General features: G+C 67.0%; 71 protein-coding genes (2 of these 71 running past the window's edge). 26 read left to right on the plus strand and 45 right to left on the minus strand.

Annotated elements, in window-relative coordinates; genetic code table 11:
• Positions 1 to 903 carry the 3' portion of a class I SAM-dependent methyltransferase gene (locus tag G7B69_RS06315; protein WP_166177287.1) on the plus strand. Its footprint begins 480 nt before the window's first position, so 903 of the gene's 1383 nt are visible here — the last part of the coding sequence; the start codon falls outside the window, past its left edge; it ends in the stop codon at positions 901 to 903.
• A gap of 19 nt (positions 904 to 922) precedes the next feature.
• Here G7B69_RS06315 and G7B69_RS06320 read toward each other — a convergent pair whose 3' ends face one another.
• From G7B69_RS06320 to rpsU, 8 genes are all read right to left on the minus strand, one after another.
• Entirely contained in the window at positions 923 to 1777 is an 855-nt protein-coding gene (locus G7B69_RS06320) for a class I SAM-dependent methyltransferase (protein ID WP_166177289.1), read from the minus strand.
• A gap of 24 nt (positions 1778 to 1801) precedes the next feature.
• A complete protein-coding gene (gene gatB, locus G7B69_RS06325; protein ID WP_166177291.1) occupies positions 1802 to 3298 on the minus strand; it encodes an Asp-tRNA(Asn)/Glu-tRNA(Gln) amidotransferase subunit GatB in 1497 nt (498 codons plus the stop codon).
• 66 nt (positions 3299 to 3364) lie between these two features.
• A complete protein-coding gene (locus G7B69_RS06330; RefSeq protein WP_166177293.1) occupies positions 3365 to 4531 on the minus strand; it encodes an acyltransferase family protein in 1167 nt (388 codons plus the stop codon).
• A gap of 265 nt (positions 4532 to 4796) precedes the next feature.
• Positions 4797 to 6281 (minus strand): Asp-tRNA(Asn)/Glu-tRNA(Gln) amidotransferase subunit GatA, encoded by a 1485-nt coding sequence (gene gatA, locus G7B69_RS06335; RefSeq protein ID WP_166177295.1) that lies wholly within the window; start codon positions 6279 to 6281, stop codon positions 4797 to 4799.
• Positions 6278 to 6580, minus strand: coding sequence for an Asp-tRNA(Asn)/Glu-tRNA(Gln) amidotransferase subunit GatC (gatC, locus tag G7B69_RS06340; protein WP_166177297.1), 303 nt, complete (start codon positions 6578 to 6580; stop codon positions 6278 to 6280). Before gatC ends, gatA begins: the two co-directional genes overlap by 4 nt.
• Before the next feature lie 49 nt (positions 6581 to 6629).
• Positions 6630 to 8312, minus strand: a complete 1683-nt coding sequence (locus G7B69_RS06345) for a DUF4153 domain-containing protein (protein ID WP_166177299.1) — start codon at positions 8310 to 8312, stop codon at positions 6630 to 6632.
• Positions 8313 to 8419: 107 nt separating this feature from the next.
• A complete protein-coding gene (locus G7B69_RS06350) occupies positions 8420 to 8992 on the minus strand; it encodes an FKBP-type peptidyl-prolyl cis-trans isomerase (RefSeq protein ID WP_166177301.1) in 573 nt (190 codons plus the stop codon).
• An 81-nt stretch (positions 8993 to 9073) separates the two neighbouring features.
• Positions 9074 to 9283, minus strand: coding sequence for a 30S ribosomal protein S21 (rpsU, locus tag G7B69_RS06355; protein WP_166177303.1), 210 nt, complete (start codon positions 9281 to 9283; stop codon positions 9074 to 9076).
• A gap of 204 nt (positions 9284 to 9487) precedes the next feature.
• Between rpsU and crcB the strand changes: the two genes are divergently transcribed.
• From crcB to G7B69_RS06375, 4 genes are all read left to right on the plus strand, one after another.
• Positions 9488 to 9895 carry a fluoride efflux transporter CrcB gene (crcB, locus tag G7B69_RS06360; RefSeq protein WP_166177305.1) on the plus strand — a complete coding sequence of 136 codons (408 nt, stop codon included), beginning with the start codon at positions 9488 to 9490 and terminating at the stop codon, positions 9893 to 9895.
• Complete coding sequence (locus G7B69_RS06365) at positions 9892 to 10998, plus strand: RluA family pseudouridine synthase (protein WP_166177307.1); 1107 nt, start codon at positions 9892 to 9894, stop codon at positions 10996 to 10998. The genes crcB and G7B69_RS06365 overlap by 4 nt, the downstream gene beginning before the upstream one ends.
• Complete coding sequence (locus tag G7B69_RS06370) at positions 10998 to 11597, plus strand: FMN-binding negative transcriptional regulator (RefSeq protein WP_166177309.1); 600 nt, start codon at positions 10998 to 11000, stop codon at positions 11595 to 11597. The genes G7B69_RS06365 and G7B69_RS06370 overlap by 1 nt, the downstream gene beginning before the upstream one ends.
• Positions 11598 to 11671: 74 nt before the next feature.
• The gene (locus G7B69_RS06375; RefSeq protein ID WP_166177311.1) at positions 11672 to 11827 is read left to right on the plus strand and encodes a hypothetical protein; all 156 of its coding nucleotides are present in this window, start codon (positions 11672 to 11674) and stop codon (positions 11825 to 11827) included.
• 17 nt (positions 11828 to 11844) lie between these two features.
• Here G7B69_RS06375 and pal read toward each other — a convergent pair whose 3' ends face one another.
• The 15 genes from pal to hisB form a co-directional block, all read right to left on the minus strand.
• Complete coding sequence (pal, locus tag G7B69_RS06380; RefSeq protein ID WP_166177313.1) at positions 11845 to 12357, minus strand: peptidoglycan-associated lipoprotein Pal; 513 nt, start codon at positions 12355 to 12357, stop codon at positions 11845 to 11847.
• Positions 12358 to 12422: 65 nt separating this feature from the next.
• Positions 12423 to 13802: a Tol-Pal system beta propeller repeat protein TolB gene (tolB, locus tag G7B69_RS06385; RefSeq protein ID WP_166177315.1), complete on the minus strand. Its 1380-nt coding sequence runs from the start codon at positions 13800 to 13802 to the stop codon at positions 12423 to 12425.
• Positions 13799 to 14560, minus strand: a complete 762-nt coding sequence (locus G7B69_RS06390; RefSeq protein ID WP_166177317.1) for a TonB C-terminal domain-containing protein — start codon at positions 14558 to 14560, stop codon at positions 13799 to 13801. The genes tolB and G7B69_RS06390 overlap by 4 nt, the downstream gene beginning before the upstream one ends.
• A 10-nt stretch (positions 14561 to 14570) precedes the next feature.
• Positions 14571 to 15014, minus strand: coding sequence for an ExbD/TolR family protein (locus G7B69_RS06395; protein ID WP_166177319.1), 444 nt, complete (start codon positions 15012 to 15014; stop codon positions 14571 to 14573).
• 1 nt (position 15015) lies between these two features.
• Positions 15016 to 15735: a protein TolQ gene (gene tolQ / locus G7B69_RS06400; RefSeq protein WP_166177322.1), complete on the minus strand. Its 720-nt coding sequence runs from the start codon at positions 15733 to 15735 to the stop codon at positions 15016 to 15018.
• Complete coding sequence (locus G7B69_RS06405) at positions 15732 to 16190, minus strand: YbgC/FadM family acyl-CoA thioesterase (RefSeq protein WP_166177323.1); 459 nt, start codon at positions 16188 to 16190, stop codon at positions 15732 to 15734. The genes tolQ and G7B69_RS06405 overlap by 4 nt, the downstream gene beginning before the upstream one ends.
• Before the next feature lie 86 nt (positions 16191 to 16276).
• Positions 16277 to 16654 carry an HIT domain-containing protein gene (locus tag G7B69_RS06410; RefSeq protein WP_166177325.1) on the minus strand — a complete coding sequence of 126 codons (378 nt, stop codon included), beginning with the start codon at positions 16652 to 16654 and terminating at the stop codon, positions 16277 to 16279.
• Positions 16651 to 16965 carry a phosphoribosyl-ATP diphosphatase gene (locus tag G7B69_RS06415; RefSeq protein ID WP_166177327.1) on the minus strand — a complete coding sequence of 105 codons (315 nt, stop codon included), beginning with the start codon at positions 16963 to 16965 and terminating at the stop codon, positions 16651 to 16653. Before G7B69_RS06415 ends, G7B69_RS06410 begins: the two co-directional genes overlap by 4 nt.
• Before the next feature lie 32 nt (positions 16966 to 16997).
• Positions 16998 to 17162, minus strand: a complete 165-nt coding sequence (locus G7B69_RS06420; protein WP_166177329.1) for a hypothetical protein — start codon at positions 17160 to 17162, stop codon at positions 16998 to 17000.
• A gap of 85 nt (positions 17163 to 17247) precedes the next feature.
• Positions 17248 to 18006, minus strand: a complete 759-nt coding sequence (hisF, locus tag G7B69_RS06425) for an imidazole glycerol phosphate synthase subunit HisF (protein ID WP_166177331.1) — start codon at positions 18004 to 18006, stop codon at positions 17248 to 17250.
• Positions 18003 to 18227, minus strand: coding sequence for a hypothetical protein (locus tag G7B69_RS06430; RefSeq protein WP_166177333.1), 225 nt, complete (start codon positions 18225 to 18227; stop codon positions 18003 to 18005). Before G7B69_RS06430 ends, hisF begins: the two co-directional genes overlap by 4 nt.
• A complete protein-coding gene (gene hisA, locus G7B69_RS06435; RefSeq protein ID WP_166177335.1) occupies positions 18224 to 18952 on the minus strand; it encodes a 1-(5-phosphoribosyl)-5-[(5-phosphoribosylamino)methylideneamino]imidazole-4-carboxamide isomerase in 729 nt (242 codons plus the stop codon). The genes G7B69_RS06430 and hisA overlap by 4 nt, the downstream gene beginning before the upstream one ends.
• A 353-nt stretch (positions 18953 to 19305) precedes the next feature.
• The gene (locus G7B69_RS06440) at positions 19306 to 20442 is read right to left on the minus strand and encodes a glycoside hydrolase family 130 protein (protein ID WP_166177337.1); all 1137 of its coding nucleotides are present in this window, start codon (positions 20440 to 20442) and stop codon (positions 19306 to 19308) included.
• 53 nt (positions 20443 to 20495) lie between these two features.
• The gene (gene hisH / locus G7B69_RS06445) at positions 20496 to 21125 is read right to left on the minus strand and encodes an imidazole glycerol phosphate synthase subunit HisH (RefSeq protein ID WP_166177339.1); all 630 of its coding nucleotides are present in this window, start codon (positions 21123 to 21125) and stop codon (positions 20496 to 20498) included.
• The gene (hisB, locus tag G7B69_RS06450; protein WP_166177561.1) at positions 21118 to 21711 is read right to left on the minus strand and encodes an imidazoleglycerol-phosphate dehydratase HisB; all 594 of its coding nucleotides are present in this window, start codon (positions 21709 to 21711) and stop codon (positions 21118 to 21120) included. The genes hisH and hisB overlap by 8 nt, the downstream gene beginning before the upstream one ends.
• 95 nt (positions 21712 to 21806) lie before the next feature.
• Between hisB and G7B69_RS06455 the strand changes: the two genes are divergently transcribed.
• Genes G7B69_RS06455 through gmk form a run of 3 tightly spaced genes read left to right on the plus strand, consistent with a single transcriptional unit; the run spans position 21807 to position 23452 of the window.
• A complete protein-coding gene (locus tag G7B69_RS06455) occupies positions 21807 to 22310 on the plus strand; it encodes an SspB family protein (protein ID WP_166177340.1) in 504 nt (167 codons plus the stop codon).
• 10 nt (positions 22311 to 22320) lie between these two features.
• Positions 22321 to 22764, plus strand: a complete 444-nt coding sequence (locus G7B69_RS06460; RefSeq protein WP_243415050.1) for a hypothetical protein — start codon at positions 22321 to 22323, stop codon at positions 22762 to 22764.
• A gap of 55 nt (positions 22765 to 22819) precedes the next feature.
• Positions 22820 to 23452 (plus strand): guanylate kinase, encoded by a 633-nt coding sequence (gene gmk, locus G7B69_RS06465; protein WP_243415051.1) that lies wholly within the window; start codon positions 22820 to 22822, stop codon positions 23450 to 23452.
• Position 23453: 1 nt separating this feature from the next.
• Here gmk and G7B69_RS06470 read toward each other — a convergent pair whose 3' ends face one another.
• Complete coding sequence (locus G7B69_RS06470) at positions 23454 to 25643, minus strand: S8 family peptidase (protein ID WP_243415052.1); 2190 nt, start codon at positions 25641 to 25643, stop codon at positions 23454 to 23456.
• On the opposite strand from G7B69_RS06470, the gene G7B69_RS16770 reads away from it, so the two are divergent.
• The 5 genes from G7B69_RS16770 (at position 25627) to G7B69_RS06490 (ending at position 27922) form a co-directional block, all read left to right on the plus strand.
• On the plus strand, positions 25627 to 25941 hold the full coding sequence (locus tag G7B69_RS16770) for a hypothetical protein (protein WP_243415053.1): 315 nt from the start codon (positions 25627 to 25629) through the stop codon (positions 25939 to 25941). The genes G7B69_RS06470 and G7B69_RS16770 overlap by 17 nt on opposite strands.
• A 115-nt stretch (positions 25942 to 26056) precedes the next feature.
• Positions 26057 to 26896, plus strand: coding sequence for a 2,3,4,5-tetrahydropyridine-2,6-dicarboxylate N-succinyltransferase (dapD, locus tag G7B69_RS06475; RefSeq protein ID WP_166177344.1), 840 nt, complete (start codon positions 26057 to 26059; stop codon positions 26894 to 26896).
• Positions 26897 to 26984: 88 nt separating this feature from the next.
• Complete coding sequence (locus G7B69_RS06480) at positions 26985 to 27293, plus strand: hypothetical protein (protein WP_166176936.1); 309 nt, start codon at positions 26985 to 26987, stop codon at positions 27291 to 27293.
• 21 nt (positions 27294 to 27314) lie between these two features.
• Entirely contained in the window at positions 27315 to 27500 is a 186-nt protein-coding gene (locus G7B69_RS06485) for a DUF3008 family protein (RefSeq protein ID WP_166177346.1), read from the plus strand.
• The gene (locus G7B69_RS06490; protein ID WP_166177348.1) at positions 27497 to 27922 is read left to right on the plus strand and encodes a DUF1810 domain-containing protein; all 426 of its coding nucleotides are present in this window, start codon (positions 27497 to 27499) and stop codon (positions 27920 to 27922) included. Before G7B69_RS06485 ends, G7B69_RS06490 begins: the two co-directional genes overlap by 4 nt.
• A gap of 1 nt (position 27923) precedes the next feature.
• Here the strand turns inward: G7B69_RS06490 and G7B69_RS06495 are convergent, their stop codons facing one another.
• Together G7B69_RS06495 and G7B69_RS06500 are read right to left on the minus strand one after the other, a co-directional pair.
• Entirely contained in the window at positions 27924 to 29183 is a 1260-nt protein-coding gene (locus tag G7B69_RS06495) for a dipeptidase (protein WP_166177350.1), read from the minus strand.
• Positions 29180 to 29926 carry a DUF72 domain-containing protein gene (locus G7B69_RS06500; RefSeq protein WP_166177352.1) on the minus strand — a complete coding sequence of 249 codons (747 nt, stop codon included), beginning with the start codon at positions 29924 to 29926 and terminating at the stop codon, positions 29180 to 29182. Before G7B69_RS06500 ends, G7B69_RS06495 begins: the two co-directional genes overlap by 4 nt.
• 86 nt (positions 29927 to 30012) lie before the next feature.
• Between G7B69_RS06500 and G7B69_RS06505 the strand changes: the two genes are divergently transcribed.
• The 3 genes from G7B69_RS06505 to G7B69_RS06515 all read left to right on the plus strand — a co-directional run bounded on the left by G7B69_RS06505 (position 30013) and on the right by G7B69_RS06515 (position 31812).
• Positions 30013 to 30303, plus strand: coding sequence for a DUF427 domain-containing protein (locus G7B69_RS06505; protein ID WP_166177354.1), 291 nt, complete (start codon positions 30013 to 30015; stop codon positions 30301 to 30303).
• Between the two features lie 91 nt (positions 30304 to 30394).
• The gene (locus G7B69_RS06510; protein WP_166177356.1) at positions 30395 to 31378 is read left to right on the plus strand and encodes a DUF8021 domain-containing protein; all 984 of its coding nucleotides are present in this window, start codon (positions 30395 to 30397) and stop codon (positions 31376 to 31378) included.
• Positions 31375 to 31812, plus strand: a complete 438-nt coding sequence (locus G7B69_RS06515) for a cupin domain-containing protein (protein WP_166177358.1) — start codon at positions 31375 to 31377, stop codon at positions 31810 to 31812. Before G7B69_RS06510 ends, G7B69_RS06515 begins: the two co-directional genes overlap by 4 nt.
• Here G7B69_RS06515 and G7B69_RS06520 read toward each other — a convergent pair.
• Positions 31809 to 33296: a tetratricopeptide repeat-containing sulfotransferase family protein gene (locus G7B69_RS06520; RefSeq protein WP_166177360.1), complete on the minus strand. Its 1488-nt coding sequence runs from the start codon at positions 33294 to 33296 to the stop codon at positions 31809 to 31811. The genes G7B69_RS06515 and G7B69_RS06520 overlap by 4 nt on opposite strands.
• A gap of 225 nt (positions 33297 to 33521) precedes the next feature.
• Between G7B69_RS06520 and G7B69_RS06525 the strand changes: the two genes are divergently transcribed.
• Entirely contained in the window at positions 33522 to 33824 is a 303-nt protein-coding gene (locus G7B69_RS06525; RefSeq protein WP_166177362.1) for a hypothetical protein, read from the plus strand.
• Between the two features lie 21 nt (positions 33825 to 33845).
• On the opposite strand, the gene G7B69_RS06530 is transcribed toward G7B69_RS06525, so the two are convergent.
• From G7B69_RS06530 to G7B69_RS06540, 3 genes are all read right to left on the minus strand, one after another.
• Complete coding sequence (locus G7B69_RS06530) at positions 33846 to 35105, minus strand: gallate dioxygenase (protein ID WP_166177364.1); 1260 nt, start codon at positions 35103 to 35105, stop codon at positions 33846 to 33848.
• 207 nt (positions 35106 to 35312) lie between these two features.
• Positions 35313 to 35561, minus strand: coding sequence for an SWIB/MDM2 domain-containing protein (locus G7B69_RS06535; protein WP_166177366.1), 249 nt, complete (start codon positions 35559 to 35561; stop codon positions 35313 to 35315).
• A 40-nt stretch (positions 35562 to 35601) separates the two neighbouring features.
• Positions 35602 to 36213, minus strand: coding sequence for a YbhB/YbcL family Raf kinase inhibitor-like protein (locus G7B69_RS06540; RefSeq protein ID WP_166177368.1), 612 nt, complete (start codon positions 36211 to 36213; stop codon positions 35602 to 35604).
• Between the two features lie 119 nt (positions 36214 to 36332).
• On the opposite strand from G7B69_RS06540, the gene G7B69_RS06545 reads away from it, so the two are divergent.
• The 3 genes from G7B69_RS06545 (at position 36333) to G7B69_RS06555 (ending at position 37538) form a co-directional block, all read left to right on the plus strand.
• The gene (locus G7B69_RS06545) at positions 36333 to 36758 is read left to right on the plus strand and encodes an ion channel (protein ID WP_166177370.1); all 426 of its coding nucleotides are present in this window, start codon (positions 36333 to 36335) and stop codon (positions 36756 to 36758) included.
• 45 nt (positions 36759 to 36803) lie between these two features.
• Positions 36804 to 36953 carry a hypothetical protein gene (locus tag G7B69_RS06550; RefSeq protein WP_166177372.1) on the plus strand — a complete coding sequence of 50 codons (150 nt, stop codon included), beginning with the start codon at positions 36804 to 36806 and terminating at the stop codon, positions 36951 to 36953.
• A 69-nt stretch (positions 36954 to 37022) separates the two neighbouring features.
• A complete protein-coding gene (locus G7B69_RS06555) occupies positions 37023 to 37538 on the plus strand; it encodes a cupin domain-containing protein (protein ID WP_166177374.1) in 516 nt (171 codons plus the stop codon).
• 1 nt (position 37539) lies between these two features.
• On the opposite strand, the gene G7B69_RS06560 is transcribed toward G7B69_RS06555, so the two are convergent.
• Together G7B69_RS06560 and G7B69_RS06565 are read right to left on the minus strand one after the other, a co-directional pair.
• A complete protein-coding gene (locus tag G7B69_RS06560; protein WP_207785971.1) occupies positions 37540 to 38277 on the minus strand; it encodes a DODA-type extradiol aromatic ring-opening family dioxygenase in 738 nt (245 codons plus the stop codon).
• 68 nt (positions 38278 to 38345) lie between these two features.
• Positions 38346 to 38813, minus strand: a complete 468-nt coding sequence (locus G7B69_RS06565; RefSeq protein WP_166177376.1) for a COG3650 family protein — start codon at positions 38811 to 38813, stop codon at positions 38346 to 38348.
• Positions 38814 to 38936: 123 nt separating this feature from the next.
• On the opposite strand from G7B69_RS06565, the gene G7B69_RS06570 reads away from it, so the two are divergent.
• Together G7B69_RS06570 and G7B69_RS06575 are read left to right on the plus strand one after the other, a co-directional pair.
• A complete protein-coding gene (locus G7B69_RS06570; RefSeq protein WP_166177378.1) occupies positions 38937 to 39407 on the plus strand; it encodes a hypothetical protein in 471 nt (156 codons plus the stop codon).
• A gap of 4 nt (positions 39408 to 39411) precedes the next feature.
• A complete protein-coding gene (locus G7B69_RS06575) occupies positions 39412 to 39780 on the plus strand; it encodes a hypothetical protein (protein ID WP_243415054.1) in 369 nt (122 codons plus the stop codon).
• On the opposite strand, the gene G7B69_RS06580 is transcribed toward G7B69_RS06575, so the two are convergent.
• Positions 39777 to 41006: a glycosyltransferase family 4 protein gene (locus G7B69_RS06580; protein ID WP_166177380.1), complete on the minus strand. Its 1230-nt coding sequence runs from the start codon at positions 41004 to 41006 to the stop codon at positions 39777 to 39779. The genes G7B69_RS06575 and G7B69_RS06580 overlap by 4 nt on opposite strands.
• A 198-nt stretch (positions 41007 to 41204) precedes the next feature.
• Here G7B69_RS06580 and G7B69_RS16930 point away from each other — a divergent pair, with 198 nt between their 5' ends.
• Positions 41205 to 41339: a hypothetical protein gene (locus tag G7B69_RS16930; RefSeq protein ID WP_279323146.1), complete on the plus strand. Its 135-nt coding sequence runs from the start codon at positions 41205 to 41207 to the stop codon at positions 41337 to 41339.
• A 7-nt stretch (positions 41340 to 41346) separates the two neighbouring features.
• On the opposite strand, the gene G7B69_RS06585 is transcribed toward G7B69_RS16930, so the two are convergent.
• The 6 genes from G7B69_RS06585 to G7B69_RS06610 form a co-directional block, all read right to left on the minus strand.
• Positions 41347 to 41502, minus strand: a complete 156-nt coding sequence (locus tag G7B69_RS06585; protein WP_166177382.1) for a hypothetical protein — start codon at positions 41500 to 41502, stop codon at positions 41347 to 41349.
• Positions 41503 to 41541: 39 nt separating this feature from the next.
• Positions 41542 to 41976, minus strand: coding sequence for a glycine zipper 2TM domain-containing protein (locus G7B69_RS06590; RefSeq protein ID WP_166177384.1), 435 nt, complete (start codon positions 41974 to 41976; stop codon positions 41542 to 41544).
• 240 nt (positions 41977 to 42216) lie between these two features.
• Entirely contained in the window at positions 42217 to 42741 is a 525-nt protein-coding gene (locus G7B69_RS06595) for a hypothetical protein (RefSeq protein ID WP_166177386.1), read from the minus strand.
• Positions 42742 to 42888: 147 nt separating this feature from the next.
• Positions 42889 to 43413, minus strand: coding sequence for a hypothetical protein (locus tag G7B69_RS06600; protein ID WP_166177388.1), 525 nt, complete (start codon positions 43411 to 43413; stop codon positions 42889 to 42891).
• 182 nt (positions 43414 to 43595) lie between these two features.
• Positions 43596 to 43994: a hypothetical protein gene (locus tag G7B69_RS06605; RefSeq protein WP_166177390.1), complete on the minus strand. Its 399-nt coding sequence runs from the start codon at positions 43992 to 43994 to the stop codon at positions 43596 to 43598.
• Between the two features lie 9 nt (positions 43995 to 44003).
• A complete protein-coding gene (locus G7B69_RS06610; RefSeq protein WP_166177392.1) occupies positions 44004 to 44621 on the minus strand; it encodes a DUF3833 family protein in 618 nt (205 codons plus the stop codon).
• A gap of 94 nt (positions 44622 to 44715) precedes the next feature.
• Between G7B69_RS06610 and G7B69_RS06615 the strand changes: the two genes are divergently transcribed.
• Complete coding sequence (locus G7B69_RS06615; protein WP_166177394.1) at positions 44716 to 45018, plus strand: alkylphosphonate utilization protein; 303 nt, start codon at positions 44716 to 44718, stop codon at positions 45016 to 45018.
• A gap of 425 nt (positions 45019 to 45443) precedes the next feature.
• Here G7B69_RS06615 and G7B69_RS06620 read toward each other — a convergent pair whose 3' ends face one another.
• From G7B69_RS06620 to G7B69_RS06630, 3 genes are all read right to left on the minus strand, one after another.
• Positions 45444 to 45659 (minus strand): hypothetical protein, encoded by a 216-nt coding sequence (locus G7B69_RS06620; RefSeq protein WP_166177396.1) that lies wholly within the window; start codon positions 45657 to 45659, stop codon positions 45444 to 45446.
• Positions 45652 to 47493, minus strand: coding sequence for a phosphomethylpyrimidine synthase ThiC (gene thiC, locus G7B69_RS06625; protein WP_166177398.1), 1842 nt, complete (start codon positions 47491 to 47493; stop codon positions 45652 to 45654). The genes G7B69_RS06620 and thiC overlap by 8 nt, the downstream gene beginning before the upstream one ends.
• A 213-nt stretch (positions 47494 to 47706) precedes the next feature.
• The gene (locus G7B69_RS06630; protein WP_166177400.1) at positions 47707 to 48663 is read right to left on the minus strand and encodes a hypothetical protein; all 957 of its coding nucleotides are present in this window, start codon (positions 48661 to 48663) and stop codon (positions 47707 to 47709) included.
• Positions 48664 to 48699: 36 nt separating this feature from the next.
• Between G7B69_RS06630 and G7B69_RS06635 the strand changes: the two genes are divergently transcribed.
• On the plus strand, positions 48700 to 49389 hold the full coding sequence (locus tag G7B69_RS06635) for an SOS response-associated peptidase family protein (RefSeq protein ID WP_243415055.1): 690 nt from the start codon (positions 48700 to 48702) through the stop codon (positions 49387 to 49389).
• Here G7B69_RS06635 and G7B69_RS06640 read toward each other — a convergent pair.
• The 3 genes from G7B69_RS06640 to G7B69_RS06650 form a co-directional block, all read right to left on the minus strand.
• A complete protein-coding gene (locus G7B69_RS06640) occupies positions 49386 to 49760 on the minus strand; it encodes a DUF6152 family protein (RefSeq protein ID WP_166177402.1) in 375 nt (124 codons plus the stop codon). The genes G7B69_RS06635 and G7B69_RS06640 overlap by 4 nt on opposite strands.
• 21 nt (positions 49761 to 49781) lie before the next feature.
• A complete protein-coding gene (locus tag G7B69_RS06645; RefSeq protein ID WP_166177404.1) occupies positions 49782 to 50612 on the minus strand; it encodes a hypothetical protein in 831 nt (276 codons plus the stop codon).
• A 105-nt stretch (positions 50613 to 50717) separates the two neighbouring features.
• The gene (locus G7B69_RS06650; RefSeq protein ID WP_166177406.1) at positions 50718 to 51119 is read right to left on the minus strand and encodes a hypothetical protein; all 402 of its coding nucleotides are present in this window, start codon (positions 51117 to 51119) and stop codon (positions 50718 to 50720) included.
• 109 nt (positions 51120 to 51228) lie between these two features.
• Between G7B69_RS06650 and G7B69_RS06655 the strand changes: the two genes are divergently transcribed.
• Positions 51229 to 51691 carry the start of a hypothetical protein gene (locus tag G7B69_RS06655; protein ID WP_166177408.1) on the plus strand. It continues 1730 nt past the right edge of the window, so 463 of the gene's 2193 nt are visible here — the first part of the coding sequence; its start codon is at positions 51229 to 51231; the stop codon falls past the right edge of the window.

Consider the following 51691-nt stretch of genomic DNA (forward strand, 5'->3'; position numbering starts at 1 on the left):
GTCGGCTACAACTGCTTCCCCGGCTGGAGCGAAATTTACGGACTCCAGCGCCTGATCGTCACCTTGGCCCAGAGCGCACGCGGTTCGTCGGTGGAGCGCTTCGCCCAGGCACTGGAGACCGTGAGGACGACCGCAATCTTCCCGCCTTCGGTGTGGGAGTGGCTCGATCCGTTGCTCGAACGCCTGCCGCCCGCATACTTCGCGCACGAGTATCTCAACGGACATTGGCAGCCGTCGTGGTCGGCTGACGTTATTGCCGCGCTGGCCGAACGAGGTCTCGACTTCGTCGGCCAGGCCAGCGCCGGACGGATGCGCGAAGACCTCAGCTTCCCTTCGGAATGGCGAGAGGCACTCACCGCCATGCCGAGCGCGGCAGCGCGCGAGCTGGCGGCGGACCTGCAGAGCGGGACCTGGTATCGCCAGGATATCTACGTCAAACGCCCGCACCGGCGGATTACCGCGAGCAAGCTTCCGGCCAAGCTGCTGGAGCGCTGGTGGCTGCTGACCGAGCCGGCAGGGCAGGTCGAATTCAGCTACGCGACTTCGGCGGGAACCTTCGAGTTCGATAATGCCGCGTCGCGAGCGATCGTCAGTGCGCTCGGCGAAGGGCCTCGTCCGCTGTCCGCGATAGGCGGCTTCGCGCCCGCCGATCTCATCAACAGCATCGACGCGCTCTATGCTGCCCGGCTCGTGATTCCGCTCGATCCGCCGGGCAAGACGGCGGCGGATTCGTTCAACCGGCTCTTACGCGAACAAGGCCATGACAGCGGCGGGGTGGCAACGGCCCATGGGGCCTTGCCGATCGACGCAGCCAGCCTGGAGCAGCTTGGTGAGGCCGACTTGAGCCGTCTCGGACTGATCCCCGGCGGAGGGGCTCGCCAGCGCAAAACACCGGCTAATTGAAAGCCTCGACCCCAAAAGTTCAGGCCGAGGCGGACTTGCGTAGCAACATGGCGGACTGGAAGTGGTAGAATCGCTCTTCGTAGGCGACCACGTCCATCCATTTCGACCACTTCCGCGTTATGTAATCCCGGTCGTAAAAGACCCGCGAGGAAGGATCGTTGTCGAAATAGAACATTTCGCAATCGGCTCTCGAAACCGCGTGCTTGCGCTCGAGGCGCTTCAATTGCGCGATGGTCGAGGGCACCAGGACATCGGCGTAAGTTGTCCGCATTTCCTCGGCGCTGACCTTGTCCTGGACCGTCGCGTAAAGATGCCCCTGCGGCTTTAGCACGCGGCGGATCTCGAGCAGCCACGCGTCGGCCAGGTCGGTGATGTGCGTGAATACCGAGGCACAGAACACAAAGTCGAAATAGTTGTCGGCGAAGGGCAGATGCGGCGCCGTGCTGACGGTGACGAAATTCAGTTCGGGCAAGTTACGCTGGCACCAGAAGATGTGCGGGGCGCTGATATCCGCGCCCCAGATCTCGGATTCTTCGGTTCGCGGGAAGTGGCGCGTCATCCGGCCGGCAGCGCAACCGAGGTCGAGCGCGACGCGCGGATGCGATATGCCCTTTGCCGCAAGAAGCGAGACGACCGCCTCCATGTCCGCGCGGCCCTCGGCCAGGTACTCCTCGCTGGTGCCCAAGTAGCCGACCCAGAGCCTCCGCGGGGGTACTTCCTCCCGCTCACCGCGAGTGAGCACGACCGGGCTGCCGCTCTCGTCGAGCGGGCGCAGTTTGCCGGTGACGTGCGAAGTGGCACGGATGCCAAGGTGAAACAGCGGCCTCACGAGCGCAAAGATCAGCTCGCGAACGCGCCAATTGAATTTGGACATCATCATGGCGCCCCCCGTCGGCCGTCAGCCGAGCTTCTGTTTCAGTAACTCGTTGACCACCTGCGGATTGGCCTTGCCCTGCATCGCCTTCATCGTCTGGCCGACGAAGAAGCCGAACAGCGCTTCCTTGCCGGCCTTGTAGTCGGCGACTTTGTCGGCGTTGTCGGCAAGGACCTTGTCGATCGCCGCTTCGATCGCGCCGCTGTCGCTTTCCTGCTTGAGCCCTTCGCGCTCGACGATCGCGCCCGCGCTATCGCCGGTCTCGAGCATCCTTTCGAGAACCTGCTTGGCGATCGAGCCGGAGATCGTGCCCTTGCCGATCAGCGCGAGCAGCTCGGCGGCCTGCTCGTGGCTCACCGGGCTGTCGGCGAGCGAATGCCCGCCCTTGTTGAGCGCGCCGAAGAATTCGCTGATCAGCCAGTTGGCGGCCTGCTTGGCGACTTCGGCCTCGCTCTTGCCCTGCGCGGCCGCGGTTTCGCTGAGGAGCGCTTCGAACCAGCGGGCGGTCTCCACCTCCGCGGTCAGGACGGCGGCGTTGTAATCGCTCAACCCGAGTGCCTCGATGTAGCGCCGCCGCTTGGCATCGGGCAGCTCGGGCAGGCTGGCGCGGCACTCGGCGACGAAGGCGTCGTCGAGCTCGAGCGGCAGCAGGTCGGGATCGGGGAAGTAGCGGTAATCGTGCGCGTCTTCCTTGCTGCGCATCGAGCGGGTGGTGCCGGTGCCCGGATCGAACAGCCGGGTTTCCTGGACGATCGTGCCGCCGTCTTCGAGCACTTCGACCTGGCGCCGGGCCTCGTGCTCGATGGTCGCCATCACGAACCGGACCGAGTTGACGTTCTTGGTCTCGGTCCGCGTGCCGAATTCGTCGCCCGGCTTGCGCACGCTGACGTTGACGTCGGCGCGCATCGAGCCTTCCTCCATGTTGCCGTCGCAGCTGCCGACGTAGCGCAGGATCGACCTCAGCTTGCGGACATAGGCGCCGGCCTCGGCGGGGCTGCGCATGTCGGGCCGGCTGACGATCTCCATCAGCGCCACGCCCGAGCGGTTCAAGTCGACGTAGCTCATCGTCGGGTGCTGGTCGTGCATCAGCTTGCCGGCGTCCTGCTCGACGTGGATGCGCTCGATGCCGATCGTCTTGTCCTCAGGGATCCCGGCCTTCTCGTCGGCCTCGATCGTCAACGCGCCCTCGCCCACCAGTGGGTGGTAGAGCTGGCTGATCTGGTAGCCCTGCGGCAAATCGGCGTAGAAGTAGTTCTTGCGGTCGAACCGGCTCCACTTGTTGATCTGCGCCTCGATCGCGAGCCCGGTGCGAACCGCCTGGCGGATGCACTCGCGGTTGGGCACCGGCAGCATGCCGGGCATCGCCGCGTCGACCAGGCTCACCTGCGCGTTGGGCTCGGCCCCGAATTCGGTGCTGGCGCCCGAGAAGAGCTTGGCCTTGCTGGTGACCTGCGCGTGGACTTCGAGGCCGATGACGACCTCCCATTCGCCGGTGGCGCCGTGGATGCGGTAAGTGCTCATGGGCGCCGCGATAGGACGGCTAGGCGGGCCTGAAAAGGGGGCAGAACACAGCCGGCGCCACAGCGCCTAAATGGTGGGGGCGGTCTGCTCCGCATTCGGCGCACCGCGGCGACGCGCTTCCCGCCGGGCCCATTGCCGGCCCGGCGCCTCGATCAGGCGATAAGTCTGCGAGGCGAGCGCGATGCACAACGCGGCAACCGCCAGCGTCAGCGCAGTATTCCACCATATGCCAAGATCGATCGCATCGAGGCCGGCCGTTCCCGAGGACTTTAGAAGATCGTCGCGTCCGAGCCGAGCCAGAACCTTCGTGAGCGCCTGCGAAACGACCGCGATGACCAGCAGGTGGATCATGTAGATCGAATAGGACCACCGCCCGAGCGCCCTCATCGGTCTGGTCGCCAAGATCCGCGTGACGAAACCCCGTCCGTGGGCGAACAGCAGGATGGCGAGCAAGAACGAAAGATCGCAGGCGAGCAGCCGCCAGCTGTCGTCGCCGAGCAGTGCAACGAGGGTCGCTGCCAGGAGGAGCGCAAGTCCCTCCGCCGCGCCAGGCGCCGGAAGCCGGCCGATGGCGCTGTGGCGGCAATATGCCGCATATCCTGTAACTCCCAGCCCGAAACCGATCAGGCACCGTTGCAGCATATCCGTGAATACCGGCCAGTTCAGGCCAGCGAGATAGCCAGACAGCGCGAGAAGCCAGATCGCCGCGGCCGCGAGGTAGCCGAACCGGCCACGCCCGAACAACAGGGCAGCCAGCAAGTAAGCAGCCAATTCGACCGAGACCGACCAACTCGCAAAGTTGTATACGTTTGGATCGTTCGGGACGTACCCGTCCAGCATCAGCAAAGCGCGCGCAAGATAATCCCCGCCATGGCTTCCCCCGAACAGCGCCCGTCCGCTGGCGAGCTTTGCGACAGCGAATGCAGAGACGACCGCGAATTGCATAGGATAGAGCCGTCCCACGCGCAAAAACATGAAAGTCACACGGGAAAATCCTTGCGTCAGGCGTTCGCCATAGGCGGCGGTGATGACGAAGCCCGACAGAACGAAGAAGAAATCGACGAAGATCGGACCGGCGCGGACGAGCCGCAGGCCGGAAATCAGCCCAAAATCGCCGAAGTGAAAGAACATCACCATCACGGCTGCCACGCCGCGCAGCGAATCGAGCGCTTCGAACCGACCGGCGGCCAGCGGCCGTGGCGGCCCGCTGTTGCTATGTTTCCCCCCGTCCACGCACCGTCCCTATAGGCAATAGGCCCCGGGATATGGATATGGCATCAGGGCGTCATGGCAATCTGTCGAAAGTTAGTGCCCAGTTTTCGGACAGTTATGGCGCGAGCGGGCCCGCGCCGGTCACCGCTGTCGCGACGGCGTGGACATGCGGAATTGTCGGCGGGCTGATCGGCGCCGCCACCAGGCGCACGCAATGTCGCCAGCTGCCCTCGAAGCCCCTCAGGACGAGTAGGCGCCTACGATCGCGCGAACGGCTCGTCCGCGGCTACCACCAGCGCTCCGGCCGAGCCGCGAACCCCGCTCGCTGCTCGATCGCCAGGCCGGCATCGAGCACGCCCTGCTCGTCGAACGTCTTGCCGATAATCTGCAGGCCGAGCGGCAGGCCTTCGGAGTTGAGTCCGGCGGGCACGCTCATCGCCGGAAGCCCGGCGAGGCTGGCGGGGACGGCGAAGACGTCGTTGAGGTACATCGCGATCGGGTCGTCGCTCTTTTCGCCGAGGGCGAAGGCGGCGCTTGGCGCGGTGGGGGCGAGAATCACGTCGCACCGCTCGAAGGCCGCGGCGAAGTCGCGCTGGATCAGCGTGCGGACCTTCATCGCCTGGGTGTAGTAAGCGTCGTAGAAGCCCGCGCTGAGCACGTAAGTGCCGATCAGGATGCGGCGCTTGACCTCGTCGCCGAAGCCGGCCGCGCGCGTCGCGGCGTACATTTCCTGAAGGTTGGCCCGTTCGGGCATTTCACGCAGCCCGTAACGGACGCCGTCGTAACGGGCGAGGTTGCTCGAGGCTTCGGCAGGCGCGACGATGTAGTACGCCGGCAGTGCGTATTTTGTGTGTGGCAGGCTGATGTCGACCACTTCGGCGCCGGCGTCCTTGAGCCAGGCGACGCCCTGGTCCCAGCTTGCGGCGATCTCGGCGTCCATCCCGTCCATCCGGTATTCGCGCGGGATGCCCACACGCTTCCCGCGCAGATCGGCGTTGAGCGCCCCGGCCCAGTCGGGGACCGGCATATCGAGACTGGTCGAATCCTTTGGGTCGAACCCGGCCATCGCGCCGAGCATGATCGCGCAGTCTTCGACCGAGCGCGCCATCGGCCCGGCCTGGTCGAGGCTGCTGGCGAAAGCGACGATGCCCCAGCGGCTGCAGCGGCCGTAGGTCGGCTTGATCCCGCAGATGCCGGTGAAGGCCGCCGGCTGGCGGATCGAGCCGCCGGTGTCGGTGCCGGTCGCGGCCGGGCACAGGCGAGCGGAGACCGCGGTGCTGGAGCCACCGGAAGAACCGCCGGGCGCGAGCGGCGCGTTGCCGCCGTCCTTGCGCCGCCACGGGCTGATCACGTTGCCGTAGAACGAGGTCTCGTTCGACGAGCCCATCGCGAACTGGTCCATGTTGAGCTTGCCGAGCATGCCTGCCCCGGCGTCCCATAGCTTCTGGCTGACCGCGCTCTCGTACTCCGGAATGAAGTGATCGAGGATGTGGCTAGCGGCGGTGGTCTGCACACCCTTGGTGGCGAACAGGTCCTTCATCCCGATCGGCACCCCCGCCATGCTGGCGAGCGGCTCCCCCGCCGCGCGATCCGCATCGACCTTCGCGGCCGCTTCGAGTGCCTTTTCGGGCGTGGCGACGATGAACGCGTTGAGGTCCTTCGCCGCGGCGACGTTGGCGTTGAACGCCTCGGCCACCTCGCGCGCGCTGAACTCGCCCGCGGCGACCCCGTCGCGGATCGCCTTGACGCCCAGATCGGTAAGCTGGGTCATTCGATAACTTTCGGAACGCCGAAGAAGCCGTGCTCGGGCGCGGGCGCGTTGGCGAGAACCTTGTCGCGGATGCCGCCGCCGGTCAGCGGATCGGCATCGACCACGTCGTCGCGCAGGCGCAGGGCCTGCGGGATCACCGCGGTCATCGGCTCGACGCCGGAAGTGTCGACTTCGCCGAGTTGCTCGACCCAGGCGAGGATGTTGTTGAACTCGGGCACCATCCGGTCGAGGGCGTCCCCGTCCATCTCGATGCGCGCCAGGCTGGCAATCTTGGCCACTGTCTTACGGTCTACGGACATGCGCGCGGCCCTAGCCGGGCGGGCCGGGCGCTTCAAGCGGCGCGACGCGCTAATCCAGCGGCGGGCCGACCGGCCTGCCGTCGATAAAGATGTAGCGCTTGGGCATCTCGCGGATTTCGACCTTCGAGTTATCGTTCACGAGGACCGCGGCGGGCGCGATTTCGGGTTCGGCCGTCGCAGGCTTGCCCTCGCCTAGCAGGAACACCTGGTAACCCGCGCCTTCGACCAGCGCCACGCGCCGCCGGCCGTCGGGTGCCGGGCTGATCTCGAGCGCGACGCAGCGCTCGCGGCAGCGCCAGCGGTCGGCGGTGAGGAAGTCGGTCACCAGCTTTCGCAGTGCCCGGTCGTTTGGCTGCACCGTCACCGGCACTTCGTCGGCAGTGCGGATCTCCGGTTGCGGGCCGTAGACGTGCTCGGTCTGGCGCAACGCAATTTGCGCGCGTTCGGCGATCGCCGCGCGCGGGCTTTTGGCTAGTCGCGCCAACGCCCGCTTGCCGGCGTCGCCGAAGTCCCACCTGAGCGCCGCGAAGTCGAACTCCTCTGGCGAAACCTTGCCGCTTTCGAGCCGGTGCAACTGGTTGCCCGCCGAGATGCGACCGAAGTCGAGCAGCGGCAGCGCGAGCAGCAGCGCCAGCACGCAGGCGCCGAGCGCCAGGACGAAGTTCGCCTCCCGCAAGCGACGCGTCCAGCGAGCCTTGCCGCCGCGAACCAGCGCGACCCAGTAACCCAGGCCCCAGGCGCAGGCGACGAGCACCGTCACCAATGCCCACAGCCGCTCGGGCGCCAGGCCGTACTGGTTGAGCCGGAGGCCGAGCGAGACGGCGGCGAACACCGCCAGCGGCAGGATGACGACGGCGAGCGCAAACGCGGCGATGCGCATCACGCGATTGCCGGTCATCGCCTCGTCGCTCTGCCGCAGGATCACGCTGGCGAGGACGAACGCGCCCGCGGCGCAAGCCAGCAGGGTCGGCGTGGCGTTGCGCGTCGCTTCCCACAGCACTTGCGGGCCCGAAATCGCGCTCGCCAGCAGGAATATCACCAGGCCGACGGCCAGCGGCACCGCCAGCAGCGACAGCACCAGCAGCACGACCGATTGCAGCGTCGCGAGGATCTTCAACTGGTTGCGCAAAGTGCCGAGCGCGGCACCGAAGGCGAGGCCGGAGTAAGTCCAGCCGAACCAGCCGTCGTTCATCACGTCGTGAAGGAAATCGATCTTGAGCAGCTGGAATAGCTTGGCGAGGATCGCCAGCGCCACCCAAGATATTCCCGTGAAGGCGAGCGAACCGGCCGCGCTGATCGCGTCGGTCCAGATGTGGTGGTAGATGTCGGCATAAGGTGTTGCCAGCCGGCGCCTGAGGAATCCCGCCTGGAACAGCGGCAGCGCCAGCGCCGTTGCGACAACCCCGGCGGCAAAGCCGTACTGCTCGTCGGGCAAGTGGTCGCCGTAACGAACGGCGCGCCAGGCGAGCCCGGCCATCACCAGGCCGATCACCAGCGCAAAGATCGCAGGCTCTTTCCAGCGCCTCTCCTCGAGCGTGAAGGCGCTGGCCAGCGAGCCGAAGAACACGAACGCCGCCGCCGCGACTTGCCATGGCACGTCGTCGTTCTCGTGCGTGAGCAAGTGGATCAGCAAGCCGCCGAGGCCTAGCAGCCCGGCGAGCAGCCATGGGCGCAGCGGCCACTCGGGGGCGGCCGATTGCTCCGCTCCGTCATGCGTGAATTCGTCGCTCATGCTGCCCTCCCCACCGCGAGTTCAGCAGCAGAATGGCCCCGATCGCCGGCAAAAGCATGAGCAAAATGTGAGGAATGGCCGCGACGGGCCACTCCTGGAACGGCCGCTTACTGCCCGGGCGCCGGTGCCGGGGCACCCGGAGCGCCGCCGGCGCCGCCCTGCTGCTGGAGCTGCTGCATCATCTGCTGTTGCTGCATCATCCGCAGAACCTCTTCCTGACTGCGGAATTCGATCAGATCGACGTCGAAAGTCAGGTCGCTGTTCGCCGGAATGACCACTTCGCCGGTCTGCTGGTTGCGCTTTTCCTCGGCGCCATAGGCTTGCGCGGCGGGGATGCGGATACGGTACTTGCCGCCGGCCTGCATCGCCTGCAGCGCGGTCGAGAACCCGGGCACGACGCCGGTAACCGGCATCGGCACGCCTTCGCTCTTGTCGAACACCTTGCCGTCGCCGAGCATGCCCTTGTAGTTGATCAGCGCGATGTCGGTGGTCGTCGGGCTCGGGCCCTTGCCCGCCTCCAGCGTCTCGATGGTCACTCCGCCGGCCAGCTTCTTCGCGTGCGGCACGTTGAGCCAGGCGACTCCGGCCGCGATCAGCAGCACGACGATGACGCCGGCCCACAACTTGGTGAGCGAGCCCTTGCGGATCGGCTGCAGCGGGACGCGGGTGGGTTCGACCATGACAGTTCCTGGATGCGAAAAGGGCGCGGGAAATGACCCCGCGCCCCTTTGGCTTATCGCTTGTATGCTGACAAGCGCGGGTTACTTGGCCGAGCCGTCGCGCTCCGCCCGCTTGCGATCGAGCTTGCGAGCGCGGCGAATGGCGGCCGCCTTTTCGCGGGCGCGCTTCTCGCTCGGCTTCTCGTAATGGCGGCGCAGCTTCATTTCGCGATAGACGCCTTCACGCTGCAGCTTCTTCTTGAGCGCGCGCAGGGCCTGCTCGACATTGTTATCGCGAACCATGATCTGCATAAATCTAAGCCACCTCTAGCATCAAACCGGTGAGAGCCCGCGAGATCGGCGCGGGGATGCACCTTGATAAAACCAATGAAAAACGGCCGAATCCTCACCGGACCGGCTCAACGAGGCGCCCGATAAGCGAATGCGCCGCGAAAGGCAAGGATTTCGGGCCGACACGCCTTCCAACCCGGACGCACGGCAGCTAAAGCCCGGCGGATGAACCCTCCCTCGCAAGTCCTGGCCTCTTCCTATGTCGCGCTCGGCGGGGCCACCGGCGCCTTGCTGCGCTATCAGACGGGCCGATGGATGACCCATTGGCTGGGAGCGCAGGCGGTCACGGCTTTCCCGTGGGCGACGCTGACGGTCAACGTGATCGGCAGCCTGCTTATGGGCGCCCTCGCCGGCTTCCTCGCCCGCCACGGGCAAGGCGGCGAGCAGTGGCGCCTGTTCATCGGCGTCGGCGTGCTCGGCGGGTTCACGACCTTTTCCAGCTTCAGCCTCGAGATGATGCTGCTGATCGAGCGCGGCCAGCCGTTCCAGGCGCTGACTTATGTCCTCGTCTCGGTGCTCGCGGGGCTGACGGCGCTTTATATCGGCCTCATCGCCATGCGTATCGCGGGATGAGCACCGAAGTTCGCCAGTTCACCGTCGGCGCCGACGACAACGACATCCGGCTCGACCGCTGGTTCAAGCGTCATTTGCCGCAGGTCAGCTTCGGCATGGTCTCGAAGTGGGCCCGGACCGGACAGCTGCGGGTCGACGGGAAGCGGGCCAAGCCCGAAGACCGGCTTTCGGCGGGCCAGGTGCTCCGCGTACCGCCGGGCGGCGACAGCGCGCCGAAGAAGCGCGAAGCCCGCCCCCTAACGGACGAGCAACGCGCCGAGGCCGAAGCGATGCTGGTCCTCAAGACCGATGCCGCACTGGTGCTCAACAAGCCGCCCGGCCTCGCCACGCAAGGCGGGACGAAGACCTTCAACCACGTCGACGGCTTGCTCGATGCCTATGCCGGCGAGGACGAACCCCGCCCGCGCCTGGTTCACCGGCTCGACAAGGATACCAGCGGCGTCCTGCTGGTCGCCCGCACGCCGGGCAGCGCGGCGTTCTTCTCGAAACGCTTTTCGGGGCGGAGCGCGAAGAAAGTCTACTGGGCGCTGGTGGTCGGCGTTCCCGACATCGCCGAAGGCATGATCGAAGCGGCGATCACCAAGCAGCCGGGCACCGGCGGCGAAAAGATGCATGTCGACGAGGAAAACGGCCAGCCGGCGAAGACCAAGTACCGGATGATCGACCGCGCCGGCAACAGCGCCGCGTGGCTCGAGCTCGAGCCGCTGACCGGACGGACCCATCAGTTGCGCGTCCATTGCGCGGCGATCGGCCACCCGATCGTCGGCGACGGGAAGTACGGCGGGCAGGACGCGTTCCTGACCGGCTCGATCAGCCGCAAGATGCACCTCCACGCGCGGCGGCTGATCATCGACCAGCCGGGCGGCGGCAAGCTCGACGTGACCGCGGAGCTGCCCGAGCACTTCGCGGCGAGCATGGAACAGCTCGGATTCGATCCGGCGCTGAGTGACGCGGCGCCCGAGCAGGGCCCGCCCCCGCCCACTCCCGCGGCGAAGAAGCAGGCGGCCAAGGCTCATGCCAAGCAGCTGCGCAAGGCGCGGCGCGGCGAGCGGCGCTCGCGCGGTCCCGCCAAACCCAAGAAGCCTACGGGCGGGCGGCGCTGATGCATCCCAACGCGCTGTTCCGCAACGACGACCGCGCGCTGCACGAAACGCTCATCGAGGAAGTCGGCTTCGGAATGGTTTTCGCCCAGACCAGCGACGGCCCGCGAGTGGCGCACACGCCGATCGTCTCGACCGGCGACGGCGGGGTTCAGTTCCACCTCGCGCGCGGTAACGCGCTCACGCGCTACCTCGTCGGACAAGAGGCGCTGGTCCTGATCAACGGGCCCGATGCCTACGTCACACCGCGATGGTATGCCGACCCGAAGACCGTTCCGACGTGGGATTACGTCGCGCTCGAGTTGCAGGGGCCGGTGCGAAAGATGGACGAAGAGGGCCTGCTCGGCCTGCTCGACGCGATCGCCGAGCGCCATGAAGAGCGGATCGCCGGCGAGCCGTGGAAGCGCGACCAGATCGATCCGGCGAAAATCGCTTCGCTTCTGCGCGGAATCGTCGGCTTCGAATTGGAAGTGCGCGCGTGGCGCCCGACCGTCAAGCTGTCGCAGAACAAGTCGGCCGAGGATCGGGCCGCGATCGCCGACGCGCTCGATGCGAACGGCTCGCCGGCGCTGGCGGCGCTGATGCGCACGCTCGCCAAGTAAGCGACACTTTAAGACAAATGCTGCATTGCAATATCGCAGGTGCACATCATATGGCGCTCGCAGGAGATTCGTCCGTGAGCAAGCAATTGTCCATTTCCGCGTCGTTCGCCGTGCTCGCCATGGCAGCCTTTGCGTTGTCTGCCGCGCCACTGCCCTCGCGCTTCAACGAAACGGGCGCGCCGGCCTCCGCCGCCGCGCCCGCGTTCAAGGTTCTCCTGCCGGGCTTCTGAGCCCAGCAAACCTTCTTTTACTGCAGCACTATGGTGACCGCGCGGCGATTCTGCGCCCACGCCTGCTCGTTCGAGCCGAGCGCCACCGGACGTTCCTTGCCGTAGCTGACCGTGGTCAGCCGGGCGGCGGGCACGCCCAGGCTGACGAGATAGTTCTTCGCCGCGTTGGCCCGCCGCTCACCGAGCGCCAAGTTGTATTCGCGCGTACCGCGCTCGTCGCAGTGGCCTTCGACGGTGGCGCGAATGTTGGAATACTGCAGCAGGTATTGCGCCTGCTGGCGCAGCGCCGCGGCGTCTTCGCTGTCGATGTCGTACTTGTCGGTGTCGAAGTAGATCACGTCGCGCCCGTTCATGACCGACTTGAAATGCTCTTCGCTACCGGGAATTGGGCCGTTGTTCGCCACCGGGCCGTTGTCGGTCGGCGTGGAGGTATCCTGCGGAGGCGGCGGCAACTGCGCCGGCGGCTTCTTGGCGCAGGCGGTCAGGGCCAGGGCGCTCGCGGCCGCAAGGGTGATGGCTAGACGGTTCATTCGTTTCTCCTGTCTACAATGTCTTCGCAGTCGGCTCCCTGAAGCCGCTTAGGGGAACAACGGGATCAAGGCAAAACCGGTCCCCAGGCCGGGTCGGACGCGCCCACCGGAGTGGGCAGGCGCCGCAGGTTCTTACCCGTCAGGTCGACTTGCCAGATCGACGCCTGGCCCGAGCCTCGGGCGGTGCGGAAGAATTGCACGATGCGGCCGTTCGGGCTCCATGTCGGGGCCTCGTCCTGCCAGTCGTTAGTGAGATAGCGCAGGCCGCCGCCGCTGGGCGTCATCACCGCCACGCGCAAGTCGCCAACGATGTGGGTGAAGGCGATCAGGTCGCCGCGCGGGCTCCATTCCGGCGTCGCCGCGCGACCACCGAAGAAGCTGATCCGGCGCTGATTGGTGCCGTCGGCGTTCATCACGTAGATCTGCTGGTTGCCCGAGCGGTCGCTTTCAAACACCACCTTCGAGCCGTCGGGCGAGAACGAGCCCCCGACGTCGATCCCCGGGCTGTCGGTCAGGCGCCGCGGCGTCCCGCCGCCGCTCGCCGAGACCGAGTAGATGTCGGTGTTGCCGCCGATCGCCATGGAATAAAGGATCGTCCGCCCGTCGGGCGACCAGCGGGGGGCGAACGTGGGATTGGTGCTCTGCGTCACCAGAGTCTGCCGGCCGCTACCGATGTCGTAGACGTAGATTCGCGAATAGCCGTTGAGGAAGCTCACGTAGGCGATCTTCGAATAGTCGGGCGAATAGCGGGGCGTCAGGGCGGTGGCCTGGCCGTTGGTGATGAAGCGGTGGTTGGCGCCGTCCGAATCCATGATCGCCAGCCGCTTGACGCGGTGATCCTTGGGGCCGGTCTCGGCGATGTAGGCGATTTTCGAATCGAAGAACGGGCTTTCGCCCGAGAGGCGTGAGTAGACCAGGTCGGCGCACTTGTGCGCGGCGCGGCGCCAGTCGGACGGCTGGACAACCCAGCCGCCGCGCGTCAGTTCTTCGCCCAGCGCGACGTCGTAGAGGTAGCAGCCGACCGTCAGCCGCCCGTCGGCGCCCGCACGGACGAAGCCCTGTACCAGGTCCTCGGCCGAGCGCCCGCGCCAGGTGCCGAAGGCCGGCGCGGTAATTTCGGAATAGCCCGGCTTGGGCAGCGAATCCGGCCCGGTCGGGCGGAACAGCGCGTTGTTCTTGAGGTCATTGTAGATCACCCGCGCCAGCTCGAGCCCGAGCGCGGTGGTTCCTTGCGAATTGGCCGGCGTCGGCTGCTCGCGATCGGTCGCGAAGGCGGGAATCGCGACCTGCAGGTCCTGCCAGGCGCTCTCGTCGGTTACGGTGACCGAAAGCCCCTCGTCCTGCGCCGGCGCGGCCACCGGGGCCGGTGGAGGCGCCTGCACCTGCGCGGCCACCGGCGCGGCGGCAAGGAGAAGCGCAAGCATCGTTGCGGTGCGAACCATCATTGGGAAAGCCTTCTGTCGAATTGCGAGTTCACAACCTTCCACTGGTCGTAGAACTCCGCTGGAAGATCGAATGGCGCGGCGAGCCGGATCGCCCGGATCGCCTGTTCGGCATGGCGGCCCTTCTGCGCCTCGTTGCTGGGCGTTATGCCGCTCTGGCTGACGACCATCGGATTGCCGATCAACCTGCCGTCCTTGTCGAGCCGGAAACGGACGACGGTGACCAGCTTCTCGACGTCGACGCCCTCAGGGGCGGCCCAGTGCGGCTTGATCTGCCGCGCGATCGCCTGGCGCAGCGACGCGGCTTCGGCGGGTCCGAAGGTCGCGGCGGGCGTGCCGGCCGCGGCCTTGTCGCCCGAGCTGAGCCCCTTGAGGAAATCGTCGCCGATGCGGCTGCCGCCCCCGCTTTTCTGACTGGGCTTGGGCGGCGGTGCCGGCTTTGGTTGCGCCTTGCTGGCCTGCCGCGGCGGAGGCGTGTCGAGCTGGCGCGGAACCGGCGTGGCCACAGGGGCGGGGAGCGGCTCGGATTCCGGCGCGAGCACCGGCGCGACCGCGGCTTGGGCATCCTGCGAAGGGTTGGGCGCGGTAGATTCCGGGCTGACGTTGTCGGACAGGCTGACTGTCATTCTCTCGGCTGGCGGGATCACCGGCACCTCGCGCCGCGCCTCGATCACCAGCGCGGCGACCAGGGCGATGTGGGCCACGACGGCGATGCCGAGACCGAGCTTTTCTTCGCGCCGAAGGTGAGAGAGTGCGGCCATGGGCAAAGCGCTATGGAGCCTCCCCTGAACCGTTGGTGACCAGTGAAATGCTGTTGAATCCGGCGTGGTTGAGCTCACCCATCACCGCCATGACCCGGCCGTAGTCGATTCCGCGGTCGGCGCGCAGGGTGACCAGCGGGGGCTTGCCGCCGTGGTGCAGCGCCGCCAGACGCTCGGCCAGTCCGCCCTCGGGTACGCGGTCGTCGTCGATGAACACGGCGCCCTGGCGATCGAGCGAAATGGTCACCTGGTCGGGCTCCTGGTCGAGCGGATTGGCGCGGCTGTCGGGCAGCTCGATGGGCACGCCGCTGGTTAGCAGCGGAGCGGTGACCATGAAGATGATCAGCAGCACCAGCATGACGTCGACCAGCGGCGTGACGTTGATCTCTGCCATCGGCGCGCGGCGTTTGCCGCGCCCTCGTCCGCGCGACGAACCGTTGAGGCCCATGGCCATGCTAGATGCCCTCCAGCTCGCGGCCGATGTGCGAGCTGACCCGGTCGGCGAAGCGCTGCAGGCGCGCCTCGTAGGCGTTCACCCGGTGGCTGAAACGGTTGTAGGCGATCACCGAGGGGATCGCCGCGAACAGGCCGATGGCGGTGGCGAACAGCGCTTCGGAGATGCCCGGGGCGACCACGGCGAGCGAGGAGTTCTGCTGCTGGCCGATCTGGAAGAAGCTGTTCATGATCCCCCAGACGGTGCCGAACAGACCGACGAACGGCGCCACCGCACCGGTGGTGGCGAGGAAGTTGAGCCGCTCGGCGAGCGAATCCGCTTCCGCCGCGACTTGTCCTTCCATGGCCAAGGCGACACGCGCGCGGGTCGCCTCGCGGTCGGCAACCTTGCCGCCTGGCGCGGTCGAGCGTTGAAGTTCGGCCAGCCCAGCGGCGGCAACCGTCGCGGAAGGAGTCTCCTGGTGCTTCCGCCCCTCCACTAACGTTTCGGGATGCTGGGCCTTGAGGAAGTCGCGCTCGAAAGCCTTGCTGCCGCGAGTGACCTTGCCCATCCGCAGCGAGAAGCTGACGATGATCGCCCAGGTCCACACGCTGGCCAGAATCAGGCCGACCATGACCACCTGGACCACGATGTCGGCATCGAGGAACAGCCGCAGCGGATTGAGGCGGTTGGGCGAGGTAGCCGTGGCGTCCTGGAGCGCGGCGAGGATATCGATCGTCATGCGGCTGTCTTGTCTTCCATCAGGGTTGCGAAGGCGGAGCGCCAGGCGTCGGGCTGGCGGCGGGGACGTCCGTCGGCTCCAACGAAGCCGACGCGCAAATGTGCCTCGGTGAGGAGGTCGCCGCCGCGCCAGGCGACCTGGTGCAGGCGGCACGAGGCAGCGCGCAGCTCGGTCGCGCGGCTTTCGACGACGACCGCGTCGTCGAGCTTGGCGGGCGCGGCGTAGCGGATCCTCAGCTCGGCCACTGCATAAGTGCCCTCGCCCGCTTCCTGCGCGGCGCGTTGGTCGATCCCGAGCAGGCGCAGGAGGTCGGAGCGCGCCCGTTCGAACCACTTGAGGTAGTTCGTGTGGTAGACGATCCCCGAGAGGTCGGTGTCCTCATAGTACACGCGCACCGGGAAATAGTGCGCCGTTCCGTCGAGGCGGCCGCCCGGCGGGGTGAGATCGATGGCCATCGCGGGAGGCCTTAGCCGCACCGCGACTCGGCTGACAACCTTGCAAGAGTCGGAACGTGCGCTGGCGGCGATGAATGACCGGCCGCTCAGCGGGCCAGCATCGGTCCGAGCGGACGTCCGCCGAAGATGTGCACGTGGAGGTGCGGGATTTCAGGCCCGCTGTTGCGCCCGGTGTTGGCGAGCAGGCGGAAGCCCTCGTCGACGAGGTCGTTGTCGCGGGCAATCCGGCCGATCGCCCGGACGAAGCCGGTGATCTCGGCGTCGCTCGCCTTGGCGGTGAAGTCGTCCCAGCTGACGTAGGGGCCCTTGGGGATCACCAGGATGTGGACCGGCGCCAGCCGGGCGATGTCGAGGAACGCCAGCGTCCACTCATCCTCGTAGACCTTGGTGCACGGCAGCTCGCCGCGGAGGATTTTCGCGAAGACGTTCTGGTCGTCGTAGGGCTCGCGCGGATCGACGCTCACGGCTGCCTCGCGGCCTTCTCGTCGAGGCCCGAGACCCCTTCGCGCCGCTCGAGTTCGCCCAGCACGTCGGCTAGCGGGATATCCTTCTCGGCGAGCAGCACGAGCAGGTGGAACAGCACGTCGGCCGCCTCGCCGGTCAGCTCCTCGGGTGAGCCCGAGAGCGCCGCGGTGATTGCCTCGACCGCTTCCTCGCCCAGCTTGCGGGCGATCACCGGAAGGCCCCGCGCGTGAAGCTTGGCGACGTAGCTTTCATCGGGCGAGGCGCCGAGGCGCTGCTTGATCGTGGCTTCGAGGCGGGCGAGCGTGTCCATGCGCGCGGCATGGCGCACCCGGGCGCGCGGCGTCAATCCTGCTTGGGGTCGTCGCCGGGCGGATGCATCGAGGCGCGGCGGCCGACGATCACGCCGAGCAGGCCGAGCGCGAAGAGCGTGAATTGCGAGCCTTCGGGGACGGGCACCCCGGCCGACGCCACCGCCGCCGCAGGGGTAGCGAGGAGCGATAAGCCCATGAAAAGCCGAGCAACCATTCGCCACTGGTGCCACTCTCCGGGCGGCGCGCAACGGGGGAGAGGTTAACGTCCCGCGCGGGGACGCTCAGCCGCGCGCGGGTAACCCGGCCGCGCGCAGCGCCGCGTGGGCGTCGGCAATGCTGTAAGTGCCGAAATGGAAGATCGACGCGGCCAGCACGGCGCTGGCGTGGCCCTCGGTCACGCCCTCGACGAGGTGCTGCAGCGTGCCGACCCCGCCGCTGGCAACGACCGGGATCGACACCGCGTCGGCGATAGCTCTAGTTAACTTGAGGTCGTAACCGCGCTGGGTGCCGTCGCCGTCCATCGAGGTCACCAGCAGCTCCCCGGCACCCAATTCCGCAAGCTTTACAGCGTGTTCGACGGCATTGATGCCAGTCTCTCTGCGCCCGCCGTGAGTGAATATCTCCCAGTGGTCGTGGACCCAGCGGGCATCGACCGAAGCGACCACGCACTGGCTGCCCATTCGCGCGGCGATGTCCGACACCACTTCCGGCCGCGCCACCGCTGCGCTGTTGACCGCGACCTTGTCCGCCCCGGCGAGCAGCAGCGCCCGCGCATCCTCGACCGAGCGAACTCCGCCGCCGACGGTCAGCGGCATGAAGCACACCTCGGCGGTGCGGCGAACGATGTCGAGCAGCGTCCCGCGCCCCTCGTGGCTCGCCGAGATGTCGAGAAAGCACAGCTCGTCGGCCTCGGCGGCATCGTAAGCCTGGGCCTGCTCCACCGGATCGCCGGCGTCCTTGAGATCGACGAAATTCACGCCCTTGACCACGCGCCCCTCGGCGACATCGAGGCAGGGGATGACGCGGATGCGGACAGTCATCGGAGCAACTCTATCCCGCCATTGATCCACGCGAAGCAAAGATACCCAAACAGTGCGGCGTCAATCACCGTCATCGTCCAGTAACCAGTTCGATTGCTGTCCTTTTCATACTGGGCATCGCCCCAACCTGCCCTGCCTGTTCTGAGGTCGCGCAGGGTAACGCGACCTTGCCCGACGGTCAGCAGGGCGAAAAAGAACAGGATTATGGCGTAACCGATCACGCCCGCCCCGCCATCTGGATCGCCGTCGCCAGGTCGAGCCGGCCGTCGTAGAGCGCCCGCCCGGTGATGACGCCTTCGATGCCCTCGTCGGCGTGCAGCGCGAGCATGCGGATGTCGTCGAGGCCCTTCACGCCGCCGCTGGCGATCACCGGCAGGTCGGTGCGGCGGGCGAGGTCGACGGTCGCTTCGATGTTGCAGCCCTTGAGCATGCCGTCGCGGCCGATGTCGGTGAACAGCAGGCTGGCGACGCCGGCGTCTTCGAAGCGGCGGGCCATGTCGTGGACCGGCACGTCGGAAACCTCCGCCCAGCCCTCGGTCGCCACCATCCCGTCGCGCGCGTCGACCGCGACGACCACGCCGCCGGGAAACTCGCGGGCCATGTCCTTGACGAATTGCGGGTCCTTCAGCGCCGCGGTGCCCATGACCACGCGCGCCACGCCGAGGTCGAACCAGCCTTCGACCGCCTCGCGGTTGCGGATGCCGCCGCCGAGCTGGACGTAGCCGGGAAAGGCCTCGACGATCGCCTCAACCGCCGCGCGGTTCTCCGCCTGGCCGGCGAACGAGCCGTCGAGGTCGACCACGTGGAGGTGCTCGGCGCCGGCCTCGGCGAATAGCAGCGCCTGCGCCGCCGGGTCGTCGCCGTAAACGGTGGCGCGTTCCATATCGCCTTCGGCCAGGCGCACGACCTGGCCCTGCTTGAGGTCGATGGCGGGAAAGACGATCATGCCGCGCCGCTATCACCGGTTGCGGGATTCGTCATCCCATCTCCGATCTTCGCGGCCGGCATCGGGCAGCGAAGTTTACAAGCGGGTTACGGATCCCACCAGGTGTCACCCGGCTGTCGCCCACGAAAACCGCAGGAATGCGCCGTTTCTGGCCAAGGCGACAGGGTGACACGTCGGGCGTGAGAACGAACGAAACCGCCTGGCGCTCGGGCTTCGCAATGGTCGCGCGGGCGCGCCGTTCGGGCGGACGAGAGTGTCGAGGACGAAGCGGGCTCATCGGGCAGTATAAGGCACAAACCCGGGTCTGTAGGAAAGAAGTTTCTTGATCGTTTCGGAGCAAGTTTGGGATGGATCTAGGAAGGAACGAACACGTCCTTCGGCACGTGCGTGATGCGGCACGCGAGGTCGGCCTCGCCGTTGGCGACGATGAAGTGGTCGCCGGCATCGGCGAGCCCGGTCGAGAAAACCACGTCGCGGACGTACATCTGGTCCTCGAGCGGGCGGGTCAGCTCGGGATTGGCTTCGAGCAGCGGCGCGTGGCTGGTGGCGAGCACCTTCCACGGCTCGTCGGGATCGAGCAGGGACCAGTAGGTGCGGTAGATGCCGACGATCTCCTTCGGCTCGACGCCGTGCCACAGGGTGAGCCAGCCGCGCTGGCCGGCGATCTCGGTGAGTATCGGCGGAGTGCCGCCGCCGATCCGCGCGGTCGCGGGCGTCCCGGCGTGGGGGCGGATACCCGGCTGAATGTGCGGCTGCCAGTGCCGCGCGTCGGGGCTGGTGGCGAGATTGATCGACGGCCCCGCGTGCCACGGGCTGCCTGGCGGATAGGCGAAGAACAGCGCCCCGAGAGGCCGGGTCTGCGCCCAGTACTCGCCCGCGATCAGGCCTTCGAAGATGAGCATGTCCTTGTTCTGGTGATCGAGGACGATGCCCTCGAAGGTCCAGTCGAGCGCGTTGGCCGAGCTGTAGAGCGTGGTCGAATGCCGCTCCGGGCTGACCGAGCAGGTGGTCATCAGGTACTTGTCGCCGACCTGGCTGATCCGCGCGTCCTCGATGCCGTAGCATTGCCAGCTGCCCGCCGGAGCGAGGATCCTGTCGTAGTGGATCGCGACCACTTCCAGGCCGTCGGGCGTCACCTCGACCGGCAGCAGCCACGAAAGCGAGGTTAACGCCATGACTTTCCAGCCGTAGTCGCGCAGTTCGAACTTGCGCGGGTCGGCGGTGTCGCAGTGCTCGAGCGGCCACCCATCGAGCACGTAGCCCTGCTGGCTGTCCCAGCGGATCGCGTGGACCTTCCCGTCGAAGATCGGCTGCCTGAGCGCCTCCGCCACGCGGACCATCAGCAGCAGGTTGCCGTTCGCCAGACGGGCCATGCCGGGGTTGAAGGCGCCGAGGACGTAAGTCTCGGCGTCGATCTGACCGGCGAGCGGCGATCTCGCCAGATCGATGTCGTCGGGTGTGAGGACCAGCCGGTCCTCGGGAAAGCTCATTCCTCAGCCTCTCCTTTGCGGGGGAGACGGACGGGGCCCGACGCAGTTCCCTTTCACGGCCGCCAGTCGAGAAACCGCGCCAGGAGCGCTATCCCGTAAGCCTGACTCTTCTCGGGATGGAACTGCACGCCGAGCAGGTTGTCGCGTGCGACCGCGGCGACGAGGCCGCCGCCGTGGTCGGTCATCGCCGCGATTTCGTGGCCGTTATCGGGAACGAGGTGATAGGAGTGGAGGAAATAGGCTTCGCCCGGTTCGATCAGCTGCGCGCCGTTCTTGTGCGGCAGCGGCGAAACGTCGTTCCAACCCATGTGCGGGATCTTGATCGCGGGATCGGTCCGCTCGATCCGCTCGACCTGGCCCTCGATCCAGCCGAGCCCCGGGGTTTCGCCGAACTCCAGCCCGCTCGTGGCCATCAGCTGCATGCCGACGCACACGCCGAGGAACGGCACAGCGTCGTCGAGCACGCGCTTCTCCAGCGCTTCGACCATGCCGGGGATCGCGCTCAACCCGTCCATGCAGGCCTTGAACGAACCGACGCCGGGCAGCACGATCCTTCGCGCGCCGCGGACGATCATGGGATCGGCGGTGACCGCGATCCGTACCGCCCCGGCGGCTTTCAGCGCGTTGTGGACCGAGTGAAGGTTGCCCGCGCCGTAATCGATCAGCGCAATGGCATCAGCCACCGAGCTGCCCCTTGGTCGAAGGTATCGCCCCGCCCTTGCGCGGATCGAGCTCGACCGCGGCGCGCATGGCGCGGGCAAAGCCCTTGAAGATCGCCTCGCACACGTGGTGGTTGTTCTGCCCGTAGAGCAGCTGGACGTGCAGCGTGATCCCGGCGGCCTGCGCCACCGAGTGGAACCAGTGCTCGATCAGCTCGGTATCCCACTCACCCAGCTTCTCCTGCGTGAAATGCGCCTTCCACACCAGGAACGGCCGGCCCGAAATGTCGAGCGCCACGCGCGCCAGAGTCTCGTCCATCGGCGAATAGGCGTGGCCGTAACGGCCGATCCCGCCCTTGTCGCCGAGCGCCTGGGAAATCGCCTGGCCGAGCGCGATCGCGCTGTCTTCGGTCGTGTGGTGCTGGTCGATGTGGAGGTCGCCGTCGACCTTCATCGTGACGTCGATCAGCGAATGGCGGCTGAACTGCTCGACCATGTGATCGAGGAACCCGATCCCGGTGGCGACATCGTACGTGCCGTTCCCGTCGAGATCGACCTCGACGAGGATTTTCGTCTCGCTGGTGTCGCGGCTGATCCGGCCCTTGCGCATGGCCACGCGCTATATCGGCAATTGTGGCTCACGCAACGCCTTCGGTAAGTTACCGGTTGACCCCGCGCCGCCGCCTCGCCACCTATCCTGATGATATGAGCGACGAAGCGCCCGACAGCCTGATACCGTACGACGAGATCGTCCAGGAAGCGCTGCGCGCGGTGGTCGGCCGCGTGCTCGGCGAGGTCGAGCGCGGCGGCGGCGAGCTGCCAGGCAATCACCACTTCTACATCACCTTCAAGACCGGCGCTGCCGGCGTCTCGATCCCGAAGAGCCTGCGCGAGCGGTTTCCCGACGAGATGACCATCGTCTTGCAGAACAAGTTCTGGGACCTGAAGGTGGACGAGGACGGCTTCTCGGTCGGTCTGTCGTTCAACCAGATCCCCTCCAAGCTCGACATCCCGTTCGCAGCGATCACCGCGTTCGTCGATCCGGCGGTCGATTTCGGGCTGCAGTTCCAGGCCGTCGCCGCGGATGCCGCGCCGCCGGCGCACGAGGATGCCGAGAACGACGGCTCGAGCAAGGAACGCGGCGCGAAAGCGGACGTTGCCGACGATGGTTCCAATGTCGTCACGGTCGATTTCGGCCGCAAGAAGTAGCCGAGAGGCGATGGCCGACAGCAAGAAGCTTCCCGACCGCCTGACTCGCAAGGGTGGCCGTGCGGTCAGGAAGGCGCTCGCGAAGACCCGCAGCGGGGTCGAGAAAGTTCCCGGGCCGAGCCCCAACCCCGCCACCAACGTGCTGATCGCCGAAATCCTCGTCCGCAGCGCCGGACGGCTGGCGCGCCGGGCGTTGGAAAAGGGCATGCTCAAGGCGCGTTTCGAGCGCGAGCAGGCCGTCGCGATCATTGAAGGCCGCGGGCTCGCGCACACGCTGGTGACCACCACGGTCGCCCGCGTGGCGACCCGCTCGGTGCCCGGCGCGCTGCTGGTCGGCGGGGGTCTGTTGGCGAAAACCCTGTTCGACCGCAGCATCTCGCGCCGCCAGGCGCAGCGGCGCGGCGAGAAGGCGCTCGCCGAGCAGGAAGCCCAGGCCGACGACCTCAAGCTCTGAGCATAGCCTGCGCGCGGGGCTTGATTTTGCGCCCTCGCCTGCGGCAGGAGCGCGCATGGCAAGCAACTCGCTCAAGCGCCGCGGGCTGATGTTCGTGCTTTCGTCCCCTTCGGGCGCCGGCAAGACGACGATCGCCCACCGCCTGCTCGAGGACGACCTCGAGATCGCCATGTCGATCTCGGTGACCACCCGGCCGATCCGCCCCGGCGAGACCGACGGACTCGATTACCGCTTCACCGACCGCGCCGGGTTCGAAGCGATGATCGAAGCCGGCGAGTTCCTCGAATGGGCCGAGGTCTTCGGCCATCTCTACGGCACCCCGAAGGCGCAGATCAGGGCCGGCCTCAAGGAAGGGCAGGACTTCCTGTTCGACATCGACTGGCAAGGCACCCAGCAGCTCTACCAGCGGATGGAGACCGACGTCGTCCGGGTTTTCCTGCTGCCGCCGAGCATCGAGGCGCTCGAGGCTCGGCTGCGCTCGCGCGGGACCGACAGCGAAGAGGTGATCCGCGACCGCATGGCCCGCTCGCGCGCCGAGATCAGCCACTGGGACGGCTACGACTACGTCGTCGTCAACGACGACATGGATGCCTGCTTCGAGCAGGTCCACGGCATCCTGCGCGCCGAGCGGCTGCGCCGCGCCCGGCAGACCGGGCTGGTCGACTTCACCCGCGACCTGATGCGCTGAGCTAGAAGCCGGTCGCCCAGCGGACGGCCACCCCCTCGTCCAGCGGCAAGTCGGCATAGTGGCCGGGGTCCTTGCGGATGAACAGGCTCGCCGCGGCATCGCCCATCAGCAGCCGTCCGTTCCAGGCCAGCTCGGCATCGAGCTCACGGCCTTGCGGTGTCAGCGACAGCGTGCGGATGCCGTAGGTCGGGCTGAGTGTGGCGTAGCTGTAGTCGATAGGCAGCTCGAGATTGAGCCCGCCGCTTTCGACCCTGAGCGGCTGCGAGACCCGAAATGCGAGGCTATCGCCGCTGGCGAACACCCCGCTGCGGGCAAGGTCGAGCGACCACGCGCGGCTCGTCAGGCGCGAGCCGCGGGCGACCGCGCCGCCGCCGTGCGCGGCAGTCCAGCCGTTGCGCAGCGCCCCGCCGAGCCGCCAATTGCGCGCGAATTGCCACCCGGCCCTGGCGTCGAGAAACAGCGTGTCGGCCCCAGCAAGCCCGAAAGCGTCGTGGAACTCGGCGCCGAGCATGGTCGCATCCTCGCGCATCCAGTCGAGCCCCAGCGAGGTGGTGATGTCGCCGAACCGGCGATCGAGGGCGAAGCCGAAGTCGCTCACGCCGCTGCGGTCGCGCTGTCCGCGCAGCTCCGCCGCGCGGTGCATGTAGGCCGCGCTCCATGTCTTCCCGCTGTCGGCGCTGAGCGTCAGGCCCCAGCGGCCCAGTTGACGGCGCAGCGCGAACGACGCGTCGGTGGTGCGGTAAAGCCCTGGATCGCCGACCGATCCGCCGGCGATCATGAACGCCGGCCGGTCCTCGCCCTGCAGCTGGGCGACGAGCCCGTCGCCGCTTTCGGCGAAACCGAAGGCGACCTGGGTGTACGGCGCCAGCTGTAGCGCGACGCGCCCGGCCAGCACCCGTGCCTGCTCGGCATCCTCGCGGCTCAGGCGCAGCAGGCCGGTGAACGGCATTTCGCCGCGCTCCCGACTGGCGTCGATGGTGAAGGCGACCGCGGCCTTCTCGTTGCCGGCGCTGACATGGCGCTGCCCGGCGCCGACCGAGCCGTGCAGGGGCTGGCTGACCACCGCTCCGCGCAGGGTCGGCCCCAGGTCGACGCCATACGCGCGCTTGTATTCGTCGAGGACGACGGTCTGCAGCGAAGCGCGCGCCGTGGCATCGCCCATCGCCGCCGAGGTCACTCCGCTGCTGTCGGACAGTGGCAGCGAGGTGGTGCTTCCGGCGAGGCTGGTAGTGCCAATCGGCTGGAATGCCTTGGCGATGTCGAGGATGCCGCGCCCGTAAACGGTATCGGTCCCCGTTACCCCGGCATCGAAGGCCGAGCGCAGCAGGATGTCGGCGATCTGCTTGCCGGTGAGGTTCGGGAAGGCCTGCGCCAGCAAGGCCGCCGCGCCGGCGATCTGCGGGGCCGCGAAGCTGGTGCCCGAAAACAGGTAAACGTAGCCGTCGCCATCGATGTACATCTTGCCGTCGCGGTACTGGCAGCAAACTGCCTCACCGCGCGCGGTGAGGAAATGATCGGGCTGATTGCCCGCGCGGTCGCTGAAATCGGAGATCACCCCGTTCTCGTCGACCGAACCGGCGATGATCACCGCCCCGCTGCCGGCGGTGTCGACGCCCGCGCCGAACGCGTCAGGGTTGGCATTCCCATCGTTGCCGGCCGCCACGACGATGAACACGCCGGCCGCGGCCGCTCTCGAGACGGCCGAGGTGACCAGCGCCGAGGGCGGATCGCCGCCAAGTGACAGGTTGATCACCTTGGCGCCGTGCGCGGCGGCGTAGTCGATCGCCGAGGCGATCGTGTCGTCGGCGAATTGGCAGTCCGCGTCGGGATCGGTGGAGCCGCTGTCGCTGACGCACGAATTGGGGTCGTCGGAGCGCAGCGCCATGATCGAGGCGCCCCAGGCGATCCCGAGGATTCCGGTGCTGTCGCGCGCTGCCGCGGCGACCATCGCGACGTCGGTGCCGTGATCGTCGGTGGCGTTGTAGCCGCGGTTGGTCGATGCGCTGAACATGTCGCGCGAAGCCGAGGAGATGCGTCCGGCGAACTCCGGGCTGTCGATGTCGATGCCGGTGTCGACGACCGCGATGGTCACGCCCTGCCCGGTCCAGGCGGCCGCCCATGCAGTGGCGGCGTTGTGTTGCAACGGCCCATCGGAGCGGCGGAATTCGGAGGTGTTGAACTGGCTCGCCACCGGCGCCGGCGTCGGGCTTGGAGCAGGCGCCGGAGTAGGCGTAGGTGTGGGTGTAGGCGTCGGCGCAGGAACCGGCGTGGGCGTGGGCGTGGGCGTGGGCGTGGGCGTAGGCGCCGGGCTCGGCGGCGGCGTGCTGTTCACCCCTCCTCCACCACCGCCACCGCAGGCAGACAAGAGCACCAGCGCCGTCAACGCGGCGCCCCAACGAAGATTGCTGCGACCCATCCTATCGATCCCCAAGGGCATTCGCCTGACCAGTGCGACCTGTCGGGCGACCCATTCTCCCGCGCCAGCCTAATCCCGGGCTGGAGACGGCGCAACACGCCTTGCCCGAGGGCGGGCGGCGGTCTACCGGCCTGTCGCCCCCTCGGGTTGAACCTGCAGTGAACTGCAGCTTGGTTAAGGAATGACTGATGAGCGACAGCCTCGAAGCCGTGATCGAAGCCGCCTGGGAATCGCGCGACGCGGTCAATCCGGGCAGCAGCGATGTTCGCGAGGCGGTCGAAGCGGCGCTCGAACTGCTCGACAGCGGCGGGGCGCGGGTCGCGGCACCTGACGGCGCCGGTGGCTGGCAAGTCAACCAATGGCTCAAGAAGGCGGTGCTGCTGTCGTTCCGCCTCAATGACAACTCGGTGGTCGAGTATGCCGCGGCCGGTGCACCGGCGTTCGACAAGGTCCCCTCGAAGTTTGCCGGCTGGGGCGAGAATCGCTTCCGCGAGGCGGGCTTTCGTGTCGTGCCCGGTGCGGTCGTGCGCCGCGGCAGCTTCATCGGCCGTAACGCGGTGCTGATGCCGAGCTTTGTCAACATCGGCGCCTACGTCGGCGAAGGCACGATGGTCGACACCTGGGCGACAGTCGGCTCGTGCGCGCAGATCGGCAAGAATGTGCACATCTCCGGCGGCGCCGGGATCGGCGGAGTGCTCGAGCCTCTCCAGGCGGGTCCGGTGATCATCGGCGACGGCGCCTTCATCGGCGCCCGCGCCGAAGTGGCCGAGGGCGTGCGAGTGGGCGAAGGCGCGGTGCTGTCGATGGGCGTCTATCTCGGCGCCTCGACCAAGATCGTCGACCGCGCGACAGGCGAAGTGCATCGCGGCGAGGTTCCGCCTTACGCGGTGGTCGTCCCCGGCGCGCTGCCCGGCAAGCCCCTTCCCGACGGCAGCCCTGGCCCGTCATTGTACTGCGCGGTCATCGTCAAGACGGTCGATGCGCAAACGCGCGCCAAGACTGGAATCAACGAGCTGCTGCGCGACTGAGCCGCACTGCGCGAAGCGGAACATTCGCCCCGCACGACCGTAGATTTACGGCACCTGCGCAACGGTGCCGCTCAACGGGAGTGCGCGCATGCAGACCAGCGGCGAAGAAGTTCACGCGGACGTCGACGAGGCGCGCGCGGGATCCACTCCCAATGTCGTGCGCTGGGTGCTCCTGATCAGCCTGCTCGCCACAATCGTCCTGCTGACGGCGATCTGGGTGATCGGCGCCTGGTCGAGCGACCAGAACAACCAGACCGCCGATGCCCGGATCCGCGCCGCGGAGCGGGGCGGCCAGAACGACAGCATCGTCAGCGACAAGGCGGACCGGATCGACGCGGCGAAACCGGGTGAGAGCCAGGACCCGCAGAACATCCCGAACAAGAACGCAGGGCAATAGGAGAAAGCGAGGAGCAACACGATGCCAGCCAAGTCGAAAGCACAGCAAAAGGCTGCGGGCGCGGCCCTATCCGCCAAGCGCGGCGACACGAAGAAATCGGAACTCCAGGGCGCTTCCAAGGGGATGTACGAATCCATGTCCGAGAAGCAGCTCGAGGAATTCGCGCATACCAAGCGCAAGGGTAAACCGGAGCACGTCGGCGATTGACGGCGGGCGGGCTTGACCGGTTCGTCGACGCGCAACGCTCGACTTATGACCGGGCGCTCGCCGAATTGCACGCCGGCGCCAAGCAGAGCCACTGGATGTGGTTCGTCTTTCCGCAGATCGCCGGATTGGGCCTCAGTTCGACGGCCCGGTTCTACGCGATCGCCGATGCCGTGGAAGCAGTGGCTTACCTGAGCCATCCGATCCTGGGCACGCGCCTTCGCGAATGCACCGACGCCATGCTCGGCTGGGCCGGACGCAAGACTGCCGAAGCGATCCTCGGCCCGGTCGACGCAATGAAGTTCGTCAGCTCGATGACCCTGTTCGACGCGGTGGCGCAAGACGACAACCGCTTCGCCCGCGCGCTCGCCGCCTTCAATCACGGCGAGCGCGATCCGCTGACGCTTGAACTGACGCTGGGTTAGTTCAGCCCGCCTTCGCGACCGGGTACTCGATCGGCGGGTCGTTGCGGTGCGCCGCGGCATACGCCTCGGCAGCCTTGAGCACGCGCATCATGTTGCGGCTTGCGATCTTCTCGAGATCGGCTTGCGAATAGCCGCGCCGGGCGAGCTCGGCGAACAGCGCCGGATAGCCCGAGACGTCCTCCATTCCAGCCGGCCCGGTGTCCATTCCGTCGTAGTCACCACCCAGGCCGATGTGGTCGATTCCCGCCACGGCTCGAATGTGATCGATCTGGTCGGCGACTTGCGCGATGGTCGCTTTCGGCTCGGGATTCGCCAGCTTCCACGCCGTGATCTCCTTGGTCACCGCGGCCGAATCCGCCGGATAGAGCGTTTCCTGGCGCTTGCTCTCGGCTTCGAGCGCCGCGCCCCACTGCCTGCGAGCCTCGCTGACGTAGGACGGGTAGGCTACCTGCATGACGATGCCGCCGTTGTCCTTCAGTCGCGCGAGCACCGCGTCGGGCACGTTGCGGACGTGCGGCTCGACCGCGCGGGCACCCGAATGACTGAAGATCACAGGCGCTCGGGCGGTGTCGAGCGCGTCCATCATCGTCGCTTCGCTGACATGACTCAGGTCGACCAGCATTCCGAGCCGCTGCATTTCGCGGACCACATCCTTGCCGAAATCGGTCAGGCCGTCATGGGCTGGCGCGGCCGTGGCGCTGTCGGCCCACGCGATGTTCTTGGTGTGGGTCAGGGTCATGTAGCGCGCGCCGAGCGCATACATCTGCCGCAGCACGGCGAGACTGCCGTCGATCGAATGGCCGCCTTCCATGCCCAGCAACGAGGCGATCTTGCCGGCTTTCATCGCCCGTTCGACGTCCGATGAAGTGAGGGCGAGCTCGAGGCGATCAGGATAGCGGGCGATCAGCCGCTTCGTCACATCGATCTGCTCGAGCGTCGCCACCGTTGCCTGCGGCTCGGGAAGATCGGCCGAAACGTAGACCGACCAGAACTGCGCGCCGACGTGGCCTTTTGCCAGCCGCGGCAAGTCGGTGTGCATAGTCTTGGTGCCGCCCTTGCCGTCGGGCTCGTGCGTGGTGTCGTTGAAATCGAACCCCGCGATCACGTCGGCCCGGCGCGAGCGCAGCTGCTCGGGAACGTCGTTGTGCCCATCCCAGACCGGCGCCGCATCGAGCGCCGCGGCAGCGACCTCCTCAGGGGTCTTGGCCGTTAGCGGCGCCGCCAGCAGGAGCGCCGCAAGCGGCAGGATCAGACGCTTCATCGATTTGCCTCCAATCGGTCCGCCAGCGCCATCGCCGCGGCCGGGGCGCGCTCCTTGGCGCCGTTGATCATGAACGCGAACACCTCGCCCTGCTGGCCCCACTCGCGGCACAAGCCGGCGATCCGTTCGATATCCTGGGGCGAATAGCCGGTAGGTTCGGCGGAGACGAGGCTCTTGCAGCGCAGATAGGCGAAGTCGGCGGTCCGCTCGGCGATGCACGCGCGGCCTTCCTGTTCGAGATAGACCACCGCCACGTTGGCCTTGCGAGCGATCTCGAGGAACTCCGGGCAGTCGAAGCTCTCGTGCCCGGCCTCGATCGCATAGCGCAGCGGCTGGCCGTTCAACTGGCGCGGCAACAGATCGAAGAACGCCGCAACGTCGTTCGCCTCGAAGCGCTTGGTCGCCATCAGCTGCCAGAGAATCGGCCCGAGCTTGTCGCCAAGCTCATCGAGGCCCTGGGCGAAGAACCTCTTCATCGCCTCGCCGGTGTCGGCCAGGACCTTGCGGTTGCTGATATACGACGAGCCCTTGACCGCGAACACGAACCCTTCGGGCGTCGCCTCGCGCCATTTGCGGAAGCTCTCCGGCTTCTGCAGGCTGTGATAGGTGCCGTTGATCTCGATCGTGCCGAGCCGGCGCGAGGCCCATTCGAGTTCGCGCTTCTGGACCAGATCTTCGGGGTAGAAGACCCCCTTGCGCCACTCGGGATAGGTCCACCCGCCGATTCCCGTGCGAATTGTCATGTCCCGAGCCTAGCCGCTTGACCGAAGGAACCGAACCCCGTTTTCTCGGGTTGTTCGCGCCAGAAGAGCGACGAAAGGAATTTCGCGTGGCCGTCGAGGCGCTCTGGAACGACCAGGTCATCGCTCACAGCGACGAGACGGTGATCGTCGAGGGCAACCATTACTTCCCGCGCGCCGACGTCGACACCTCGGTTCTCGAAAAGAGCGCCACCACTTCTGAGTGCCCGTGGAAGGGCACCGCGTACTATTACACCATCGATCTCGACGGCGAGCGCAACCAGGACGCCGCGTGGTACTATCCCGATCCCAAGCCGGCAGCCGAACAGATACGCGACCGCATCGCCTTCTGGCACGGCGTCGAAATCGTCGAAGCATGAGCGGGCCTTCGCCAATCGGCGCGAATCGAGTAGGACTTGCGGCCGAACCGGGGGCACGGCGATGGCAGATAAGCGGAACGTTCGGGTCTTGATGGCCTCGATCGCATTCGCGCTGGCGACGACCGTTGCGGCTGCCGGGGCCGCTCCGGCCGTCACGGCGGTCGCCCCCGAATGCGACCGCGCCTGCCTCACCCAAACGATGGACCGGTATCTTTCGGCACTGGCGCGGCACGACGCTGCCGGCGTGCCTTTTGATCGGGATGCCCGCTTCACCGAGAACACGATGCCGCTCAAGATCGGCAAGGAAGGGCTGTGGGTCGCCGCCAGCGAGCCGCCGACGGGCTTCAGGATCGACGTCGTCGATGTCCCCGGTGGCGCGGTCGGGACGATGGCCTTGATGAAGGCGTGGGGCAATCCCGTGCTGGTTTCCGTGCGGCTGAAACTGGTCAACGGACGGATCACCGAGATCGAGCATGTCCTCACCACCAACGCGCTGCGCCCGGCGTCGCTGGCCAATCTGGCCACCCCGCGGCCGGAGCTGCTCGCGGACGTCCCTGCCGGCCAGCGCTCCGATCGCCAGCGGCTGATCAATATCGCCGACGCCTACTTCGAGGCCGCCGAGCGCGCGCAAGGCAGCCTCGCCCCGTTCGCGGCGCATTGCGTGCGGCACGAGAACGGCATGCAGACCACGTCCAACTCGCCCCCGGCACCGTGGCCGGTGCCGCTCGGCTCCAAGGAAGCCGACGAGGCGATGAAGTACATCGGCTCGCTGAATTGCGATGCCCAGCTCGACACCCACGTGATGGACTACATCGGCCGGCTCTGGCCCCGCCGCTACGAAGTGGTCGACGAACAGAAGGGCCTAGTCTTCGCCTTCCCGATGTTCCAGCACCCGGGGATGACCGCCCCGGTGCGGATCGTCGGCGTGCCGGGCGTCGACAGCCTTCCGCTGGGCCGCTCGTCGTCGAACATGCAGGCCGGCGAGATATTCAAGATCGTCGACGGCAAGATCGTCTCGGTCGAGGCGATGGGCGCGTTCCTTCCTTACGGCACCAAGAGCGGGTGGGACGGATGAGCCCGGCCAAGACCCTGATCGAGGAGTTGCGCCTCTCGCCCCATCCGGAAGGTGGCTGGTATGGCGAGGTATGGCGCGCGCCCGCCGAGGGCGACGAGCGCGAAAGGGCCTCGGCGATCTACTTCCTCCTCGAAGCGCACCAGCGCAGCCACTGGCACAAGGTCGACGCGGCCGAGATCTGGCTGTGGCACGCCGGCGATCCGTTGCTGCTCTCGCACAGCGTTTCGCCCAAGGGTCCGGTGCGCGAAATCCGCCTCGGCCCCGACGTGATTGCCGGCGATCACCCGCAGGCGGTCATCGGCGCACACGAGTGGCAAGCCGCCGTGCCCTTGCCGGGCACCGCGGGCTATACGCTGGTAAGCTGCGTGGTGACGCCGGGCTTCAAGTTTTCCGGCTTTACCCTCGCCCCGCCAGAGTGGCGGCCGGGCTCTTAGCTTCCGGAATACGCCTCGACGAACGGCTCGAGGAACTTCCGGTAAGGCTCGGCCGAACCGATTCCGGTGCGATTGATCGGGCGGCGGACCTGCATCACGCTCGGCGTAATGACCGGCCGGCGATTTTCGTGCGGCGCGAACACCTCGGGTTCCACTGCAAGCCCGCAATGCCCAACGATGCGACGAATCCAGGGCTCCGGTTCGGTCGCCAGCTCCTCGAACGGAACCACCAGCAAGCGATCGCCGAGGATCGCCTGCCATTGCTCAAGCAACTGGTCTTCGAGCCGGAAGAAAAAGGCTATGTCGCCCAGATCGTTGCTCCAGTGGATGTTCTCCATGAAGCAGGTGCGAAAGCACGACCATGCGCAATCGAGCGGGTCGCGCCTGAGCCATATCAGCGGCGCCTCGGGCAGCAGCGCGGCCACCACGCCGAGCTTGCGGGTGGTGTTCGTCGTCTTGTCGACGACGCGCCCGGGCCGCGGGAAACGCTGATCAAGCAAGTGGTGCCAGAGCCGGGCAAGCGACGGCGCGCCGGCCTTTTGCACGTAGCCGTCGAGAGCCGGATGGGACGCGTCGCCCGTCTCACGCACCAGCCAGCGCAGGAGGTTGATCTCGCCGCCTTCGGATACCTGGCTGTGGCTGGTCAGGACCTGCTGGACCAGGGTCGTGCCCGAACGCGGCAAGCCCATCACGAAGATCGAGCGGTCGGTCGGCTCGGTCTGCTGGCGGGCGATGTTGGCGATCCGGTCGGCGTCGTAACCGCGCACCGCCTCGAGCGCGCTCTGGCGCTCCTGGACCCGGTCATACGGATATTCCGCCCTCGTTTCGCCGCCGGCGCGCGCCACGGCGGCAAAGGCGCGGGCGTGGTCGCCGCGATCGGCACGCGCCTTGCCGAGCGCGTAATAGTAATACGCCCGCTCTACCCGCGGTGCGGCCTGCATATCGCGCTCGGCGGCAAAGAGCCGCTCGGCCAGGTCCGGTTCGCCGGCAAAGTCGACCACCATGGCGAGCAAATGCCACGCCTGACCGGATTGAGGGCGCAACCGCAGTGCCTTTTCGAGCCACAAACGCGCCTCTTCCGATTCGCCGGCGGCCGACGCCAAGGCACCGTGCGAGAGGGCATGGGAGAACGGGTCGGGGACATTCGGCGGAAGAGTTCGCAGCAGCGCCAGAGCCTCGTCGATGGCGCCGATGTACGCGAGCAGGTCCACCTTCCTGATCAGCGCGTCGGGTCCTCGCCCGGAGGAGTCGACGAACAAGTCGATCGCTTTGCGGGCGAGTCCGAACTCGCCCAGATCGGCCGCCATCGGCGCGAGCTGCAACCACTGCCCGGCCATCGGCGCGGCCAGCTCGATCAGCTGGCGCAGGCTGTCGACGATCTGTGCGCGGTCTTTTCGCAGGAGTGCCTGCTGGAACTGCTGGACCAGCCGCAATGCGGCAACGTCGCGATCCGTTTCGCCGCTCTTGCTCGGGGGTAACGTCACGTGATCGGCCGGATTTTCCTAACGATCGTTAGCTAGAAAACTAAGCCGGTCGCACTTCAAACTGTAAAATGTCGCAAATTGTCTCGCTCTGCTCTTGCCTGCATCACCGACCGCGCGCATGCTGCTTTCAGAAGGGGAGAAACGGCCAGGCAGACCGGTAACCGGCACCTGGCAAGCGGGTTCGGGAAGGCAATAGCTGCCCGGACTTGCCGATCGGGGAGGCGAATGGCTCCATTCCACATCAAGGCGCAAATCCTGCGGCAGTCGCAGCTCGAGCCGGCGACCGCTCTCGGGATTTTCGAGCCGCGCGCCGAAGCGGACCCTTCGTCGTCGAGCGAAGCCCAGGCAAGCGCCAGGGCGCGTTGGCGGCAATCGGACGTAAAGCGGCTTGTCGCCGCTGCCGAACAGGCGGGCCTGCAATCCTACCGGATCGAGATAGCCCCCGACGGGACGCTTTCGATTATCGTCGGGGCTCCCGAGGAAACGGCAGCGAGCGACAAGTCTTACCCGGACCCTTTGAGGCCCTGACCGGCTCGCGAGGAGCGAAGCTTACTTCTCCTTGCCGGCCACGCCGTAGGTAATCGCGGCGTTGCGGGTCTTCTGGAAGTCCTCGACGCTCATACCCTTCATTGCCGCGTAGATGTGGATGTTGCCGACACCGGTCACCGCGCCGAGCTTTTCGAGCATGAAGAAGATCACTCCGTAACGGATCATCCCGATCCAGTCCCGGCGGCGGATCAGGTCGCGCTCCTCGTCGCTGAGGTCGGCGGCGGCAAGGCAGGCTTCCTCGTCGTCGCGGAAGGCCTTGCGTACGTTGGGATCGGTCAACGAGTGGAGGAAATGGTTGATGCGGAAGCCCTTCACGCTGCGCTCGATGGTGAAGGGATATGTACCTTCGAGCGCGCTGGCGCCCTGCCAGTCCCATTCCATCCGCTGGCGGAAAGCCTCATCGCTTTCCGGCGGCGCCGGCTCGGGCTTTTCCTCGAGGATCATCGTCGCGATCGGCGTCATCGACGGGAGGAAATAGGCCTGGTGGGTGCACTCGACTTCTTCGGAGAGGGCGCCGCGCATCATCAGCCACATGACGACTTCCGCGCCTTCCCAGCCGCCGAGGCGGGCGAGCTCGTGGATGGGGTAGTCGAGCAGCCCTTCGGGGTGGGAGACGAGGCGGTCCATGAACTCCATGTCCCACTCGGTGTTGTTGAAACCATTGCGCTCGCCGTGAACCTGGTGGCTGAGGCCGCCGGTGCCGGCGATCGCCACCTTGATGTCTTCGGGGTAGCTCTGAATGGCTCGGCGCAAGGAGCGGCCGAACTTCCAGAAGCGCCGCGCCGAGGGCAGCGGCACGGTGAGCACGCCGCACACGATCGGCAGCAGCTTGGTCGCCCAGCCCTCTTCATTGTAGTCGACCATCACCGAGAGCGGCGAGAACGCGCCGTGATCGAGGTTGCGGCCCTGGAAATAGGAGAGGTCGAACTCGTCGGCCACCATCGCCTTGGCAACGTGCTGGGCGAACTTGGGGTCGCCCTTGATCGCCGGGATGTCGCGCGGCCCTCCGCCTTCGTCGGCCGCCCCGAACTGCTCGCCGACGCCGAGGGCGAAGTGGCTGTAGTGCTCGAAGAACGCGGTCATGTGGTCGTTGTAGATGTAGACCAGCACGTCGGGCTGCTTGTCGCGGAACCAGGCTTGGACCGGCTCATAGCCTTCGAAGATCGGCTTCCACACCGGGTCGTCGAACTTGTTCGCGTCCTTGGCGAAGGCGATGGTGGGAGTGTGCGACGTGGCGATGCCGCCGACGATAGTGGCCATGGTGCGGGTCTTTCCTCTCGTGCGGGCGCGCCGCGCGCGCTGGCGCCCATCTGCTTTGCATCTTGCCACGGAGGAACGCCTTGCGACAAGTCAATTTCCAGATTCGTGAACTTTTCACGTATCCGAACGAAAGCGGGCGAGGCAGCCTCTCCGCTGCCTCGCCCGCCGTAAATCGCGTCATCACCGGGCCAGCTGGCCCGGCTGCGCTCAGCTCATGTGCTTCGAGACGGCGCCCGTCATCTTGAACATCGAGATCTGGTCCTTGCCGGTCACCGCGCCGAGCTTGGCGTCGGGGTTGATCATCCGGCGGTCCTTGCTGTCTTGCAGGTTGTTGGCCTTGATGTGATCCCACACCTTGCTGGTAACCTGTGCGCGGGTCAGTGGGCCCTTGCCCACCACCGCCTCGAGTTCCGGCGACAAGTTGACCGGTTTTTGCAGTGCATTGTTCTTGGCCATGGGCCCATCCTTTCCAGGCTAGAGATTCGGTGTCGTCCTCTTAATCCAAATCAGCGCTCTCGTCCCACTCTTCTCCGAAATCATCCCCATTTTCGTTTCGTTCGTAAGTTGCCGTAATTACGGCGGCACCGAGGACGTGTCCCTCCATGGCATCGACGAGCTCGCTTCGGCCTGCGCCCGGCATCAGCGCCAGAGGCAAATCGAGGGCGAAAATCTGGAATACGTAGTCGTGCGGCCCGTGCCCTGTCGGCGGATCGGGCAGCAGCCATTCGGAGTTGCCGAAAGAGTTCTTCCCCGTGCGCGGAGGGGTTTCACCCTCGAGCAGCTTGCCCGCCTGCGGAGCAAGGCCCCAGACGAGCCAGTGGCAGAACGGCTGCGGACCCGGCGCGTCGGGGTCCTCGACGACGATCGCCAGTTCCTGCGTCCCCGGAGGCGGCGCGGTCCACTCGAGCGGCGGCGCCACTGCATCCTCCTCGTGGGCGGTGAAACACGGGTCAAGCGCCTCGCCGTCGCGGAACGCCGGCGAGGTGAGCCGAAAGCCGCCCTTGTTCAGCACGTCTTCGCCGCCGACCCGCGCAACCGTGAGATTGGCGTGACCGGGGCGGATCGTCTTCAGCGCCTTGCCGAGCCAAGCGGGGACGTGTTCGAGCATGCTTCGCGTTCTCCTTTGCCAAGAGCCTAGGTGGCGAGGCCCGCCTTCGCAACCGCCCTTCCTCCGCAGAAGTTTCGCCGAGCCATTGACCAGCGCTGTAGCCCGGGCATCATGCGGGAATGCTCCATCAGCTCGCAATCGCCACCATCATGGTGCTGCTCACCGTCATGATCCACGGCGCGGGGCTTCTGATGCTCATGCGCCTGTTGCGGATCGAGCTTCACGAAGAAGCGACGATGCACCTTCGGGCCTTCTCGGCGCGAACGCTGGCGTTCGTCCTGGCGCTCGCGCTCGGCTTGTTCGCGCTGCATGGGGTGGAAATCTGGGCTTATGCCATCCTTTACCTGGGCCTCGGGGCGTTGCCGAACCTCGAGACGGCGGTGTTCTTTTCAACCATCACCTACTCGACGGTCGGCTATGACGACCAAGGATTCGCCCCCTCCTGGCAGCTGGTCGCGGCGATCGAGGCGATCAATGGGGTGATCCTGCTCGGCTGGTCGACGGCGTTCTTCTTCGCGATCATGACGCGGCTGGTGCGGCGCTGACCGGCTGTGCGGGAACGGCAGCCCGCCGAAGGGCATTTCGCCCGCATGATCCGCAAGCTCGCCTCAGGCGAATACCGCCTCTACTCGAAGAAGAAGGACCCCAAGACCGGCAAGCGCCGCAACCTGGGAACGTTCGGCAACAAGGAAGCCGCGAAGGAGCACGAAAAGGACGTGCAGTTCTTCAAGCGGCACTGAGCTCTCCGCCGTTGTCGCCCAGGGCACGGGGGCCTATCGCGAAGTTCTCTTAAGCGGGGGAGCAAGCACGTGACGGCACAGGCAAGGCGCGTGGTCACCGGCCACGATGCGGATGGCAAATCGGTCAAACTGTCGGACGGAATCCCGCCGCAGGATCATTCGATGCAAGGCGGGGCCATCGGCGCGGATTTCATCGAAATCTGGAACACGCCGGAGACTGTTCCGACGCTGACCTCGCAACCCGACGAAGAGCCTACCGCCCGGCCGTTCGCGATCATGCCGGCAAGCGGCCACATCATGCGCGTGATCGAGACATACCCGCCGCGCATGGGCGGCCATCGCACGGTGATGCACCGCACCCGGACTCTCGATTATGCCGTCGTCATCGAAGGGGAGGTGGTGCTGATCCTCGATGACGGCGAGACGGTACTCGGACCCGGCGCGGTGGTCGTCCAGCGCGGCACCGACCATGCCTGGGAAAACCGCTCGAACGAGATCACGAAGATGGCCTTCTTCCATATCGCCGCCGAATTTAGCGATGAGTTGCTCGCCAAGTTGCCGCAGCCTCTCGTGCTGATGGAATAGCTTAGGCGAAACGAAAGCCGGAGACCGCGCCGTTGAGGACTTCCTCTCCGAAATCGTGGCTTCCTCGCTCGTCCGAGGCACCGGCGGCGACCATCAGCGGAAGCAAGTGCTCCTCGCGCGGATGGCACAGCCGGGCCCACGGCGCGGCCTGCCAATCCGCCAACAACTCGGCCCGCTTCGGACCAGGGGCCTCAGCGGCATGAACCAGCCAGCGGTCGAACTCCGCCGCCGGCTCGCGCACCCGCGGATCGCCGTAGGCACGCAAGTTGTGAAAGCTCATCCCCGAACCGACGATCAGCACGCCTTCGTCCCTCAGCGGCGCGAGCGCATGGCCGGCCGCGAGATGCAGCGCCGGGTCGAGCGAAGCATGAAGCGACATCTGCACGACTGGGATGTCCACTTGCGGGAACGCGACCTTCAGGGGTACGAATACGCCGTGGTCGAAACCGCGCTGCGGGTCGATCGCGGCCGGCAACCCGGCAGCCTCGATCAGCGCGCGGCCCCGCTCCGCCAGCCAGGGTGCGCCCGGCGCGGGCCAGGCCAGCTGGTAGGTCTCGGGCGGAAATCCGTAATAGTCGAAGATCAGGCCGGGATGCTCGGCGGAGCCGGTGAATGCGAAGGAAGGCGCTTCCCAGTGTCCTGAGATCACCAGGATCGCGCGCGGCTTTGCCGGCAGGCTCGCGGCCAGACCCTTGAGGTAGGCTTCCATCCCGCGCCAGGTGCCGCGCGGGTCGGGCATGAAGAAGCACGGGCCGCCGCCGTGCGGGATGAACAGCGCGGGCTGTCGCAAGGTCGCCGCGATGTCGCTCACGGGTTCTTGGGACCGGTGAACGGCTGCCGGTCGGTCCAGGCACAGCCGTTACGCTGCTCACCCTTGACCTGCAGCGTGACAGTGAAAGGATAGCTGCGATCGCTCATTCCGTCGCTGCACCGGCCCGGTGTGACCGCCAGCACGAATGGCATGTCGGCAAGCTCGCCGGAGAATGAAATGCCGTTGCGGCCATCGAAGCGATCGACAGCGACCGTCTCGCCAGCCTGGTTTTCCGGAGTCGTGTAGGTCAGCACGCCGGTCGAGACCTCGCCGCCCCAGAACGGTTCGGTGCCGGTAAAATGCACCTTCTCGTCGGCGGCAATCCCCGAATAGCGCGCGGTATCCGCGGCTGTCGCGACGGTCGGCGAGGAGGAAGGTGCAGGCGAAGGGGGGCTCGTGCCGCTGCTGCAGGCAGCGACGAGAACGCAGGCCACGAGACCGATGGCGCGACCGAGGTGATTCATGCGCCGCTATCTAGTCGCGCCGTCCGCCGCGCGAAAGCCCCGCGTCGGCGGCGGAGCCGGAACACGGGCCGGCCCGACGCATTGGCTTGAATAGGTTTCGCGAGTGGAAGCACGGCGATGCAGATGTGGAAGCCCCTGGCGCTGATCGTTCCGGCCGGACTGGTCCTCGGCATGATCGGCGGGCATCTGGCGCGGCCGGTGATGCAGGACCGCGCCGTCGAGCCTTGGCAGTCGATCTTCGGCACGCGCGCGCAGCAGTACGGCACGGCAGACTACCCGGTCCAGCCGCAAGGGCCGATGACCTATGTCGGCGGGTACAGCTATCCGCCCGAGCCAAGCGACTGGTCGAAGCCATACGATGAAGCGGAATGGAACGACAGCCGCGCGCCCTTGCCGGCAATCGCCGAGCTCGACGCGCGGCAGGCCGAGTTGCTGGCCGATCCTGACGTCGAATTCGCGGTCTCGGCTCCCGCATACGAAACCGGACCAACCGGGATGGATCTACCCCAACAGCCGGCGCAAGTGGCGCTCGCTCCCGTCGATCCCGGCTCCGAGCCGCGTACCGCCGACGGCAAGCTTCCGGCGATCTGGTAGCGCGGTGGCCGAAACCATCGCCGGCTGGCGCCTGGATCGCGGCGAACGCGAGGCCCTGCTCCGGCGCTTTCCTCCGCGGTACGCGCATGTCGTCGCCGATCACGTGACCTACGGCCGCGTCCCGCCGGACAAACTTCCCGTGCACATGCGAGCCGAGCTGATCGGCCGCGCCGACGATGGCGCGGGCGTCGAGGCGATGGTGGTGTCCCTCGGCGGCGGCTCCGACAGGCCCACCGGGGGAACCTATCACATTACCTGGTCGCTCGGCCCTGGCCGTGAGGCAGTCGAAAGCAACCATGTCATCGCCCAAACGGGTTGGCGGCCGCTCGAAGAAGCCGCCACCGTCGCCCTCGAGCCGGCGAGTTGGGACTAGGCCGCACTCAGGCCTTGACGCCGCCGGCGGGAGATCGCTGCCTTCGCCGGCTTCGGCCGGATCACCTCGAAATAGCCCGCGGCGACATCGGCCGACGCGGCGTCCCAGTCGTAACGTGCGCTTTCCTCGCGCGCCGCTTGGCCCAGCCGCGTCCTGAACGCCTTGTTGTCGGCGAGCGTGGTGAGCGCGGCGGCATAACCGTCGATGTCGCCCGGCGCCACGAGCAGCCCGGTGCGGCCCGGCTCGATCAGCGCCCGGCCGCTCGGCGCATCGGCGCTGATCACCGCCAGGCCCGCCGCCATTGCCTCGAGATTGACGTTGCCGAACGCTTCGGTGGCGCTGGGATTGAGCAGCACGTCGGCGCTGGCCACCGCTTCGCCCAGAGCATTGCCGCTGAGATGTCCGGTGAACACCGCCCCGGGCAGGCAGCGGGCGAACTCGCCGTGGGCAGGCCCTTCGCCGACGACCACCGGACGAACATTCGGCAACGCCGCGCGAGCGAGGGTGGCAGCAAAATCGGCGATGCCCTTCTCGCGCACCAGCCGGCCGAAGAACAGCACCGCCAGGTCGCTGTCGGCGATGCCATGCGCGGCGCGCCAGGCAAGGCTGCGGCGCGCCGGATCGAACTTCTGCCGATCGACCCCGCGACTCCAGATGGCAATCCGCGCCGGATCGACTCCGTCATCGACCAGCATCTCGGCCATCGGCCGGTTGGGCGCGAATACGAGGTCGCAGCGGCGGTAGAAGCGCTGAAGATAGCGCTCGATCATTCCGCGGACGAAGCCGAGGCCGTAGAACTCGAAGTAGGTTTCGAAACGCGTATGCAGGCTGGCGACGATGGGGATGCGCCGATCCGCGGCATAGCGCTGTGCGGCGCGGCCGAGCGGGTCGGGTGCGGAGACGTGGACGATATCGGGCGCGAAGGCATCGAGATCGCGCCGCGTTTCCGCGGGCAGGCCGACTGCGACGCGGTACTCGCCGCGGCCGGGAAACGGAATCGAGCGCACTCCGACCAGCTCGCCCGCCGGCTCAAACGCCGGATACGGCACCACCGGCGAATAGACCCGCACCGCGAAACCGTCGCTCTCGAGGAAGGCGACCAGGCGGTTGAGCGCCTGGTTGGCGCCGTCGGGAAGGCAATTGTAGTTACCGGAGAACAGCGCGATGCGCGGCTTGCGCGCCAGCGCCGGCGCGCGTGGATTCGAGATCGGCTGGCTCTGTTGCATCAGTCTTGTCCGGCAGCAGACGCCGTGCGTCGTGCGCTTCCGCAGTTGAACTCATGCTGTCTATCATCTTTTGCCGGGCGGCGCGAAGCACTCCGCAATTGTCCCAGCTTCCATCGAACGCGGCGAGACGCCCTATCTCGCCTTCGTCTTTGCGCCTAGGCTGCCCGACGGGACATGCCGTCCCGACAGGAAATCGCCATGGCCAAGAGCCAGAAGAAGTCGAACCGTGAAATCCGCAAGCCGAAGGCCGACAAGGGCCCCAAGCAGAATGCCTCGCAGCCGAGCCTCAAGCCCGGCGGGATCAAGGGGCTGGAGAACATGAAGAACAAGTAACGCCCGTTCAGCGCTTCGGGCGTTCCTTGTGCGCCGCGATCAGCTCGTCGAGCTGAGCGATTCGCTGCCGTTCCGGGGTGCCTTTGGCGAGCCCCTTCAGCCGGCATGTCGCCCACAGCGCCTTGCGCTCTGACTCGAGCGCCTTGAGGTAGAGATCGGCCATGGCGCGATCCCTAGCCCCAAGTGGCGCCGGGCGACAGGCTTACCTGCAGGTCACGTTGTTGGTGTCGATCGCCGCGCCCGCAGCTCCGCCGGCCAGCGCGCCGAGGATCGTGCCGATCGTCTTCGAGTCGCCCGGGGCGATGATGTTGCCGAGCACCCCGCCGGCGATGCCGCCGACGATCAGCCCGGTCGTGCCGTCCGAGCGGCGGCAGTAATAGCGCCCGTCGTTGCCGCGGTAGACCCGGTCGTTGGGGCTCAGCCGGTAAGGCCGGTAGCGCGGATCCTCGCGGTAGTAGCGGTCGGCGTAATAGCCGTTGTAGCGCGGATCGGGGTTATTGTAGTCGTACCGGCCATACTGGCTGTAGTAGGTGCGGTCGTAGTAGCCGTAGGGGTTGTCGCCGTAGCCGGTGGTCGTGCAACCGCCGAGCGTTGCGAGGGTGGTGGCGGCGGCGAGCGCCGCGAGCATCGTCTTCATTGTCTCTCTCCTGGACGTTCGCCCCCTCGCCCGGCAGGTATTACCCGGACAAACGAGCGGGACATCCGAAGAGTTCCGCCTGCCCCGGCCGCCCGGCCGCGGCCTTCGGCCGGGTGACACTTTACGGACCCTGTCACCCGGGTGTCGCCCTGGAAACCACGCATTTCCGCGGGTTTCGGGCGGGGCGACAGGGTGACACTTCGCCTACACGAAACGCCCCCCGCCCCCGCCGGGCGCGGGCTAACCGTGCCTTATCCAGGTCTCGGGCCCATTCTCCACCCGGTCGACGAGCTCCTCGAAATCGTCGGGCGCGAGCTGCTCGACGTTGTATTCGCGCGTGCCGGGGGCCGGCGCCAGGTTGAGGCGCATCGCCAGCAGGGCCACGGTCAGCCGCTCGTCGTAGCGGCGCGAGGTGTGGACCAGCTCGCCCTTGTGGAAGTGCGGCACCTCGACGCCGTTGAGCGCACGGTCGAGCGCCGCCTCGGCCAGCGCATCGTACTGCCGCCGGAAGGCGCAGCGCCAGGCGAGGTCGAACGGCTGCCCCTTCAGCCGCGTGCGCAGCTTGTAGGCCGATTGCCGGCTCATCCCCACGGCGCGCGCGGCGGCGCTGACCGAATGCGTGCCGCTGAGTATGCGCAGGAACGCGGCCATCTTCGGCGCGGTCCACTGCGGGCCGGCGGGCTCGTCCGGATCGGGGGCGATGGGGAAGGCGTCGTCGGCCTCGGCGGACGAACAGGCGGGCGGGAGGGGGGTCAGGTCGTTCATCCGGCAGTGTAAGGCACAAGAGGCGGGATGTAGGAAAGTTCTTTCTTTGTTCCGGTGCATTTTGTTGGAAATCGCCTGCGCGGCGGAACCCGACGCGCAAACGCCGGGCCCTTGCGGACCCGGCGCCTGCTTCGAGTGTCGAGTGGCTTAGTAGCCGCGGGGGTAATTGCCGCCGCCGTAGTAGCCGCCGCTGTTGTAGCTGCCGCCATTGTAACCCTGCGTGTCGTAGCCGTTGCCGTACTGGCCGCGGTAATCGTCGCGGTCCCCGTCGCGATCGCGCTGGTCGTAGCCGTCGCGCTGGTCGTAGCCGTCGCGCTGCTCGTAGCCGCTGCGGTAGCCGTCCTGGCGATAGGCCTGGTGATGGCGACGCTGCCAGGTGTTGCGGTCGTAGCGGCGATAGCCCTGGCGATCGTAGAACCCGCCGTTGCGGTAGTAGTAGCCTTCGTACCAGGTGCCGTTGCGGTAGTTGTAGCTGTCGTAGCCGCGGTTGCTCGACGAGACGATCGCCGCGCCGAGGGCGAGGCCGATCACGCCGCCGACGATGGCCGCGGTGGCATCATCGCCGCCGTGGCGGTGATAGCGGTTGTAGTCCTGCGCCGAGGCCGGCGCGGCAACGGTCAGCGAGGTGGCCGCCAGCGCGGTGCCGAGGATGATCTTCTTGAATGTCTTCACGGGTCTTCTCCGCTGCCCGGAGCGGCCGGCGAGATTGCCGTACGCAGCGAAGCATCGGCGCCGTTATGGAACACCCCGGTTGAACGGGGTCAGCACGAGGTTGGCAGCGATTGTTCATATTTGTACGGTGTTTTCTGAATGAAACGGACGAGGGCGTCCCTGGCGCCGACGCGGCGCCGGTTTCAGAGGCAGCGCAGCAGCACCGGCTGCGCGCCCCGCCGCAGCGTGAACGGGCCGAGATGCAAGCCGCGCGAGGGGACGTCCACTTCCAGCCGCATCTCGCCGCCGTGGACGGTGCCGCTGTAGCGCGCCGGCAAGGACTCGGGCGGCCGGTCGATCCGCTCGGGCCCGCCGTGGCCGGGACTGTGCGCGCCGCCGGCGACGAAGCGGCCGGCGGCATCGGGCAGCACCGGTCCCTCGATGGTCCCGGCCGCGCAGTCGTATTCGAGGCGGCCGCCACCGGCATCGAGCGTCAGCCCGACGCCGCGCCCACCCCAGCTACCGCCGAGCGGGCTGCTCGCCACCGGGGTGACGCACCCGGCGAGCGCCAGCGCGAGGACGACCGGGACGGCGGGTTTCATGGCCGGCGCTCAATCACGGGTGATGGTCTCGTCCGCGGTGGCGACGGTCAGGCCGAAGCGGCGCACCTTCATCGCGTTGTGCGCCTGCCGCCCGCCGGGCTCGAGCGTCAGCTGCTGGCGGAAGGCGTAGCCGTCCTTGTTGGCATAGGCGACGTGCAGCACCGCGCCCTGCAGCGTCGCCACGACCGGCCCGCGGGCGTCGGTCAGCGTGCCTTCGTAGCGGCCCGGCGAGACCTTGCGCAGCCGCCACTCGCGATTGCGCACCGCCTCGCCGTCGATCCGCACCGTCTGGTCGAGCACCAGCGCGCCGTCCGCGGCGACCTTGCCCAGGCTGACCACGTGGGTCGCCTGCGCGGCGGAGAAGGCCTTCTTGAGCCGCCCTTCCCCGGTGGTCCGCCCGGCAAAGAACGCCACCGGGTCGAAACCCGCCGCCGGAGGGGGCGCGGCATCGGCTCCCGGCGCCAAGGCCAGCGCGGCGAGCAGGACGAACGGGGCGATGCGCCGGGCGCGGGGGGCGGAGACCATAGAGCGCAAACGCGCCCGCGCGGGTATCGTGCCGTCGGCGGGGATGAATGTGATATGCGGTCCTTCGAACGGGGCGAGGATCGCCCGGTCCTCAAGTAGCACAGCGATAGGACACCCGTCCTCAGGTAGCGACAGCGATAGGACAGAAAGCCCGTCCTCAGGTAGCGTAGCGATAGGACCGAGAAAGAGAGAGACAATGCCCGACGAAGACTACGTGTACGACGAGGACACCGGCGAATGGCTGCCGGCATCGGAATTGGCGGCGAAAAAGGCGGCGGCCGACAAGGTCGAGGTGCGCGACGCGGTCGGCAACCTGCTGGCCGACGGCGACCAGGTGACGCTGATCAAGGACCTCACCGTCAAGGGTGCGGGCCAGACGCTCAAGCAGGGCACGCTGATCAAGTCGATCCGCCTGACCGGCGACCCGCAGGAAATCGATTGCAAGTACGAAGGCATCAAGGGCCTGGTGCTGCGGGCGGAGTTTGTAAGGAAGCGGTGAGGGGGGGACGGAGATTAGCGTCCTGTCACCGCAATCTCGCTCGCGCAAATGACTCTCGGCAGCAGAACGCGGTTGCGAGCGCTTCTCGCGTTCGGCATTGTAGGAAATGAACGGTGGGCCATCGCCCAGATGAGAGGCGAAGTCCGAAAGGTTCGAGGCCCCGGCTGCGCCCACCGTTCTACCACAACATCTTGCGTGGCCATGTGAGTCTGCATCCGCCCAGCGCCGCAGCGCAAGGGTGCTGATGTAAAAAATGTGAAATATACAGACTTGACTCGGCGCAACCCCGCAGACGTGCGTTTAAGTTCTTGTTGTGCGCGGTTCTATTCTACCGGAATGGTTTGACCCATACTCTTGCCCAAACCGGAATGGCGCAAACTGCGCAGAACAAATGGGGCGCAAAGGTCTCTCGGTTGTGCGAGGTGCTAACCGTTTGCTTTTAGGTCAGCCGTCAGGGCTTGGATTAGATGCGCGCCAGCGCGAGCATAGATGAGCCCCAGATGAGGCGCGTAAATGAAGTCCGTTTTCAGATCATTTCGGACGCGTTTCAGCGCGAGCTCAAAATCAAGCTTCTCAAAGTTTGGAGGCCCGATTTTGAAAGGTTCTCCTAGTTTTACTGTCACGCTTTCATCCTCAGGCATCTGGCAGGTATAGGTGCTCTCCCTTTTCGCGGTAAAGCTCGCTCATTCGCTCCATCCCCTCCTCAGCCCCCTCAACCGGCGCTGTAGCCGCGAGATAGCTGTCCGAGTTCTGCTTCGCCGCAAACTCGCGCACTTCCTGGGTGATCTTCATCGAGCAGAACTTGGGCCCGCACATCGAGCAGAAGTGCGCGGTCTTGGCGCCTTCGGCCGGGAGGGTCTGGTCGTGGTATTGCTCGGCGGTGTCGGGGTCGAGGCTCAAGTTGAACTGGTCGCGCCAGCGGAATTCGAAGCGGGCGCGGCTGAGCGCGTCGTCGCGCACTTTGGCCGCCGGGTGGCCCTTGGCGAGGTCGGCGGCGTGGGCGGCGAGCTTGTAGGTGACCACGCCCACCTTCACGTCGTCGCGGTCGGGCAGGCCGAGGTGCTCCTTGGGGGTGACGTAGCAGAGCATCGCCGTGCCGAACCAGCCGATCATCGCCGCGCCGATGCCGCTGGTGATGTGGTCGTAGCCCGGGGCGATGTCGGTGACGAGCGGCCCGAGGGTGTAGAACGGCGCCTCGCCGCAGGCGGCGAGCTGCTTGTCCATGTTGGCCTTGATCTTGTGCATCGGCACGTGGCCGGGGCCTTCGATCATCACCTGCACGTCCTGCGCCCAAGCGCGCTTGGTCAGCTCGCCGAGGGTGTAGAGCTCGGCGAACTGGGCCTCGTCGTTGGCGTCGGCGATGCTGCCCGGGCGCAGGCCGTCGCCCAGCGAATAGGCGATGTCGTAGGCCTTCATGATCTCGCTGATCTCGTCGAAGCGTTCGTAGAGGAACGATTCCTTGTGATGCGCGAGGCACCACTTGGCCATGATCGAGCCGCCGCGGCTGACGATGCCGGTGACGCGCTTGGCGGTCATCGGAATGTACGGCAGGCGCACGCCGGCGTGGATGGTGAAGTAGTCGACGCCCTGCTCGGCCTGCTCGACCAGTGTGTCGCGGAAGATCTCCCAGGTGAGGTCCTCGGCGACGCCGCCGACTTTCTCGAGCGCCTGGTAGATCGGCACGGTGCCGATGGGGACGGGGCTGTTGCGGATGATCCATTCGCGGGTGTCGTGGATGTTGCGGCCGGTGCTGAGGTCCATCACCGTGTCGGCGCCCCAGCGTATCGACCAGACCATCTTGTCGACTTCGCTGGCGACGTCGCTGGCGACGGCGGAGTTGCCGATGTTGGCGTTGATCTTGACGAGGAAGTTGCGGCCGATCGCCATCGGTTCGGCTTCCGGGTGGTTGACGTTGGAGGGGATGATCGCCCGGCCGCGGGCAACCTCGTCGCGGACGAACTCGGGGGTGACGTAGTCGGGGATGCTGGCGCCCCAGTCGTGCCCGTCACGCTCGTGGGCGATCTGCGCGCGGCCGAGGTTCTCCCGCTCGGCGACGTATTCCATCTCGGGGGTGATGATGCCTTGGCGGGCGTAGTGCATCTGGCTGATATTGCCGCCGGCTTTCGCCCGCAGCGGGCGGCGCAGCGCGGTCGGGAACGGCGGGACGCCGCCCGAGCGATCGGGCCCGAGCTGGCCGTTGTCTTCCGGGCGCACGTCGCGCGGGGCGTATTCCTCGACGTCGCCGCGCTCGAGCTGCCACTCGCGGCGCAGCGGCGGCAGGCCGGCGGCGATGTCGATCCGCATGTCGGGGTCGGTGTAGGGGCCCGAGGTGTCGTAGACCCGCACCGGGTCTTCCCCGCCTTCAAGGGCAATCTCGCGCATCGCCACCTTGCGCGGTCCCACGTAGACCTTCTTCGATCCGCGGATCGGCCCGGTGGTGACGCCGATTTCGATGTGGCTGGGGATGTCGGCCATGAAAAGACTCTCCTCGGACGGGAGAGCGACTGGAACAACGACCGGCCACTCCCTCCGCCCGTGCTAACGGGTTCAGGTTCGACGGGTCGGACGCTGCCATGCGTCCCTCTCAGCCTTTTGTTTCCACGCCTTCGCAAGAGCTCGGCGGGGGCGGCTCCCCGGGGATGAATCGGACGGTAGGAGCCTAAGCGGGCAGCCGCAAGGCTGGAGACGTTACCCTTCGTAGCAGAGGTGGTATTCCTGATCGAACGCCGCGTCCGGATCATCGACCGCCTTCAGTACGGCCTCGGAGTCGGTCGCCGGCAAGTTGAGGGTGACTGTCTGGCTCGCCGAGCCGTTGCCATAGCTGCGCAGGGGCAGCGTGATCTGCCGGCCTTTGACCACCGCCGCGGGATCCTTGAGATAAACCACCATTGTCGAGCCCTCGCACGGCCGAAGCTCGGCCAGCGAGCCGAGTTGCGTGACCTGGCGATAGGCGGGGCCGAAGGGATTGTCGCCGAACTGCACGAACCGCTGGGCCATCAGCTCGAGGTTGGCGATCCGCGCCGCGCCGAGCGGTCGCATGGCGGCCGCCTCGGCGGGGATCGCCGGGCAGGCGCGCGGCGTGGCCGAACGGACCGTCTTGCGCGCGTCGCACACGAACGCGAGGTCGGTCGCTGTCTCGGAACCGATCTGCTGGACCATCTGACGGACCTGTTGCTCGCCGTAGGCCTGCACCAGGATGTTACCGAGTTGGGTGCGGAAGCCTTCGAGCTGCGTCGGAAGCGCCGGAACGTCGGCAATCTTCTGTGCCCAGCCGGGCGAGCCGCTGGCCTGCATCACCGTGGCGAGCCGGGTCAGGTATTCGAAGGCGATTTGATCGGCGGCGATACGTTGCTTGACGTCCTCCGGACCGCCGCATGGCAGCGCGGCAGGCTTGGGTATCGCGGGCAGTGCCTTGGCACTCGCTTCGCCGAAACGGACCCGCGCGATATCTTCGAGTTGCCACAACGCCGCTGCGATCGGCAGCAACATGCCGTTCGTGTCCCGCCTGCACTGGCTCACCTGAACTTGTGCCTGGACGATCTGCTTGTAACCAGCAGTGAGCTGCGCCTTTTCTTCTGGTGAAGGTGGCGGCGGAGTCGCCGCTACCAGCAAAACGGCAAGCGGCACGATGGCGGTTCTCAACACGGCGGTCCCCCTTCACCACGGTTGGGGATGGTTATCATGCGCCGCGAAGGCTGCCCAGCGGCTCGCCTCGCGCCTCGCAAAAGCTGGCGGATCGCCCAGGAGGTTCACTTCGGCGATTTCCCGGCTACACCGCCACCGATGTGCAACCTCTACCGCATGGAGAAGGCGCCCGACGCGATCGTCGCGCTGGCGCGCGAGCTTGGGCAGCAGGTCTTGTTCCCCGAGGGCGTGCCGAACGCCCAGCCGCGCGATGTGCGGATCACCGAGCGGGCGCCGATCCTGCGCCGGAGCGCGGATCTCGAGCTGGTCGAGCGGCGCTGGAGCTGGCCTGCCCCCACAGGCAAGCCGGTGTTCAACTTCCGCGGCGAGGGGCGCCGGTTCCCGCCCGAGGAGCGCTGCGTGATCCTCTGCGACGGGTTCTACGAGTTTACCGCGCCGCCAGAAACGCCGGGCGTCCCGAAGGCGAAGAAGAAGGACCGCTGGCTGTTCACCTGGCCGGGCCACGAATGGTTCGGCATCGCCGGCATCTGGCGGAGCGATCCCAAGGTCGGCGAGGCCTGGACGATGCTCACCTGCGAGCCCGGCCCCGACGTCGCGCCCTACCACAACCGCCAGGTGGTGGTGCTCAGCCCCGCGGATTGCTTCGCCTGGCTGCAGCCGGGCGGCGTGGCTGCCGATTTCGTCGGGCCTTTGCCGGCAGGTTCGCTGGCGGTTGCGTCAGCCTAGGGAGGCGGGAAGCCGACCTTGTCGCCCTTGGCCGTGGTGAAGGCGACGATGTAACCGCCGTCGCCGCCGTCGCGCATCGGAGCGTAGGTTATCGAGATCACGTCGCCCGCGTTGACCGCCCCGCGATTATAGCCGGCGCGGTAGAAGTTCGACGCGCTGTGGCCCTCGAAGTCCCACTCGCGGGTGCCCTTCTTGTCGGTGATCGTCATCTGCATGTGGGTGTGCGGATTGATCACCTGGATCGCCTTGACCGTGCCCTTGACGGTGACCGGGTGGCGGAAGTCGAACATCGCGGCGGAATGATGCGCCACCGCCGGTCCGGCCGCGGCGATCGCGGCCACTCCGGCAAGCACGAGGAACGATCGGTTCATGGCGAGGTCTCTCCCGTCGGCTCAGTTGTAGACGTCGATCACGTCCTTCATTTGCGCGGTCACCGGCTGGCCCGCCTCGAGCTGCTTGCGGCGCGCGTCGAGCAGCCGCAGCCACGGCTCTTCGGTGCAGTTGTAGGCCATGATGTGCCCGTCCTTCAGCGGCATCCACTTGCGGGTGAAGTGGACCGGCTCGGTGTAGTAGACCGGATCGGTCATGGTCATTTCGTACTCGAGGATCTTGCCGACCCGCGCGTCGGGCACGAGGTGGAAGCGTTCGACGATCTTCGCCTCTTCGCTGTGCGGGTAGGTCCGCTGGTCGAGCCCGTCGGACATGTCGGTCGTCTCAACCACCAGCGTGTCGCCGTCCCAGTGCCCTTCGGAGTAACCCTGGCGCACCGGCAGGCGCTTTTCGGGCGGCACGCCGTGGCCCGGCATGTAGACGCGGCGGGTCTCGCTCTCGACCTCGTAGATCATCGTCAGTTGCTCGGGGCGCAGGATGAACTCGATCGGATAGCCGCCGGCCGACTGCATCATCGTCGGCATGCCGTAAGGCACGCAATGCGCCGCCGGGTTATCGCCGCTGAACGAGCCGGACGCGGGGACATCCGCGCCGGTGAGCTTGGCATATTCCGCCTTGCGCCGCTCACCCTCGGGCGTGAAGGGAATCGTCGGCGGCGCAGCGATCGGCCCCCCGGCGGTCGGCGCCGCGCCGGGATCGCGATAGGTCGTCCACACGCCGGAGAAATCGCGCGCAGGTGTTATCGGCTGATCGGCCGTTTGCGCGAGCGTGGTCGTCGTCGCCGCGGCGCATAGGGCGAACCCGGCCACGAGTCTCAGGACCGGCAGGCGCATCGGCGTGTCTCCCCTCCCCGGCCGTCGAATCGACCGCGTGGCCATAGTGTGCCGGAGTCCCCCTTCTTGCCAAGGTCAAAATGCGCGGCGGCCCAGCCCGGCAGGCTACCCCAGCCGCGTGCCGCCCGCGACGATCGCGGCAAGTCCGAACAGCACCGACGCGCCGGCCCATACGCCCCAGGCGTTGCCGAGCATGCGTCGGGCGAGCGCGAGGAAGCGGTCGCCGGCGGCGAGGACCAGCAGGCCCTCGGCCAGGGCGATGCCGCCGAGCACGTTGACCGCGATCGCCAGCCAATCGCCGGCCACCCATGGCACCGCGAGATAGATCGCCGCACCGAGCGCCATGCAGGCCATGCCGGTAAGGTAGCGCAGGCCCGGGCTGCGCTCGAAATCGAGCAGCATGGCGTTCCACCCGCCGGGCGCGCGAAACTCGCCGGCGCCGGCGGCGAGCGCGTAGAGGCCGAGGAACATCGCGACCCAGGCGGGTATGTCGGCGGGCTGGGACATCGGGCTCTCCTTCGCCGGATGCTACGCTTGCCCGCCCATCTCGTCCATATAAGTTAAATCCGGGAAACCAGCTGTCCGCCCGGCGTTACGGCGCCGAAGGAGCCCGTCGATGCTGGCCAATCGTGAACTCAACCTCTCCCCTATCGCTCTTTCGCTCGCCGAGGACTTGCGCGACGGCCGCGACGTGGGGCGAGCAGAATTCGGTGGCCACGCGATCGAAGCGATCGCCGGCCGCGAGCACTTGTGGCTGCGGGTGCGTGGGCCGACCCACGCGTACGCCCTGCGGGCGTGCAGCTTCATGGCGGGGCGCGGAAAGGTGAAACGGCGGCGGCTGCGGCGCGGCGAAACGATGCGCTTCGCGGTCGAAAGCCTGGTCGGGCAGCAGGACGTCGTCCTGCGCGGTCATGAAGGGGCAACGCCGGTGCTCGAGCTGACCTGCACGGTTACCCCCGCGCAGGCGATCGCGATCCCGTTCCTGCCGCGCGACTTGTACATTCTCGACGAGAACGGCCTGCCCGGCGGCCAAGGCCGGGTCGAGGCGGGACAACGCGGCATGAACAGCGCGCTTTGCT

The organism is Croceibacterium segetis (assembly GCF_011320115.1).
Taxonomy (GTDB): Bacteria; Pseudomonadota; Alphaproteobacteria; order Sphingomonadales; family Sphingomonadaceae; genus Croceibacterium_B; species Croceibacterium_B segetis.

Bases quoted from the DNA above. Each gene is read 5' to 3' on its own strand.
- G7B69_RS06320 (WP_166177289.1), bottom strand. From the start codon at position 1,777: ATGTCCAAATTCAATTGGCGCGTTCGCGAGCTGATCTTTGCGCTCGTG.
- G7B69_RS06345 (WP_166177299.1), bottom strand. From the start codon at position 8,312: ATGAGCGACGAATTCACGCATGACGGAGCGGAGCAATCGGCCGCCCCC.
- G7B69_RS06580 (WP_166177380.1), bottom strand. From the start codon at position 41,006: ATGCAACAGAGCCAGCCGATCTCGAATCCACGCGCGCCGGCGCTGGCG.
- G7B69_RS06620 (WP_166177396.1), bottom strand. From the start codon at position 45,659: ATGCCTGAGGATGAAAGCGTGACAGTAAAACTAGGAGAACCTTTCAAA.
- G7B69_RS06545 (WP_166177370.1), top strand. From the start codon at position 36,333: ATGCTCCATCAGCTCGCAATCGCCACCATCATGGTGCTGCTCACCGTC.
- G7B69_RS06485 (WP_166177346.1), top strand. From the start codon at position 27,315: ATGCCAGCCAAGTCGAAAGCACAGCAAAAGGCTGCGGGCGCGGCCCTA.
- G7B69_RS06525 (WP_166177362.1), top strand. From the start codon at position 33,522: ATGGCTCCATTCCACATCAAGGCGCAAATCCTGCGGCAGTCGCAGCTC.
- gmk (WP_243415051.1), top strand. From the start codon at position 22,820: ATGGCAAGCAACTCGCTCAAGCGCCGCGGGCTGATGTTCGTGCTTTCG.
- G7B69_RS06460 (WP_243415050.1), top strand. From the start codon at position 22,321: ATGGCCGACAGCAAGAAGCTTCCCGACCGCCTGACTCGCAAGGGTGGC.
- G7B69_RS06595 (WP_166177386.1), bottom strand. From the start codon at position 42,741: ATGAACGACCTGACCCCCCTCCCGCCCGCCTGTTCGTCCGCCGAGGCC.
- G7B69_RS06350 (WP_166177301.1), bottom strand. From the start codon at position 8,992: ATGGTCGAACCCACCCGCGTCCCGCTGCAGCCGATCCGCAAGGGCTCG.
- G7B69_RS06390 (WP_166177317.1), bottom strand. From the start codon at position 14,560: ATGGCCGCACTCTCTCACCTTCGGCGCGAAGAAAAGCTCGGTCTCGGC.
- G7B69_RS06495 (WP_166177350.1), bottom strand. From the start codon at position 29,183: ATGAAGCGTCTGATCCTGCCGCTTGCGGCGCTCCTGCTGGCGGCGCCG.
- G7B69_RS06540 (WP_166177368.1), bottom strand. From the start codon at position 36,213: ATGCTCGAACACGTCCCCGCTTGGCTCGGCAAGGCGCTGAAGACGATC.
- G7B69_RS06455 (WP_166177340.1), top strand. From the start codon at position 21,807: ATGAGCGACGAAGCGCCCGACAGCCTGATACCGTACGACGAGATCGTC.
- G7B69_RS06365 (WP_166177307.1), top strand. From the start codon at position 9,892: ATGAGCACCGAAGTTCGCCAGTTCACCGTCGGCGCCGACGACAACGAC.
- G7B69_RS06635 (WP_243415055.1), top strand. From the start codon at position 48,700: ATGCGCCGCGAAGGCTGCCCAGCGGCTCGCCTCGCGCCTCGCAAAAGC.
- gatC (WP_166177297.1), bottom strand. From the start codon at position 6,580: ATGTCCGTAGACCGTAAGACAGTGGCCAAGATTGCCAGCCTGGCGCGC.
- G7B69_RS06370 (WP_166177309.1), top strand. From the start codon at position 10,998: ATGCATCCCAACGCGCTGTTCCGCAACGACGACCGCGCGCTGCACGAA.
- G7B69_RS06415 (WP_166177327.1), bottom strand. From the start codon at position 16,965: ATGGACACGCTCGCCCGCCTCGAAGCCACGATCAAGCAGCGCCTCGGC.
- G7B69_RS06530 (WP_166177364.1), bottom strand. From the start codon at position 35,105: ATGGCCACTATCGTCGGCGGCATCGCCACGTCGCACACTCCCACCATC.
- G7B69_RS06645 (WP_166177404.1), bottom strand. From the start codon at position 50,612: ATGCGCCTGCCGGTCCTGAGACTCGTGGCCGGGTTCGCCCTATGCGCC.
- G7B69_RS06565 (WP_166177376.1), bottom strand. From the start codon at position 38,813: ATGAATCACCTCGGTCGCGCCATCGGTCTCGTGGCCTGCGTTCTCGTC.
- G7B69_RS06650 (WP_166177406.1), bottom strand. From the start codon at position 51,119: ATGTCCCAGCCCGCCGACATACCCGCCTGGGTCGCGATGTTCCTCGGC.
- G7B69_RS06440 (WP_166177337.1), bottom strand. From the start codon at position 20,442: ATGAGCTTTCCCGAGGACCGGCTGGTCCTCACACCCGACGACATCGAT.
- G7B69_RS06590 (WP_166177384.1), bottom strand. From the start codon at position 41,976: ATGAAGACGATGCTCGCGGCGCTCGCCGCCGCCACCACCCTCGCAACG.
- pal (WP_166177313.1), bottom strand. From the start codon at position 12,357: ATGAACCGTCTAGCCATCACCCTTGCGGCCGCGAGCGCCCTGGCCCTG.
- G7B69_RS06405 (WP_166177323.1), bottom strand. From the start codon at position 16,190: ATGGCCATCGATCTCACCCCGCCGGGCGGCCGCCTCGACGGAACGGCG.
- G7B69_RS06605 (WP_166177390.1), bottom strand. From the start codon at position 43,994: ATGAAACCCGCCGTCCCGGTCGTCCTCGCGCTGGCGCTCGCCGGGTGC.
- rpsU (WP_166177303.1), bottom strand. From the start codon at position 9,283: ATGCAGATCATGGTTCGCGATAACAATGTCGAGCAGGCCCTGCGCGCG.
- G7B69_RS06640 (WP_166177402.1), bottom strand. From the start codon at position 49,760: ATGAACCGATCGTTCCTCGTGCTTGCCGGAGTGGCCGCGATCGCCGCG.
- G7B69_RS06615 (WP_166177394.1), top strand. From the start codon at position 44,716: ATGCCCGACGAAGACTACGTGTACGACGAGGACACCGGCGAATGGCTG.
- G7B69_RS06420 (WP_166177329.1), bottom strand. From the start codon at position 17,162: ATGGGCTTATCGCTCCTCGCTACCCCTGCGGCGGCGGTGGCGTCGGCC.
- G7B69_RS06510 (WP_166177356.1), top strand. From the start codon at position 30,395: ATGGCCTCGATCGCATTCGCGCTGGCGACGACCGTTGCGGCTGCCGGG.
- G7B69_RS06570 (WP_166177378.1), top strand. From the start codon at position 38,937: ATGTGGAAGCCCCTGGCGCTGATCGTTCCGGCCGGACTGGTCCTCGGC.
- dapD (WP_166177344.1), top strand. From the start codon at position 26,057: ATGAGCGACAGCCTCGAAGCCGTGATCGAAGCCGCCTGGGAATCGCGC.
- G7B69_RS16930 (WP_279323146.1), top strand. From the start codon at position 41,205: ATGGCCAAGAGCCAGAAGAAGTCGAACCGTGAAATCCGCAAGCCGAAG.
- G7B69_RS06515 (WP_166177358.1), top strand. From the start codon at position 31,375: ATGAGCCCGGCCAAGACCCTGATCGAGGAGTTGCGCCTCTCGCCCCAT.
- thiC (WP_166177398.1), bottom strand. From the start codon at position 47,493: ATGGCCGACATCCCCAGCCACATCGAAATCGGCGTCACCACCGGGCCG.
- hisA (WP_166177335.1), bottom strand. From the start codon at position 18,952: ATGATCGTCTTTCCCGCCATCGACCTCAAGCAGGGCCAGGTCGTGCGC.
- hisB (WP_166177561.1), bottom strand. From the start codon at position 21,711: ATGCGCAAGGGCCGGATCAGCCGCGACACCAGCGAGACGAAAATCCTC.
- G7B69_RS06585 (WP_166177382.1), bottom strand. From the start codon at position 41,502: ATGGCCGATCTCTACCTCAAGGCGCTCGAGTCAGAGCGCAAGGCGCTG.
- G7B69_RS06395 (WP_166177319.1), bottom strand. From the start codon at position 15,014: ATGGCCATGGGCCTCAACGGTTCGTCGCGCGGACGAGGGCGCGGCAAA.
- hisF (WP_166177331.1), bottom strand. From the start codon at position 18,006: ATGACTGTCCGCATCCGCGTCATCCCCTGCCTCGATGTCGCCGAGGGG.
- tolQ (WP_166177322.1), bottom strand. From the start codon at position 15,735: ATGACGATCGATATCCTCGCCGCGCTCCAGGACGCCACGGCTACCTCG.
- crcB (WP_166177305.1), top strand. From the start codon at position 9,488: ATGAACCCTCCCTCGCAAGTCCTGGCCTCTTCCTATGTCGCGCTCGGC.
- G7B69_RS06500 (WP_166177352.1), bottom strand. From the start codon at position 29,926: ATGACAATTCGCACGGGAATCGGCGGGTGGACCTATCCCGAGTGGCGC.
- G7B69_RS06560 (WP_207785971.1), bottom strand. From the start codon at position 38,277: ATGCCCGACCCGCGCGGCACCTGGCGCGGGATGGAAGCCTACCTCAAG.
- gatB (WP_166177291.1), bottom strand. From the start codon at position 3,298: ATGAGCACTTACCGCATCCACGGCGCCACCGGCGAATGGGAGGTCGTC.
- gatA (WP_166177295.1), bottom strand. From the start codon at position 6,281: ATGACCCAGCTTACCGATCTGGGCGTCAAGGCGATCCGCGACGGGGTC.
- G7B69_RS06550 (WP_166177372.1), top strand. From the start codon at position 36,804: ATGATCCGCAAGCTCGCCTCAGGCGAATACCGCCTCTACTCGAAGAAG.
- G7B69_RS06480 (WP_166176936.1), top strand. From the start codon at position 26,985: ATGCAGACCAGCGGCGAAGAAGTTCACGCGGACGTCGACGAGGCGCGC.
- tolB (WP_166177315.1), bottom strand. From the start codon at position 13,802: ATGATGGTTCGCACCGCAACGATGCTTGCGCTTCTCCTTGCCGCCGCG.
- G7B69_RS06535 (WP_166177366.1), bottom strand. From the start codon at position 35,561: ATGGCCAAGAACAATGCACTGCAAAAACCGGTCAACTTGTCGCCGGAA.